The sequence below is a fragment of the Methanococcus voltae genome, from assembly GCF_017875395.1.
Classification (GTDB): domain Archaea; phylum AGJL01; class Methanococci; order Methanococcales; family Methanococcaceae; genus Methanococcus; species Methanococcus voltae_C.
Genome location: NZ_JAGGMO010000003.1, coordinates 115,343 through 173,013, shown reverse-complemented (window position 1 = coordinate 173,013; position 57,671 = coordinate 115,343). Strand labels below are relative to the sequence as shown.

Annotated in this window: 58 protein-coding genes and 1 tRNA gene (2 of these 59 running past the window's edge); 36 read left to right on the top strand and 23 right to left on the bottom strand. The window is 28.6% G+C overall.

The window, feature by feature from the left end; all coding sequences use genetic code 11:
* The 6 genes from J2127_RS05025 to cofC all read left to right on the top strand — a co-directional run.
* Positions 1 to 112, top strand: the final stretch of a protein-coding gene (locus tag J2127_RS05025) for a DNA-binding protein (protein ID WP_209732471.1). 953 nt of this gene lie to the left of the window's left edge; the window shows 112 of its 1,065 coding nt (coding positions 954–1,065); the start codon falls outside the window, past its left edge; the stop codon is at positions 110 to 112.
* A gap of 4 nt (positions 113 to 116) precedes the next feature.
* Positions 117 to 422 carry a hypothetical protein gene (locus tag J2127_RS05020; RefSeq protein ID WP_209732470.1) on the top strand — a complete coding sequence of 102 codons (306 nt, stop codon included), beginning with the start codon at positions 117 to 119 and terminating at the stop codon, positions 420 to 422.
* A 37-nt stretch (positions 423 to 459) separates the two neighbouring features.
* The gene (locus J2127_RS05015; RefSeq protein WP_209732469.1) at positions 460 to 855 is read left to right on the top strand and encodes an OB-fold nucleic acid binding domain-containing protein; all 396 of its coding nucleotides are present in this window, start codon (positions 460 to 462) and stop codon (positions 853 to 855) included.
* A 137-nt stretch (positions 856 to 992) separates the two neighbouring features.
* A complete protein-coding gene (locus J2127_RS05010; RefSeq protein WP_209732468.1) occupies positions 993 to 1,730 on the top strand; it encodes a biotin--[acetyl-CoA-carboxylase] ligase in 738 nt (245 codons plus the stop codon).
* Positions 1,731 to 1,734: 4 nt separating this feature from the next.
* The gene (locus J2127_RS05005; RefSeq protein ID WP_209732467.1) at positions 1,735 to 2,352 is read left to right on the top strand and encodes an MBL fold metallo-hydrolase; all 618 of its coding nucleotides are present in this window, start codon (positions 1,735 to 1,737) and stop codon (positions 2,350 to 2,352) included.
* Between the two features lie 277 nt (positions 2,353 to 2,629).
* A complete protein-coding gene (cofC, locus tag J2127_RS05000; protein WP_209732466.1) occupies positions 2,630 to 3,391 on the top strand; it encodes a 2-phospho-L-lactate guanylyltransferase in 762 nt (253 codons plus the stop codon).
* A 166-nt stretch (positions 3,392 to 3,557) separates the two neighbouring features.
* Here the strand turns inward: cofC and argC are convergent, their stop codons facing one another.
* The 3 genes from argC to J2127_RS04985 form a co-directional block, all read right to left on the bottom strand.
* Positions 3,558 to 4,604: an N-acetyl-gamma-glutamyl-phosphate reductase gene (gene argC / locus J2127_RS04995; protein WP_209732465.1), complete on the bottom strand. Its 1,047-nt coding sequence runs from the start codon at positions 4,602 to 4,604 to the stop codon at positions 3,558 to 3,560.
* A 655-nt stretch (positions 4,605 to 5,259) separates the two neighbouring features.
* Positions 5,260 to 6,351 carry an S-layer protein gene (locus J2127_RS04990; protein WP_209732464.1) on the bottom strand — a complete coding sequence of 364 codons (1,092 nt, stop codon included), beginning with the start codon at positions 6,349 to 6,351 and terminating at the stop codon, positions 5,260 to 5,262.
* A 445-nt stretch (positions 6,352 to 6,796) separates the two neighbouring features.
* On the bottom strand, positions 6,797 to 10,294 hold the full coding sequence (locus tag J2127_RS04985; RefSeq protein ID WP_209732463.1) for a hypothetical protein: 3,498 nt from the start codon (positions 10,292 to 10,294) through the stop codon (positions 6,797 to 6,799).
* 1,038 nt (positions 10,295 to 11,332) lie between these two features.
* On the opposite strand from J2127_RS04985, the gene J2127_RS04980 reads away from it, so the two are divergent.
* From J2127_RS04980 to J2127_RS04905, 17 genes are all read left to right on the top strand, one after another.
* Positions 11,333 to 11,656, top strand: a complete 324-nt coding sequence (locus J2127_RS04980; RefSeq protein ID WP_348635416.1) for a hypothetical protein — start codon at positions 11,333 to 11,335, stop codon at positions 11,654 to 11,656.
* Positions 11,656 to 13,590 carry a hypothetical protein gene (locus J2127_RS04975; protein WP_209732461.1) on the top strand — a complete coding sequence of 645 codons (1,935 nt, stop codon included), beginning with the start codon at positions 11,656 to 11,658 and terminating at the stop codon, positions 13,588 to 13,590. The genes J2127_RS04980 and J2127_RS04975 overlap by 1 nt, the downstream gene beginning before the upstream one ends.
* Entirely contained in the window at positions 13,587 to 15,632 is a 2,046-nt protein-coding gene (locus J2127_RS04970) for a hypothetical protein (RefSeq protein ID WP_209732460.1), read from the top strand. Before J2127_RS04975 ends, J2127_RS04970 begins: the two co-directional genes overlap by 4 nt.
* A 90-nt stretch (positions 15,633 to 15,722) precedes the next feature.
* Positions 15,723 to 16,145, top strand: a complete 423-nt coding sequence (locus tag J2127_RS04965; protein WP_245326468.1) for a hypothetical protein — start codon at positions 15,723 to 15,725, stop codon at positions 16,143 to 16,145.
* Between the two features lie 13 nt (positions 16,146 to 16,158).
* Complete coding sequence (locus J2127_RS04960) at positions 16,159 to 16,482, top strand: hypothetical protein (RefSeq protein WP_209732459.1); 324 nt, start codon at positions 16,159 to 16,161, stop codon at positions 16,480 to 16,482.
* A 286-nt stretch (positions 16,483 to 16,768) separates the two neighbouring features.
* Positions 16,769 to 16,891: a hypothetical protein gene (locus J2127_RS08505; protein WP_281063934.1), complete on the top strand. Its 123-nt coding sequence runs from the start codon at positions 16,769 to 16,771 to the stop codon at positions 16,889 to 16,891.
* A gap of 8 nt (positions 16,892 to 16,899) precedes the next feature.
* Positions 16,900 to 17,124 (top strand): hypothetical protein, encoded by a 225-nt coding sequence (locus J2127_RS04955; RefSeq protein ID WP_209732458.1) that lies wholly within the window; start codon positions 16,900 to 16,902, stop codon positions 17,122 to 17,124.
* The gene (locus J2127_RS04950) at positions 17,111 to 17,626 is read left to right on the top strand and encodes a hypothetical protein (protein WP_209732457.1); all 516 of its coding nucleotides are present in this window, start codon (positions 17,111 to 17,113) and stop codon (positions 17,624 to 17,626) included. Before J2127_RS04955 ends, J2127_RS04950 begins: the two co-directional genes overlap by 14 nt.
* 10 nt (positions 17,627 to 17,636) lie before the next feature.
* A complete protein-coding gene (locus J2127_RS04945) occupies positions 17,637 to 18,128 on the top strand; it encodes a hypothetical protein (RefSeq protein ID WP_245326467.1) in 492 nt (163 codons plus the stop codon).
* A 64-nt stretch (positions 18,129 to 18,192) separates the two neighbouring features.
* Positions 18,193 to 18,591, top strand: coding sequence for a hypothetical protein (locus J2127_RS04940; protein ID WP_245326466.1), 399 nt, complete (start codon positions 18,193 to 18,195; stop codon positions 18,589 to 18,591).
* On the top strand, positions 18,545 to 19,102 hold the full coding sequence (locus J2127_RS04935) for a hypothetical protein (RefSeq protein ID WP_209732455.1): 558 nt from the start codon (positions 18,545 to 18,547) through the stop codon (positions 19,100 to 19,102). The genes J2127_RS04940 and J2127_RS04935 overlap by 47 nt, the downstream gene beginning before the upstream one ends.
* A 189-nt stretch (positions 19,103 to 19,291) precedes the next feature.
* The gene (locus J2127_RS04930; RefSeq protein WP_209732454.1) at positions 19,292 to 20,632 is read left to right on the top strand and encodes an ATP-binding protein; all 1,341 of its coding nucleotides are present in this window, start codon (positions 19,292 to 19,294) and stop codon (positions 20,630 to 20,632) included.
* Between the two features lie 9 nt (positions 20,633 to 20,641).
* A complete protein-coding gene (locus J2127_RS04925) occupies positions 20,642 to 21,469 on the top strand; it encodes a hypothetical protein (RefSeq protein ID WP_209732453.1) in 828 nt (275 codons plus the stop codon).
* A complete protein-coding gene (locus J2127_RS04920) occupies positions 21,462 to 21,833 on the top strand; it encodes a hypothetical protein (RefSeq protein WP_209732452.1) in 372 nt (123 codons plus the stop codon). The genes J2127_RS04925 and J2127_RS04920 overlap by 8 nt, the downstream gene beginning before the upstream one ends.
* On the top strand, positions 21,833 to 22,240 hold the full coding sequence (locus J2127_RS04915; RefSeq protein ID WP_209732451.1) for a hypothetical protein: 408 nt from the start codon (positions 21,833 to 21,835) through the stop codon (positions 22,238 to 22,240). The genes J2127_RS04920 and J2127_RS04915 overlap by 1 nt, the downstream gene beginning before the upstream one ends.
* Before the next feature lie 14 nt (positions 22,241 to 22,254).
* Complete coding sequence (locus J2127_RS04910) at positions 22,255 to 22,614, top strand: hypothetical protein (RefSeq protein WP_209732450.1); 360 nt, start codon at positions 22,255 to 22,257, stop codon at positions 22,612 to 22,614.
* A 342-nt stretch (positions 22,615 to 22,956) separates the two neighbouring features.
* Positions 22,957 to 23,505 (top strand): recombinase family protein, encoded by a 549-nt coding sequence (locus J2127_RS04905; protein WP_209732449.1) that lies wholly within the window; start codon positions 22,957 to 22,959, stop codon positions 23,503 to 23,505.
* On the opposite strand, the gene J2127_RS04900 is transcribed toward J2127_RS04905, so the two are convergent.
* The 9 genes from J2127_RS04900 to J2127_RS04865 all read right to left on the bottom strand — a co-directional run bounded on the left by J2127_RS04900 (position 23,477) and on the right by J2127_RS04865 (position 31,625).
* On the bottom strand, positions 23,477 to 24,937 hold the full coding sequence (locus tag J2127_RS04900; protein ID WP_209732448.1) for a hypothetical protein: 1,461 nt from the start codon (positions 24,935 to 24,937) through the stop codon (positions 23,477 to 23,479). The two genes, J2127_RS04905 and J2127_RS04900, sit on opposite strands and share 29 nt — an antisense overlap.
* Positions 24,938 to 25,103: 166 nt before the next feature.
* Positions 25,104 to 25,574: a hypothetical protein gene (locus tag J2127_RS04895; RefSeq protein WP_209732447.1), complete on the bottom strand. Its 471-nt coding sequence runs from the start codon at positions 25,572 to 25,574 to the stop codon at positions 25,104 to 25,106.
* On the bottom strand, positions 25,567 to 27,426 hold the full coding sequence (locus J2127_RS04890) for an AAA family ATPase (protein WP_209732446.1): 1,860 nt from the start codon (positions 27,424 to 27,426) through the stop codon (positions 25,567 to 25,569). Before J2127_RS04890 ends, J2127_RS04895 begins: the two co-directional genes overlap by 8 nt.
* 5 nt (positions 27,427 to 27,431) lie before the next feature.
* Positions 27,432 to 27,821 carry a hypothetical protein gene (locus J2127_RS04885; RefSeq protein WP_209732445.1) on the bottom strand — a complete coding sequence of 130 codons (390 nt, stop codon included), beginning with the start codon at positions 27,819 to 27,821 and terminating at the stop codon, positions 27,432 to 27,434.
* 1,326 nt (positions 27,822 to 29,147) lie between these two features.
* Entirely contained in the window at positions 29,148 to 29,522 is a 375-nt protein-coding gene (locus J2127_RS04880) for a hypothetical protein (protein WP_209732444.1), read from the bottom strand.
* A gap of 37 nt (positions 29,523 to 29,559) precedes the next feature.
* Positions 29,560 to 29,682, bottom strand: coding sequence for a hypothetical protein (locus J2127_RS08500; protein WP_259052134.1), 123 nt, complete (start codon positions 29,680 to 29,682; stop codon positions 29,560 to 29,562).
* A gap of 164 nt (positions 29,683 to 29,846) precedes the next feature.
* Positions 29,847 to 30,263, bottom strand: coding sequence for a winged helix-turn-helix transcriptional regulator (locus J2127_RS04875; protein WP_209732443.1), 417 nt, complete (start codon positions 30,261 to 30,263; stop codon positions 29,847 to 29,849).
* A gap of 122 nt (positions 30,264 to 30,385) precedes the next feature.
* A complete protein-coding gene (locus tag J2127_RS04870; RefSeq protein WP_209732442.1) occupies positions 30,386 to 30,988 on the bottom strand; it encodes a hypothetical protein in 603 nt (200 codons plus the stop codon).
* Positions 30,989 to 31,241: 253 nt separating this feature from the next.
* Positions 31,242 to 31,625: a MarR family transcriptional regulator gene (locus tag J2127_RS04865; RefSeq protein WP_209732441.1), complete on the bottom strand. Its 384-nt coding sequence runs from the start codon at positions 31,623 to 31,625 to the stop codon at positions 31,242 to 31,244.
* A 216-nt stretch (positions 31,626 to 31,841) separates the two neighbouring features.
* On the opposite strand from J2127_RS04865, the gene J2127_RS04860 reads away from it, so the two are divergent.
* The 7 genes from J2127_RS04860 (at position 31,842) to J2127_RS04830 (ending at position 37,642) form a co-directional block, all read left to right on the top strand.
* Positions 31,842 to 31,997, top strand: a complete 156-nt coding sequence (locus J2127_RS04860) for a DUF2080 family transposase-associated protein (protein WP_209732440.1) — start codon at positions 31,842 to 31,844, stop codon at positions 31,995 to 31,997.
* Positions 31,997 to 32,167 (top strand): DUF2080 family transposase-associated protein, encoded by a 171-nt coding sequence (locus tag J2127_RS04855; RefSeq protein WP_209732439.1) that lies wholly within the window; start codon positions 31,997 to 31,999, stop codon positions 32,165 to 32,167. The genes J2127_RS04860 and J2127_RS04855 overlap by 1 nt, the downstream gene beginning before the upstream one ends.
* A 1-nt stretch (position 32,168) precedes the next feature.
* Positions 32,169 to 32,411, top strand: a complete 243-nt coding sequence (locus J2127_RS04850) for a hypothetical protein (RefSeq protein ID WP_209732438.1) — start codon at positions 32,169 to 32,171, stop codon at positions 32,409 to 32,411.
* Between the two features lie 35 nt (positions 32,412 to 32,446).
* Positions 32,447 to 32,692, top strand: a complete 246-nt coding sequence (locus tag J2127_RS04845) for a DUF2540 domain-containing protein (RefSeq protein ID WP_209732437.1) — start codon at positions 32,447 to 32,449, stop codon at positions 32,690 to 32,692.
* Entirely contained in the window at positions 32,682 to 33,644 is a 963-nt protein-coding gene (locus J2127_RS04840) for a tyrosine-type recombinase/integrase (protein WP_209732436.1), read from the top strand. The genes J2127_RS04845 and J2127_RS04840 overlap by 11 nt, the downstream gene beginning before the upstream one ends.
* Positions 33,645 to 33,665: 21 nt before the next feature.
* Positions 33,666 to 33,992 (top strand): hypothetical protein, encoded by a 327-nt coding sequence (locus tag J2127_RS04835; protein WP_209732435.1) that lies wholly within the window; start codon positions 33,666 to 33,668, stop codon positions 33,990 to 33,992.
* A gap of 71 nt (positions 33,993 to 34,063) precedes the next feature.
* Positions 34,064 to 37,642: a DEAD/DEAH box helicase family protein gene (locus J2127_RS04830; RefSeq protein ID WP_209732434.1), complete on the top strand. Its 3,579-nt coding sequence runs from the start codon at positions 34,064 to 34,066 to the stop codon at positions 37,640 to 37,642.
* Positions 37,643 to 38,008: 366 nt separating this feature from the next.
* On the opposite strand, the gene J2127_RS04825 is transcribed toward J2127_RS04830, so the two are convergent.
* Positions 38,009 to 38,093: transfer RNA gene (locus tag J2127_RS04825), tRNA-Leu, on the bottom strand.
* 289 nt (positions 38,094 to 38,382) lie between these two features.
* On the opposite strand from J2127_RS04825, the gene J2127_RS04820 reads away from it, so the two are divergent.
* Positions 38,383 to 39,141: a Bax inhibitor-1/YccA family protein gene (locus tag J2127_RS04820; protein ID WP_209732433.1), complete on the top strand. Its 759-nt coding sequence runs from the start codon at positions 38,383 to 38,385 to the stop codon at positions 39,139 to 39,141.
* A 158-nt stretch (positions 39,142 to 39,299) separates the two neighbouring features.
* On the opposite strand, the gene J2127_RS04815 is transcribed toward J2127_RS04820, so the two are convergent.
* The 3 genes from J2127_RS04815 to comB all read right to left on the bottom strand — a co-directional run bounded on the left by J2127_RS04815 (position 39,300) and on the right by comB (position 43,695).
* Positions 39,300 to 40,616 carry a phenylacetate--CoA ligase family protein gene (locus J2127_RS04815; RefSeq protein ID WP_209732432.1) on the bottom strand — a complete coding sequence of 439 codons (1,317 nt, stop codon included), beginning with the start codon at positions 40,614 to 40,616 and terminating at the stop codon, positions 39,300 to 39,302.
* 112 nt (positions 40,617 to 40,728) lie between these two features.
* Entirely contained in the window at positions 40,729 to 42,306 is a 1,578-nt protein-coding gene (locus tag J2127_RS04810) for a sodium:solute symporter family protein (protein ID WP_209732431.1), read from the bottom strand.
* Between the two features lie 450 nt (positions 42,307 to 42,756).
* Complete coding sequence (gene comB, locus J2127_RS04805; protein WP_209732430.1) at positions 42,757 to 43,695, bottom strand: 2-phosphosulfolactate phosphatase; 939 nt, start codon at positions 43,693 to 43,695, stop codon at positions 42,757 to 42,759.
* Between the two features lie 17 nt (positions 43,696 to 43,712).
* Here comB and J2127_RS04800 point away from each other — a divergent pair, with 17 nt between their 5' ends.
* From J2127_RS04800 to cfbA, 3 genes are all read left to right on the top strand, one after another.
* On the top strand, positions 43,713 to 44,369 hold the full coding sequence (locus J2127_RS04800; protein WP_209732429.1) for a DUF116 domain-containing protein: 657 nt from the start codon (positions 43,713 to 43,715) through the stop codon (positions 44,367 to 44,369).
* A gap of 290 nt (positions 44,370 to 44,659) precedes the next feature.
* Entirely contained in the window at positions 44,660 to 45,694 is a 1,035-nt protein-coding gene (locus J2127_RS04795; protein ID WP_209732428.1) for a TRC40/GET3/ArsA family transport-energizing ATPase, read from the top strand.
* Between the two features lie 310 nt (positions 45,695 to 46,004).
* Positions 46,005 to 46,475: a sirohydrochlorin nickelochelatase gene (gene cfbA, locus J2127_RS04790; RefSeq protein WP_209732427.1), complete on the top strand. Its 471-nt coding sequence runs from the start codon at positions 46,005 to 46,007 to the stop codon at positions 46,473 to 46,475.
* 177 nt (positions 46,476 to 46,652) lie between these two features.
* On the opposite strand, the gene J2127_RS04785 is transcribed toward cfbA, so the two are convergent.
* The 3 genes from J2127_RS04785 to J2127_RS04775 form a co-directional block, all read right to left on the bottom strand.
* Positions 46,653 to 48,035: an MATE family efflux transporter gene (locus tag J2127_RS04785; RefSeq protein ID WP_209732426.1), complete on the bottom strand. Its 1,383-nt coding sequence runs from the start codon at positions 48,033 to 48,035 to the stop codon at positions 46,653 to 46,655.
* Between the two features lie 188 nt (positions 48,036 to 48,223).
* Positions 48,224 to 49,609 carry an MATE family efflux transporter gene (locus J2127_RS04780; protein ID WP_209732425.1) on the bottom strand — a complete coding sequence of 462 codons (1,386 nt, stop codon included), beginning with the start codon at positions 49,607 to 49,609 and terminating at the stop codon, positions 48,224 to 48,226.
* Positions 49,610 to 49,635: 26 nt separating this feature from the next.
* Entirely contained in the window at positions 49,636 to 50,094 is a 459-nt protein-coding gene (locus J2127_RS04775; protein ID WP_209732424.1) for a PadR family transcriptional regulator, read from the bottom strand.
* A gap of 330 nt (positions 50,095 to 50,424) precedes the next feature.
* Between J2127_RS04775 and J2127_RS04770 the strand changes: the two genes are divergently transcribed.
* Entirely contained in the window at positions 50,425 to 51,384 is a 960-nt protein-coding gene (locus J2127_RS04770) for a triphosphoribosyl-dephospho-CoA synthase (RefSeq protein ID WP_209732423.1), read from the top strand.
* A 249-nt stretch (positions 51,385 to 51,633) separates the two neighbouring features.
* Complete coding sequence (gene glyS / locus J2127_RS04765) at positions 51,634 to 53,388, top strand: glycine--tRNA ligase (protein ID WP_209732422.1); 1,755 nt, start codon at positions 51,634 to 51,636, stop codon at positions 53,386 to 53,388.
* A 110-nt stretch (positions 53,389 to 53,498) separates the two neighbouring features.
* On the opposite strand, the gene J2127_RS04760 is transcribed toward glyS, so the two are convergent.
* The 4 genes from J2127_RS04760 to J2127_RS04745 all read right to left on the bottom strand — a co-directional run.
* Entirely contained in the window at positions 53,499 to 54,017 is a 519-nt protein-coding gene (locus J2127_RS04760) for a nitroreductase family protein (RefSeq protein WP_209732421.1), read from the bottom strand.
* A gap of 242 nt (positions 54,018 to 54,259) precedes the next feature.
* A complete protein-coding gene (hpt, locus tag J2127_RS04755) occupies positions 54,260 to 54,823 on the bottom strand; it encodes a hypoxanthine/guanine phosphoribosyltransferase (RefSeq protein WP_209732420.1) in 564 nt (187 codons plus the stop codon).
* A gap of 207 nt (positions 54,824 to 55,030) precedes the next feature.
* Positions 55,031 to 56,440, bottom strand: coding sequence for an FAD-dependent oxidoreductase (locus J2127_RS04750; protein ID WP_209732419.1), 1,410 nt, complete (start codon positions 56,438 to 56,440; stop codon positions 55,031 to 55,033).
* A 307-nt stretch (positions 56,441 to 56,747) separates the two neighbouring features.
* Positions 56,748 to 57,671: the 3' portion of a THUMP domain-containing protein gene (locus tag J2127_RS04745; protein ID WP_209732418.1), read on the bottom strand. It continues 336 nt past the right edge of the window; the window shows 924 of its 1,260 coding nt (coding positions 337–1,260); its start codon lies beyond the right edge, outside the window; it ends in the stop codon at positions 56,748 to 56,750.

Sequence of the window (57,671 nt, the reverse complement as noted above, 5' to 3'; positions counted from 1 at the left end):
AGGATATGCTAAACATAATGATTATTTCGACGAAACGATATTTCAATCTAAATTCTGGCACCCTTCAAATCCTGTAGATGAATTAAAAAGATATTTAACTATAGAAAAGTGAGAAGATGTATAAATTACAAAAAATAGACGAATTAAAAGATATTGATAGTTCCGTTGCACTTTTGGGTACCGTAAAACTTGTAGATTATAAAGGAAAAAAATTGAAAGTATACGACGAAACTGGCGAAATAATAGTTTCTAAAGTTGAAGGTCATCACGAAAAAGACGATGTGATAATGATTTTTGGAATACTCAAATTAACTCCTAGGGGATATGTAATTTATTCCAACAATACTTCAAAAATAAGCCGTGAAATTGGAAAAAATAGTCAAATAATTGAAGAATATATATCTAAAATAAAAAACTGTTAATAACCATATATTTATAAATATACATACTGGTGATGTAATGGCACTAACAAGGTCGGTAGGCATAAGATTGCCAATTTCCGAAATCAAGAATGGTAATTATATTGAAACTTCGGGGCAATGGGAATCTAATTACATAGAAAGTGAGAAATACGGTAAAATAACTAGAGTAGTCCTTTATGGGATTATTTCGTCTAAATATACAAATTTAGTTAAGGAATTTTCCGCTTACACAATTGACGATTTAACTGAAGAGGTTAGGATCGTAGGTTTCAAAGGAATATCTAAAATAATGAACGAATTTGAAAAAGACGATATCGTGCTGATTATCGGCAAAGTTAAAAAGGATAAGGAAAACGAAATCTATATTTCTCCTGAAATTATCAAAAATGTAAGTATTGACAATATGATATTAAATACAATTGAAAATTTCTAATTAATAATTTTTAATATAATATATTATACTATGATGTAATACACTACACTATAATGAAATACCATAGAATATAATAGAATATAATAGAATATAATAGAATATAATAAAATACAATAGGATATGATTAAGGGATATTTTTGAAATTTAAAGTTTTTAAATACGATACAGTAAATTCTACTAATATGATAGGTCACAATTTAGCAAAAAATGGTCATAACAATTTTATAGTCCTATCAAACACTCAAACAGACGGTAAAGGTAGATTGAATAGGAGTTGGGTGTCTGAGAAAGGCGGACTTTATTTATCCATCGTATTGGATATATCAAAATTTGAAGCAATCGAGCATTCTAATTTTATAGCTTCTTTAAGTGTTTTAACTACTTTAAAGGAATTTTCCAGTGCTTTTAATAATTCAGATGGCATAAGTTATTCTATAAAATGGCCAAATGATATATTGCTTAATAATTGTAAAATCTGTGGTATATTGTCCGAATTAAATATTAAGGAAAATTATATTATAATCGGAATAGGTGTAAATTTAAACAATTCTTTGGAAAATATTAAAAATGATTATAAAGCGATATCTTTAAATCAAATGTTTGAAAATACGGAAAAGCAACAAATCGATAAAAATCTATTCCTTACAAGACTATTATCGAATTTTAACAATTATTTGAATATGAATTCGGAAGATTTGATTAACAACTATAAATTAAATTCAGAAACTCTAAATAAAAATGTAAGAATAGTATTAAATGATAAAGAATTAACTGGAAAAGTTGTAAATATTGATTTTAACGGTTTATATTTGGATACAAATTCTGATTTGGGTATAAAATTGATTGAAGTTGGCGATTGTATTCATTTAAGGTGATTTAATGATTGTACGGTTAAATGGTATTGGATACGATAGTAATAGTTATTTGATAGTTGATAAGCTGTCTATTTTGGTGGACCCAGGTACTCCGAGTAATTTCGAAAATTTAAGGCAAGAAATCTCAAAATATACTAATAAAATAGATTATATTGTAAACACTCATTGTCATTACGATCATGCAGGTAGTGATTACTTATTTGAAGAGGCTTACAATGCTCCTGTAATAATAGGTCCAAAAGATTTGCTTCATTTAAAGAATGTGGATACTGTAACCGTCAGTAGATTATTCGGAGTTGATATGGTACCTCCAAAAAATATACTGGTCATAAATGAGGTAGAAGAGCAATTAAAAGAAGCAAACATCGAATTTATCGAAACACCGGGACATACAGAAGGCGGTTTAAGTTTGATATATGGGGATAATTTAATAACTGGCGATACATTATTTGCTTATGGTGTCGGTAGGCATGATTTACCTACGGGAAACATTGCTGAACTAAGGGATTCCATAAATAAACTTGAAAGAGTTGCATACTCTAAAAAAATAGTAAATATATTACCCGGACACGGAGAAACAGGGGATATGAGTGCCTTTGCTAATGCAACAATGTTCATTTAATAATTAGACAAGTATTAATTCTTAATCCTATATTTTTATAAAATCAAGTGTTTTAAAATAAGTTTATTTTAGTATAATTCTTGATTATTTTGGTTATTCTGCTTTTTTTTTAATTTTTAACACAATTATTTGAATAGATATTTATAGTTTAAAAATAATATTTATGTAATTACTATAATTCCAATCAAGCATAATTTAGCTACCATATAATTTAATTACAATAAAAATAATAAAAAATAATAAAAATGCGGTATATCAAATACTTATTTGTGATATTATGATTGCAGCAATAATACCTGTATCTCCACTTTCAAGCGTTAAGACAAGATTAAAAGAGTTTCTAACTCCAAAAGAGCGAATAGAACTTATAAAAACCATGATTATGGATACTTATGAAAAAGTAAGCCCCATATGTGATACTTGTTATATAATAAGTAAGGACAATGAAGTTTTAAATGAGTTTTCTGAATATGGCATAGTCCCAATAAAAGAGCCCCCTGAAATAAATAATTTAAATGACGCTGTGAATTATGCAATAAATTATGTGAAGGAAGATTCTGTATTAATAGCCCCTGCAGACATTCCTTTAATAAAAAATGAGGATTTAAAAAGTATATTAAATACTTTTACATATGATACGGACAATAATTCAAATAAAAGTTCGATATTGATATGTCCTTCTAGGGGCGGTGGCACTAATTTATTATTAATGAGCCCAAAAACTTGCATTTCTCCAAAATTTGAAGGATTTAGTTATGTAAAGCATTTGGAAGAAGCTAATTCCAAGGAAGTAAAAATTTCGATAGTACCATCATTTTATATGTCAATAGACGTAAATACTGTAGAAGATCTAGGGGAAATATATATACATGGTAAAAATACGCTTACTTACAATTATCTAAAGAAAATTGGAATAATTGTTGATTCAAAGCATTCTTCAGCCGGTAGATTTGATGTTAAAAGAGTACTTCATTCACTGCCCGAAAATACGGAAATAATAACATTAGATTCAAAAGTGGGAAAAACTGCTAAGAATTAAACTTAAAACTAAGTAATATTACTAAAAAAATAAAATTAAATAAATAACTTAAATAAATAACTTAAATAAATAATTTAAAAAATAAATAATTTAATTGTATTTTCATACTAGGCATATAATTGGATATTTCCCATCATATATTTTCTATTTTTAATTTTAACTACTTTTAAGGTTTTAAACCGCAATAGTTTATACCCTCTTTTTCATCAAAACCCATTATTATATTCATATTTTGGATGGCCTGACCACTAGCACCTTTTACTAAGTTATCTATGGCTGATACCATTACTAATCTACCGTTTCTATCGATTTCAAAGCCTGCGATATCACAGAAGTTACTTCCTCTAACGCCGGTCAATGAAACCATTTCGTCATCATAAACTCTAACAAAATGTTCGTTTTTATAGAATTTTGCATATATGTCTACGATTTCCTCTTTAGATATGCCTAAACTATTTTCTTTTAAATACGTATGTGCAGTAGTTAATATACCCCTGGTAAAGGGAGCTAAATGTGGGGTGAAAGATACTTTAACCGGTTTATTGGAAATTTCCACTAATTTATTTAGTTCTTTTTCTATTTCCGGGGTATGTCTGTGACTAGTTATCTTATAAGGCTTTATATTTTCGTTTACATTAGGGTAATGTGTAGTTTGGCTTGGTTCCACTCCTGCACCACTAACGCCTGTTTTAGAGTCAAAAATAACCCTTTCTTCAATAATTCCCTTATCTACAAGAGGCGCAATTGATAATATGGCACCAGTCGGGAAACAGCCTGGATTTGCTATTAAATCTGCTTTTTTTATTAAATCCCTGTGTAATTCCGGTAAACCATATACTGCATTTAATTTTCCAGTATGTTTTAAATTATACCATTCCTCGTACATGGTGATGTCTTCGAATCTGTAATCTCCACTTAAATCAATTACTTTAATTCCTTTTTCGTGTAATTGAGGTACTATATTCATAGAGGCACCGTGAGGGGTTGCACAAAATACAACATCACTATCGATTTTATCGAGGGCAATATCCTCAAAACATAGGTTATCATAGCCCATAGATTTTAAATGTGGATGTATTTTTAAAATACTATTTCCAGATTCTTTTCGCGATGTAATATGCTCTATTTCTTCAATTTTTGAATGATTTGCAAGTAATCTAAGTAATTCTGAACCAGTATATCCCGTACCACCAATTATAGATACAGAAACCATAATATCACCTTCATTTTAATAACTAGGTTATAAATTTTTATAAATGGATTATGTTAATGAATATATTAATGAATATCACTATTTAGTTTTAAATTAATATGTTATACTTTATAAGATTTTATTTTATTTTTATTTTAATATTTGCGTTATTAATATATTACATTATTGATGTATTATTTTAGATTTAATTGAATTATTCTTTTTATAAAAAAAATGATATTAATGATTAGATCATACCACTCTAAATCTAAGTTTAGATAATCAATTATTTATCCAATTAATTAAATAATCAAATAAATAGATAAATGAAAAATTTATAATGTATGGGGATACTATGAAAAATAATAAAATAATCATATATTTATTATTACTATTGCTAGCGGTATCTTTTAATATACTTATGCAAATGGGCTTATAAACGACCCTGCTACAATTAATTACTACTATTTTAAAAAAGACAATAATATAACAAGTTGTAAAGAATTTTTTGATAAATTACACTATTAATCTAAAAATAAAAGAAATAAAAAGGAAATAATTATACAAAAAATAGTAATATACCAATAATAATATACCAATAATAATATACCAATAATAATATACCAATAATAATATATTAATAATAATTAGTTCACTTTTTTAGTAATTTTATTAATTATTCGTCTAATAATGGTCCATCGGATGTATAAAGAACAGTTATGGGTTCTTCAGGAACTTCTTCAAGTGTTTTAAAGTATTCTACGGCAGCTTGTGTCCCATATCTATCGGAACCCGCCAGTAATACAATATTATATTCAGCTACTAAATCATTTTTTGCTGATTTAATGTTAGTCATTTGTATGGTACCTTTATTTTTTCCAGGGTTTGAATTTGTAATTGACACGGGGAATTGGTTCATATATTCTTTTGTTAATGCGTTTGTCAAAGGACCGCCAACGAGAATTGTACTGCTTTTTATTTTAAGATCTTCAGTACATTGGATAGCTGAATTTTTCAATGATTTTGCATGGTCTTTATCATTTTTTGCATAAACTACTTTCAAACCAGAAACTAAACTTTTATTCCAATTTAATGTAGCTTTGTATATCAAATTATCATTTGTAATTACAATATATTCGTAGTCCCCAGTATTTTTGGCTTCATTAAACCATAAATTTTCATAGTTATCCAATATTAAATTTACCCATTTACCTTCTTTTTTGACAGCTACTAACTTAACATCGTCTTTTTTAAGAGGTATTTTTTCTTCCCCGTATAATAAGATATGTTCTACAAATATTAACCCCTTAAGGTCCATTTTTTCGCCAGTGGCGGACCAAGTAGCTTGTTTTAATTCTTTATTCCAATCTATTGTCGTAGTGTATATGTTACCATCGATCGTTTTTGCTTTATAATGTATTACACAATTTTCAAACTCCACATCAAGCCATAAAGTCGCGTCGTCATCTGGTGCTATATTATGCCATTCTCTTTCGTTTATACTGTATTTAATGTATTCTGCATTATCAAATGCTAACGAAATATCATTTGTATCTGCTACTAATTTATACTCTACAAACACTTTGCCTGCAGCATCGCCCGCACTTTCAGGGGCTATCTCCATAGTACCAGTTGGTACAAAATTGGCTATAATTGTATTATTTTTAGTTGTAGTAGTTTCTAATTCCGCAAAAGCTGAAACAGGTATGGCAATCATAAAAATAATTGCAAAAACAGTTGTTATCAACCTACTTTTATTGTTGGACATATTATACCCCTGGGAAATTATATTGTTATTTATTTTTGTATTATTAAGATATTTTGTAATATCTAGGGATTGGTAAATAACGTATTTTTATAATAAAATAAGGAAAAAATGAATATTATTATGATTATTTTATTAATTTTATTAGTCATTTATTCGTAATAACTTTGATAAATTGTCGAATAGTAAATTTATTGCCCTTTATCTATTATATAATATAATGGTTTATGTTAAATGCCAAAAATGTATTCAGTACGTATATTTTTTAAATAAATAGTCAATCTTGTAGTATGTTATTCTATTCATATTTTTTAAAAATCTTAAAAATGAAAATAATTTATTATTCTTAAAAAAGATATTATTGGATTAAATTGGATTTTTTGATAAATTATGATATTAATATATATAAAAAAGAAATAAAAAAGAAATAATTATATGGTAAATATATTTAGTTAACTTTTTTAGCTTCTCCATCAACCCATTCTACATAAATAGGTTCTTCAGGAACTTCTTCAAGTGTTTTAAAGTATTCTACGGCAGCTTGTGTACCGAATCTATCTGAACCAGCAAGTAATACAATGTTGTATTCAGTTACTATACCAGTTCCTTCTGACTTAATAGTCATCATTTGTATGATACCTTTATTTTCTCCAGGGTTTGAATTTGTAATTGAAACTGGGAATTGGTTCATATATTCTTTTGTTAATGCGTTTGCCAAAGGACCGCCAACGATAATTGTATCATCGTCTATTTTAAGACCTTCTGTACATTCGCAAACTGAACTTTTTAATGATTTTGCATAGTCTTTATCGAGATTTGCATAAACTATTTTTGAACCTGAAATCATACTACTTGTTGTAATTGAATCTGAGGTACTGTGATGACCACCGCCTCCACTACTTCTGGATGAACTGGAGCTTGAATCACTCACTGGGAGGGCGGAAGTAAGCTTTAATGTAATAACTGGGTCCTTTACAAGTGTTAATTCTACAACACCGTTATTTAATATTCTGTACCATCCTATAGTACTTTTAAAGTCTTTCTCTTTTAAACTAACGATTTCAGAACCTGTATCTACTGTAATTTCATCTAATTTTAAATTACCGGTTGGCAATCTGATGATTGTTAATCCTTTTGAACCATCATTCAATGCTTTAAATGTAAGTTTTGAATTTACAGTATTACCTTCTTGTTCAGCATTATACTTAAAGTCTGAAACTGTGAATCCGTCATTTAATACTTCAGTTATGTTATTTAATGAATTATTTAATATTTCTTCAACATCTTCTTTTGTAGATACTTTTTTACCCATTATTTCTTCAGCTTGCTTGTTTAATTTTTCAATCTTAGCCAAAGTGTTTGCAGGCACTTTTATATCTTTAACTAAAGGAATGTATAAGTCATCTTCGTCTCCAAAGCTTATTTCTGAAACGTTGAATTCTTCATTTTCATATATTGGAGTTGTATTGATAGTCCCTGTTGATGGACAGTCAATTTTTTTATCCCCAATAGTTTCTTCAACAAATTTATCTACAATTCCTTCACTTATTACCTTAACATCTAATGTTTGTACGCTCATAAGTCCATTTTCGTCATAGAATTTAAACGTATATTTAGTAATGCTATTTTCTTCATATGGTACGAATTTTATATAATCGGCCTGATTTTCACTTGGTTGACCGTCAGCAGTTGTTTTGGTACCTGTTGATACGTAGAAAACTCCGTTTGCTCCGTAGTAATCTTCTTCGTCACCATTTAATAAAACTGCTTTTGTAGCACCTTCTACCATTGGTACAACTAAACCAAGCCATACTGGGCAAGTTGTTTGAGTGCCATCAAATCCAGGGTATATCTGTCCTGCGGCAGTTTCATTTAAATCTTTTAATGTAGATGTTGTTAAATCAACTGTTACATATCCTGCTTTTGATACATCAGGAGTTACGCCTTTTAATTGTGTATCTGCACCTTCTAAGGTAGCTTCAGCAGGTGTTTTTTCTGAAATAACCTTAACATCTAATGTTTTTATGCTTATTAATTTATCATTAGCATCATAGAATTCAAATGTATAGTCTATAATTTCATTTTCTTCATTTAATACAAACTTATTATAGTCTGCCTGATTTTCACTTGGTTGACCGTCAGCAGTTGTTCTTTCACCAACTGAAACGTAAAAGATTCCATTATTTTCATCATAGTAATCTTCTTCGTCACCATTTAATAAAACTGCTTTTGTAGCACCTTCTACCATTGGTACAACTAAACCAAGCCATACTGGGCAAGTTGCCTGGGTATTATCAAAGTTAGGATATTGTTGTCCCGCTGCAGTTGTATCTAATTCTTCAGCAGTTGCTGTAGTCATATCAACTGTTACATATCCTGCTTTTGATACATCAGGTGTTACGCCAGCTATCTGAGTACCTGCGCCGGTGATTGTAGCTTCAGCAGGTGTTTTTTCTGAAATAACCTTAACATCTAATGTTTGTACGCTCATAAGTCCATTTTCATCATAGTATTTGAACGTATATTTAGTAATACTATTTTCTCCAAGTACAAACTTATTATAGTCTGCCTGATTTTCACTTGGTTGACCATCAGCAGTTGTTCTTTCACCAACGGTAACATAGAAAATTCCTGTATTTTCATCGTAGTAATCTTCTTCGTCATCATTTAATAAAACTGCTTTTGTAGCGCCTTCTGGCATATTAACAACTAAACCAAGCCATACTGGGCAAGTTGCCTGAGTGCTATCAAAGTTAGGGTATACCTGTCCTGCTGAGGTTGTATCTAATTCTTCAGCAGTTGCTGTAGTCATATCAACTGTTACATATCCTGCTTTTGATACATCAGGTGTTACGCCAGCTATCTGAGTACCTGCACCTTCTAAGGTAGCTTCAGCAGGTGTTTTTTCTGAAATAACCTTAACATCTAATGTTTTTATGCTTATTAATTTATCATTAGCATCATAGAATTCAAATGTATAGTCTATAATTTCATTTTCTTCATTTAATACAAACTTATTATAGTCTGCCTGATTTTCACTTGGTTGACCGTCAGCAGTTGTTCTTTCACCAACTGAAACGTAAAAGATTCCATTATTTTCATCATAGTAATCTTCTTCGTCACCATTTAATAAAACTGCTTTTGTAGCACCTTCTACCATTGGTACAACTAAACCAAGCCATACTGGGCAAGTTGCCTGGGTATTATCAAAGTTAGGGTATTGTTGTCCCGCTGCAGTTGTATCTAATTCTTCAGCAGTTGCTGTAGTCATATCAACTGTTACATATCCTGCTTTTGATACATCGGGTGTTACGCCAGCTATCTGAGTACCTGCGCCGGTGATTGTAGCTACTGCTTTTTCAGGTGAAACTGGTTTTGGAGCAAATTTAACAGTTAATGTAATTGCATTAGCTCCAGTTTCATCATCTATGGATTTAATTTTAATATATTGACCTTCTCCGATATTTTCAGCTTTTAACCACCATACAAATGTACTGGTTCCTTCCGCTCCTGCAGAAACTGCTTCATCAATATCTGATTGTCCAAGATTTCCAAAGCTATCCATTGTAGGCGTTTGAACAGCTAATGAAGTTACTTCCTGATCTGTAGTAATGAGAACACCAACCCATTTAGCTTCTCCTTGAGCTGGATTAGCTGACTCAATTGAAATTAAGGGTTCTAGTTCACTGATTGTTGTTTCAAAGTCTGAACCTTCTCCCGTTATTTCACTAATTTGGTATTTGTCGTAATTATTATTTTCGTTGTCTACTCCGTCTGCTGTAGGAACTGCAACTTTTTCAACAGATATTAATGTATTATCCATTGAATCAGTAGTAGTTTCCCCAGCTTCGGCAGTTTCTCCTTCAGCAAAAGCTGAAACAGGTATTGCAATCATAAAAATAATTGCAAAAACTGCTAAAATTATTTTACTTTTATTATTAATCATTTCATGCCTCTAAGGAATTTATAATATTATTATGTTAAGTTTGTGCATATTCTTTGAATATACAAAGAATGATAAACTACGTAGTTTTAGCTATAACATTCATAAAATATCTAAAAAAATTAAGTATTATGATTGCTATTTTAATATATTTAGCATTTACATGTAGGAAAATTAAAAAAAATGATTAAAAAAGAGATTTATTATTTAATATCCTTAATTAATTCAATTGTTTTATTTTCAATGCTAAACAAGTAATTTGTTGTAAATTTATATATTAATTAGTTTCTAAACGATTAAAACAGAAAAACTTATATATTATAATTTAGGATTCGAAAAAATTAAAATTATGTTACAAAAATAAACCAATATAATAAACAATACTAAAAAAGCAAACTATCCATTACTTACTCAATTTTTTTGAGAATATTATCTAAATGAGTATTCATTTACAACAAAGTCTCAATTTTATTGAACTGAATTTGTACCTATTTACTTACTGGATTAAATCCAGTCCTATAGGTATGGTACAATACCTAAAAAATTACTCCATAAATAGAAAAAGGAGCTTGATAACTTAATATCAAACTCCTAAATCAGTTAGTGCAGGGAAAGGGATTTGAACCCTCGAACTCCTACGAGACTGGATCTTAAGTGCACCAGAATTCAACATTTTATATAAATCTATAAAATAAATGTTAAATATTCTATTGCGATTTTTTAATTTAGCGATAGATTAAACTGTTAATTATTATTAGTTTTTAAGTCGATTACGTAATTATTTTTATTTGTTAATATCCTTAATAAATCGATTGTACACCATATGACTGATTTATTCTTTAATATGGTTAATTTACCTTAGTATTTAGGGTTATATCGGTATATATAGATATATTTATATATTACTTTAAACACATATTAAACTGTAATCTCCGTTTTGCCTTTTCTCCTCTGAGATTTTTCGATGATGAGGATGCTCATTTCCTAATATCTATCTCTATTTTTGTTATATCGAAATTTATGAATATATTTATTTTCGAGGTGTTATTTTTGATACATATTTGTCCTTATTGTATGAACCCCGTTGAGTTTTACAATAATGATTACATTGGGGAACTTCAACCAGTAAACGTTGATAATGAAAATTTTAACTGTGGAGCTTTGCAATCAAATATAATTTTAAAAAATGCAAAATGCTCAAATATTCAAAATCTTAAAATGAACGGCGGTAAAATAGCTAAAAAGCTTGATTTATCGCTTGAACAAAAAGATTTATTTTTTAGAAAAATAATTGAAATTAAAAGAAAAAAGAACCGATTACCTGATTATAGAGTTCTTGAACTTGCAATTAATTCGGTGATATAATGAAAAGAATTTTTTTATTTTTATTAATATTATTAATTTCAACTTCGGTATGTTCTGCAGCTACAATTACGGTTCCTGAAACTTGCACAGTTTCAGATTATAAATTAGTTCTTGAGGAACAAATGACTACTGAACAAACTACTTCTGCACTATCTGTTTTTGATTTTGCAGCTTACACTCCCGTAGTAAGTGGAGTTGACAATAATACCATATATTTTACGTCTGAAAAAGATTTAGCACGTTTTTGTATGCATTTCTCTCAGTCTAATAATAATTACGCATTTAACCGAGAATACTCTGTTTTCATAAAAGATAAACCCACACCTGTTTCTATAGTATTCGCTAAAACATACAGCTGCAATAATGGTGCAAGAGCTGTTACACTACATGTCAATTCTAGTAGAATACAGACTGCATATGCAATGGGTGCAGCTTATTGTGGTGATACTAACACTGCTGTTCGAAGTTCTATGAATTTGAATGGTAAAGCGATTACTTCGCGTGCCAGCCAGGGTACTGCCCATGGTTATATAGATTCTCCTTTTTATGTAGAAAATAATATTTTCGATCTGCACGCTTACTCTACACGTACTTCAGGAGCAGGTGTAGATGGTTCTTTCTTAGTTTTCGATTCCGTAACATATACTGCAACAATGCCGGAACCGTCTTTAATCCACGATACAGTTACATGTTATGTAATTATTCCAGAAATGATTGTGGTGATTAATTCCATCCCTGCTGTTTCCGTTTATGAAGGTTCTAATTTATTGGGAACAACTGATAACGGCGGATATTTAAAAATCACAATACCTATTGGAGAACACTCTTTTAAATTTATAAAAGAAGGTTATTGGGATTATTTAACTACTTTGAATATTCAAAATGATACAACCATAAATCCTGAATTAGCACCTAAAACTTCATTATTTCAGGTTTCAAAACAATTTGAAGAAAATATATATCCTAATTCTATTTCAAAAGTAAAATTAGACCTTGAACCTATTAAAAACGCTTACTCTACACGGTTAAGAGTTTCAGGAGCGGATGTAACCAAAGTATATTATAATACTCAAATATTACCAAAAACTACAGACGGTTCATATATATTAGGGGATATTTCAAACCCTCAAAGTTTAGAAATTGAATATAAAACACCATCATCTTGGGGTCAAAGAACTTTCACTATTGAATTAACTGCGACAGATTTGGAAGGTTCTGCATATACTAATTTAGAAACTATTAATTATGAAGTTTTAGAATTACCTTTCCTTTTAGAAATGTCTACTTTTGGAATAGGTAATAATAATGTAAAAATAACAGACCAATCGGGAAGTAGTTATTCAGTATTATTATCATTATATAATTCTGAAGGTTCTGAAGTATGGAGTTCTAGTAATAATATTATTGAATATTGTGATTGTAGCTTTGAAGTTCCAATAACTGAACCTGGTAATTATATACTCGAATTAACTGCTAAAGCAGGAACTGTAAAATCTTATTATTCAATTGAGATAATAGAGCCCGTAAAATTAATTACAAATAAATTAACTGGTAATTTGGGAAAAGTAACAACTGCAAAATTTGCAATATATAATCCTACAGATAATGTAAAATATTATTATTCGACTTTAGAATGTCAATTTTTCAATGAATCAATCAATAAAACATTTTCAATTGCTCCAGGGGTCAATAAAACTTTAGAATTACCTTTCAAAGTTCCAGATAAACTTGAACTTGAAAATTATCAATTAAATTTAAAAATATACGATAATGAAAAATCAGAACTAATATGTTCTGAAGATATAATATTAACAATTTCTAAAAACTCATTTTTACCGATAAATATGGATTCTAATAATTATTTAATAATTTTAGGAATTTTAATTATAGTTATTGGAGCTGTAATAATATATTTGAAATGGGGTAAAAAATGATAAATCAACATTATAAATTAATTAGTATCCTTATCTCTCTTCTTCTTATTCAACCTGCATGTGCTATTGACGTTTTCGGTCATGATGTTGGGATGGATGATGGTCTTGCTGTTGGAGTAGGTGGTATGGCAGGGCTGGCTGTAGCAGGAACTGTCGTCACTGCAGTTGCTGCAGTAGTTACATTACCCGCTTGGGGTCCTCTTGCAATTGTGGCAGGATGTGCCATAGGTGGTGCCATAGTTGCTGATTCAGTATACCGTTGGGCAACAGGAAAAGATAATACCGATGCTGCAGTTGTAACGGGTGAGAAAAACGTAAGCAATACTAATTATATTAACAATACTGAAGCTTATCAAAAAATAGCAGGGTTTAAGCAGTATTCAGAAGAAGCATCTGCAAGAGATATTTTAGAATTAAGAAATACATTAGATAGTTCAATTTGTAATTATAATTATAAAACTGAAGGTACTTTATCAGACGTTATAATTAATCTTGAAGGACCTGAAAAGATTTATGGTTTTTCAGCTTTTCCAATTTCTGTTGAATTAACTGAAGCCATAACGGGTTCAGAAAATAAATCCTACGTTAATATTGATTATATTTCCATATACTTGGTGGATTCATCAGGTAGAAAATGGAATGAAAAAAGGATAAATGATATTCCTACATTATGGAAAGATTGTGAAGAACATGAAGAAGATATTCACAAAGTATATTATAATGTAACCATGAAAGCACCTGACCCATATATTGGAAAGGCTAATTCTATGATATCAAATATACCTAATCGAGATACATTAAAAGAATTAATGGACGCAGAGGTTAAAAAATTTGAAATAATTGTTGAAGTACATGGTAATGCTCAATTATACAAGATTGAAAGAACATCACATACTTCAGAAGATGGACATACATATACTCGTGAAAGTGAAGAATTTGATAAAACTATTAATATAAATACTAAATTAAAATCTTTAGATGCTTGGAATAATGAAAAGAATGGTAAATATTATACTAATGGTGCATCTGCATCGCTTCCAGTAGATTATATTAATAATTTAGAATTAATAGCTTATGCTGGTTATTCTAACGGCGCAACATCCGATATTATTTCAAGAACCTGGGCAAGTTGTACTCACGTTTATAATTCAAGTTCAAAATATAGATTTGTAGCTATTGGACAGCCTAACAACTTAGAACCAGTGCCTGTTACTATAACTGATGATTATAGGGCAGTAGTTTTAAGACTAGATTCTAATTCAAGCTCATTAGTTTCTCAAACGCCCGGTAATTTCAAAGATATGGGTGTACACTCCGAGGTTCAAACCGCTTTAAATTATCTTTATAATAAAAATACTGAAACATATGAAATCTATTTTTTAGTCGTCGCTGACGTGGATGACGGATATTCTAAAGTCCCAATATGGTATATCACCAAACCACTTATTTCTGTAATTAATAACTTAAAATATTCCATATCTAATGAAGATAAGCAAGAAATTGCAGATTTAACGGCTGATGGGGCAATATCCGAATCCGATAGAACAAGGATTAATGAAATACTTGATTTGGCGGAAAAGTCTACTAAACAGAAAAAGGACGTAGTTGAAGATAAACAAAATTCTGGATATTATCAAAATCAAGATGCTAAAATAGCATCTAAAAACGCAATAGATGACTATTCTAAAGCTTTAGAATATTTGCAAAAGTCTAAAACTACAGATAATCCGGAAGATGTAAAAAGATATACTTATTTGTCGTCATCTTGCTATGAACCTGCTGGTGATTACTGGTCTCAGGCTGCTGAAAAGTATGAACAAGGATATACTGAAGAAGCTGAAGCACTTGCTAATAACGCTAAAAAATTAGAAGAATTAGCTAAAGAATATGAACCATCGGTATTATTTACAGGTGGTCAGGCGTTACTTGAAAAATTCCATGAAATAAAAGCAGGTCTTGGCATCTCACATGTACCTGATGAGACATTTATAATTGTAGCTATTATTTTGATAATTGGTACAATATATGTATTAAAAAGATAAAAGAGGGATATTATCGCAATAAAAAATATTACAAATAATATTCCAAAGAGTAACTCTTTTAATAAAATTTTAAAAATCATATTTTGCTCTTTGGGTTTTGCAGGTCTGTTCTGGTACATAATGCAGAATAGTGTTTCTGGAAATGAAATCATTACAGGTTTTGCAGCAGTTCCTCTGTTATTTTATATTTTAGCAGAGATTATTGACCATTTTATTGATATGAATACTATTTACGGTAAAGCATTCAAGGGAAATAGTTCCGGTGTATTGGTAACGGTATTAATAGCGGGCGTTGTTTTTCTTTCGTTAACTTATTTGCTTACTGGTTCAATGACTCTTGCAGTAGGTTCATCAACTCCTGCAATTATCGTCGCAGCAATATTTGCGTTGTATATACTCGCCCCTTCAACAGGTTCTGAAACATATATGCTTTATATTTACTTTGGGGCTACAATCGCAACGATGGCAAAATACATTGATATAATTCCTTCAATCCCTGGATTAAGTACATAATTCGGTGGTTTAAATGATTCAGCAAATAATCGCAATAATACTTGCATTACTCGTAACTCTGGCATATAATGAACCAATTTCTACTATTGGCAATATTTTGGGATTTTCTGAATTATTGGCTTGGGCAACCCCGACAGTATTAATTTTATTATGTGTTTGGAAGTTAGCTTCCTCAGATTGGGGGCTTGGTGATGCAATATCATTAATTGTTTTAGCAACTCTTTCAATGTTGTACATCACTCAAAATATCGATAGTATACTTTTAGAAGTGTCAAAACTAATGTTAGGCGTTGGCACTGGTGTCGTTATTGGTTATCTTGCAAAAGGTGGTAAGTAATGGCAATAGACACATCAACAATTTCAGTATTTTTTCAATCTCATATTTTAGAAATTATACTAATTGTAGCATTAATATTTATTTTAAAAAATTGGAAGTTAATTCTAATTTCTATTTTAATAATTGGTTTATTGAGCTATTTCGGATTTTTTAATGATATATTAAATAGTATTTTTCCAAGTACTGGGGTTATACCATTAAATCTTTTAAATAATTCATTATTGAATAATTCGATAAATCAAACATTAAATCAATCAATAATTAATTTGAGTTAATTGGTGATACAATGGCAAAAATCGTAGGTAAAATTAATAAAAAGAAAGGAGCGTTCTATTACGCTGATAAACAGGGTAATATAATTGAAAAATCACGTTCTGAAATGACTAAAAAGAAATCAAAAAAGAAATAGGTGATAATATGGTATATGACGAAGAGACGTGTAAAAAAGTTTATTCTATATTAAAAAAAGCTATTAAAGATATAGAAGAGCGTGATATTAAAGTTTTAGGTTATGCAATAGCTTGGGACAACGGTAAAACAGATATTACAATTCACGAAGGGGTTTATGAAGGTGTAAAGCTTACTGATGACCCTGAAGAATTGAATATTGATTATTCAGGGGTGGAAAATGAAACTCAATAAAAATATTACAATCGGATTGGTCATTGCATTAGTCCTAACTTGTGTTGGTGTTTATTGCATAAATGGACACAGTAGCGATGGCGGTGGATTCTTATTTGATTTTTTAAAAAATAAAAATACAACTAATAACTCAACAAATAATGATACTAATAATAATACATTAATAAATGATACTTTAATTAATTCAACAAATAATGATACTAATAATAATACAAATATTATTTTTACTTCTTCAGCAGTATTTGATAACTCAACTAATAATTCAGTAATATCAATTGAATCATCTTCTGAAAATATGATTGCATCCCAATTAACAATATTTACAAGTTATACAAATGATTCATTTACTGAAGCCTACAGTTCTTCAGATGTATCATTGCCAAAAGTTGTAACTTTACCAGTAAATGCAACTAATTCAAACATATATTATTACATAAATGTTGAATATAACAATAATACCTACAGAATTCCAAACGGGACAGAAGTTCTCGAATTAGTATAAGGTGATAAATGTGTCATCTACAGAATATATCACCAGTACGTGGATACCTAAGGCGGCAGCTGCTGCTTTAGGTGTTGGTGCTTTATTATATTGGTTAAATACGCAATCTGTAAATATAAATGAAGTAACAACTGCATTTGCATCATTACCATTTGCAGTAATAGTTTTCATAGAGCTCTTGGATAAATATGCAGACGTGTCAAAAATGTATTCTAAGATAATTCCTGCAGGTACTACAAATTATCTTATAAAAACAGTGATCACTGCAATAATAGCATTTATCGCAGTCCTTTATGCGACGATGGGGACTATTACTTTATCATCAGGTTCTATAACAGTTCCTACAGTTATTTCAGCTGCAGTATGTTCATTGTATATCCTTGCTCCTGAAACAGGTGATGATGAATTATTATTATACATATATTTGGGTGCAACAGTGGCTACGTTTGGGGCCAACATAACTTTATTGCCACCAATTCCAGGAATCCCTGGGTTGGGATAATATGAAAATATTAAAAACTCTTTTTTTTATTTTTTTAATTATTTTTATTAGTACATTTACTATTTTGAACATTCAGCAGTCTGAAGAAGATATTATAAATGAAAGAATGAAAGAATATGGCTATCCTTCATCAGGGTACATTATTACAAATAAAACCGTTCGTTATAGTGATGCTTCTTTTGTAATATTATCTAACTCACCTAAAAAGTATTCAATCGGTGGGGTTCAATCATTAAATAAAGCACGGGCTTATTTAAATTCAGAATATAATCAAGAATTAGCAGAACATAACTATATGATTGATGTAGAACCCGAGTCAATTGAAGAATATCAAGAGAATAATAATTATTATTGGATGTTTAAAATGAGATTTGGAAAGGTAGGAACCGAGGGCGATTTTATGGGTTATGTAATGGTTGATAGAAGAACGGGTCATTGTAAAATGGAAGGCTTATTCGGTTAATGGTGAGCGTGAGCTTATGAATAAAAATATAATAATATTATTAATATCGATTATATTAATTCAACTAATTCCAATTAATGCACAAACAACTAATACAAATCAAACTATGACTTTAAACGCATACGGTGCATTAGTGGAACAGCAACAAGAGAATATAACAAGTTTAAAAGAAGAATTAACTAAAAAAGATAAATTACTCGCTGAATATATATCATATAAAAAGAAAAATATTGAATTAAATAAAAATATAACCGAATTAAATAAGAAGATAATACACATAAAGACTGAAAAAGAATTCGTTGAATCTAAAAATAAAGATTATAAAGATATAATAACTGATTTAATTAACAAACAATCAAATGAAACAGCTAATAACTATGTAAATTCATACAACGATATGAAGAAAGATTTATTTAATTTTAAAATAGCTGGAATTTTTGGGGTAATAGTATGTTTGATACTAGGTATAGTAATGATGAGAGCAAAGAAGAAGTACGAAATTCCATTGTAATTAATTTACAAGTACTAACTAATAATTAATTTTTTTTAATCTAACAACTAACAGTACTAACAATATAAACGGCTTTATATTCTATTTTTTTATTTTCACTACTACCTAAACCTAAGGATTTTACATCCAACATTAAAAGAATAATTAAATTATTAAATATATAATTATTAATTTAAATTTAGTGATATTATGGATATCAATATGTTTATGGGAATTGGAAGAGCTGATTCTTATAAAAAGACTGGAAAAACCAAAAGACACGTAAAAATGAGTGTAGGCGAAGCAAATCATATGATATTCTTAGGAAAATCGGGATATGGTAAAACTACACTAATGAGGGGTTTAGTTGAAGAAATCTATATTTCTCATAAAATGGCAAATATTCCTGCTTTGATTATTGTTTTAGAAAAGAAAACAGACCATACAAAGTCAGAAAAGATTTTAGAAATCTATGAAACAGAGACAAACAAAACAAGTGATGCTAAAATCTATAAAAAATATGGAGAATGGGTTTGGAACTATATTGAAGCATATGTAAAACTACAAACACAGCATAAAAATAAATTAGGAGCTATGGGTGATTTTGCTTTTGGTGTTCCTAATATAATTGGAAAATTCTACAAGTATGATGATAAAAATACATTTTTAGGACGTCAAGGCTTGCAACCTTATGTATTTCCAACAAAAAGATTTGTTTTTAGGCCACGACGAAGAAAAGAATATATTGGAATGGATAATGGTTGGCATATGTGCAAGGTCTTTGAAGGTAAAATTCCATATTCTAAAATTCCTTTTTCTTTATTGTCTTCTTTTGGAAGTCTGGGGGAGCAGACACTTTATGCACAACGATTAAAAAATATATGGGAAGTTCAAGGGATTAAAGACCCCGATACAGTTATGGATATTGCATTATCTCAGGAAAATAGTTCTAATCCTTCATCAACGTATTTAAGAATTGCAGAAACAATGAACCGATTAAAAACTGATTCATTATTTTCTAAAAAAGATACATTATTTTCTAATCTTTCAACCGATATAATAAATGTTATTGATTTTTCAAGTAATTCTGATTTAACTCACGAAGAAGAGTGTCTTATTTTTAAGTTTTTAGTCATGCATGCAATTAATCACGCATCACAGACACGAACACCCATATATTTTGTAGTTGACGAAGTTCAGAATATGTTAACCAATGAACACGGTAAATGGGCAGTTGATAAAATTTTAAGAGAAGGGCGTTCTATGGGTATCAACTTAATTACTGCAACTCAATATATGTATGGCTTGCCTCAATCACTATTGATGGGAGCTTCACACGTTGGAATTATAGGACGATTAGCATCACATACGGACTGGAAGGTATTAAATAAATTGATTGATGATTTTGAGGATTCGGTAGAACCGCCAGACCCAGTTTCTACATATACTCAATATGAAGATTTTAAAAAGAAAATGAAATTTAAGGGGTGGTTTTCTTGGGATAAATCATATACTGATAGGATAGAATTCCGACAACCTCAATCTTTATAGGGTGATACTTTGGGGTTATTTAGTAAGTTTAAAAATAATGATTCGAAAAAAGAACAAGAATCTAATCAACAATTTAATAATAATAATAATAATAATAATAATAATAATAATTATAATAATACCAATAATAACAATAATAATCAATACACAAATCAGAACCAAGAGTCTGAAGAAGAAACTTCATCCAATCCATTAGAAAAATATCGAAGAAATAAAGAACAGAAAAATAAAGAGAATTTAATTATTAACTCTTTAAAACCATATTCTTGTACTCAAAAACTTATTTTATGGAACGATGGAGAAAAAGAAACTATTTATGGGTATCCTGAAGCTTTGATTCCTTCAGAAACCGGTTATATAATACTATATCGTAAACGAGCGATTGACTTTTTTGAAGAATTAATTATTAAATTAAGAAATATATTTTTAGGTTCTAAAGAACATTATCGGATATTAAAAGTTCCTGAATACTGCATTCAAAAAGGAAATGAAGTATTAACCGTATATGCACATAGTTTTAGAGTCATTAATCCATTAACTGAAGAAGTTATTCCGATAGAATGCAATGACCCACGACAACGAATATTTTGGGATATTGAAAGACAAAAAGCTGAAGCTTATAGGAATGCAATGACTAAAATTTTAGAGGATGAATTGCCTGTAATATTGGAAAGAGCAATTGCATTAAATCCTACTATGAAAGCATACCAAGGTAGGGAAGGAATGAAAGGGCGAAAAGAATCAAGAGCAAAAGAATTTTCAGGAATGGAAATGGGTTTTTCAGTATTTGATGAATTAGAGAATCAATTGAAAAAGGGGGCAGGTATTGATGAATAAAGTGAACATTCCACCAATGGAAGAAGTTATTAAAAAAAATAAAGAACCTGAAGCAATTGAACATAAAATTGAAACAGTTGAAGAAGAACCTGCAGAACCTGAATTTAATATTCCTAATTTTAAAATACCGCCAATTAGTCCTAAAAAAGAAGTAATTGAAGATGACGACGAAGAAGAGAAAAAGAAACGAGGAAGACCTAAAACAGTTCAAGCTAAGACGGTATGTGCTAAAAGTATGCTTGTAATCTTTCAGAAATTAAGAAAGATTCAATCAAAAACTTTACAAGATGAAATAAAAGAACTTGCTGATGATGCATTAATTGAATTAAATCATTTAAATCAAACTATTGATAAGGTGTTATAATGAACTTTTTAAACAGTATTAAAAGAAGCAATAACAGTATTGAGATACCAAACGAAGTAAAAGACTCAGAAACAAAATTTAATGAATTGCATAACGAAATAAAAGAACTTGCAAAGGATGAATTAAAATTATTTGAAAAAGATGCTTACTATTTAACGTTAAATAAAATAGCTAATCAAAACGGCGTAAATGAAAGTGAAATATGGATTGATTACTATACTGGAAGGTTATCAACACATACAATCTGTATTACAAGATTATTAAGAATATTAGGACAAGATGCAACAGTATTGGAAAATATATTAGTCAATGAAAAGAATAGGGCTATTGAAGATATTAAAAGATGCGAAAACATTATGGATTTATTAAATACCGATAATATCAAGATAAAAAATACTGAAGAATAAATCAAGGTGGAAGAATGGGGTATAAAACTATAATAAATTATTATGAAAAATACTTAAATTTTATGGCAACATTACTCATAATGATGGGCGTATTTTATTATTTTAAATTAAATTATTTATTGGATGCAACTTTTTTAATCAGTTTAATATCATTGCTTTTAGCAAAACCATTAATTAATCATTATTATTCAAAATATCGAAGAAGTAATAAATTATTTAATTGGAAATTAAAGGTAACATACAGTAACGGAACATCAAAAGTTTACACTCAAAAACATATTTATTCAATAAATTCATCCAGTGCAATTCTTGATGAAATTAATGAAAAATATAAAAATGATTTAACGATTGTATCAGTTGAAGAAATAAAATAAATTTAATTATTATTTTATTATTTTATTTTAATTAAAATTAATTATTTATATTAATTAATTTATAATTTAATATGAAATATGCAAACTTAAAATTTCATTTTAATTAATTAGTATTTTTTTTACATTTTATTTTTTTAAATAATTAAAATTTACAATGTACCAATAACGGTCGTTATTGGGAATATTTTTATTTTATAAATTATTGTTATTTTTTGTTAAAATATTGGTTTCAAAACTCGTTCCAAAATCAAAGTATTTTTAGTAAATAATTTTATGAGTTTTGGGAATCTTTTTTATTTTATTATTATATTATTAATTTATATTTAATTAATGGGTGAGTAAATGAAAATTGGTTATGCAAGAGTGTCAACAAGAGACCAGAACCTGGAACGACAAGTCGAAGATTTAAAAAAAGCAGGTTGTGAAAAGATATTTTTAGAAAAGATTTCAGGAACTAAAAGAAATAGGCCTGAATTCGATAAAATGTTTGAATTACTTAGGGCAGATGATGTTTTAATCGTTACAGAACTTACACGTATTTCAAGAAGTACGAAAGATTTAGTTGAGATTGTTGAAAACTGCAAATCTTTAAACGTTGAGATTAAGAGTTTAAAAGAGTCTTGGCTTGATACCAGTTCTGCACACGGTAAATTATTATTTACTATTTTTGCCGGGTTAGCTCAGTTTGAAAGGGATTTGACATCAGAACGGACTAAAAATGGTTTAGACGTTGCAAGAACTCGGGGACGTGTCGGTGGTCGCCCTAAAGTTGATAAATCAAAATTAGAAATGGCTATTAAATTATATAATTCTGGTGAATGTACTTTAAAAGAAATAAAAGAAATCACTGGAATAAGTAAGACTACTTTGTATCGTTATTTAAAGGTATAGATCTTTTACGTATTATAATATCATTATCTGCTACAAATTCAATTTTAATATCTTCTAAACCTTTTTGCATCTGTTTTTCTATATTTTCACTATTTTTAATTTTGAAGCTATCACAAATATAATAATATCTGCTTAATGGTATATTTTTTCCAAATATGGATCGATCAGTGATTGATGTGTATAGCTCGTTTGTGTTTTCTGAATTATATTTTTTTAATATATCCCTAATATATTTTTTAGGTATTACTGCATCAATTTGTTTATTATTATTTTTAACTCCATTTAATATATTTGATATATATTGAATATTTTCTAAATCACGTTTAGTTATTTCTTTAGGTAGGTTTAATGTGATAGCAAATTCTTGTTCAATTTGATAGAGTACCTTTATCAACATTTCTTCTTTAAATTCAATTTTCTGTTCAAATTTCATATTACCGTTCATGATTTGGTCATTAACTCTGAATATGATTTTTTCTTTGATCATCAATTCTTTTAAAAAATTGATACAAGACATTATCTCATATATTGGCCTGCCTTCAAAACTCAAACTAATATTTAATTTTTGATAGTTAGGATCTATTTTTTTCCCAGGTTTTGGAATACTTAACGACATATTTAATGCTCTATTATTACTTGATAGGGTTATAAAGTCTTCCTGTACCTCTGTAATCTTGAATATCATATTTTCTAATGCATAAAATGTAGATCCTATCTCCAATCGTATATTTATTAAGGGATAATTGGGCTTCAATATTATGGGGTATTTTATTTCATCGCCTAAGTTCTTTAAAATTTCTTTAAATAATTCAAAAGTTTTGAATTCTTCTTCGGATATTTCTAATGATCCATTATTTAAATAAATATTTTTAATATATTCGTTAGGATCTTCGTTTGAACGCCTTAATTTTAAAATTTTGGATGCCAGGATTACTGGATCTATGGTTAAGGAAGAGTTTAATTGAATTCCCTCTTGACTTTGTTCTGTAAGTTTATTGGCATAGTCAATTGCAAGATTGATTTTTTCACATCTCGACCCTATTAAAAATGGAAGATATTCGCTTAGCTGGTTTGTAACCGTATTTTGCGTCTGTTTTATAATTTTATTTCCCATGTTTTGTATATTATTTGATATGGTATCGTCAACATTATTCATTTTCAAATTTAGATTTTTAAAATGTTCAATATTTGCATCATGGTATTTATCCATCTTATTATCTATATTATTAATAATATTAATAATATTTTCAAGATTAGATCTTGCTTCTTCCATATATTCTTTAATTTCAAGATCATATTCTTTATTAGTTTTAATATATTCCAAAATTTCATTAATTTGATGTATTGATTCTTCTTCTGATTTTGAAGTACTATAATTATCCCATACAGTAGCAATTATCACTGCAAGTGGTGGAAGCCCTTCGCTGACCAATAAACTATCAATAATCAATGCTAAGGGTTGATCATATGTTTTTACTTTATCTTTTATATCCCTTAACGTCCTCCTTATTGCTTTTTCGGGAGTGTTGTTATTTTTAGCTTTTTTAATGATTTCAGTGATATTTACCATATTAGCACCTTAAAATAAAAATAATTAATTATCTTTTAACACCCAATGCATTTTTTTGTTTAAATTCTTGTACGCATTCTGAATCTGCAATTTGCGATCCTGATAAGTCTTTTAGTGATTCAGATTCTACGTTAATAATATTAATGGGATTTTTTGATATTAGACCTTTATCTTTAAGTTTTTCAAAGAATATGCTTATCCCATTTACCCATCTTTTTCCTTTTTGAGTTATTTTGTATCGAGTACTTTTTTGAGAATATAAGTATAATTCTTCAAGTTCAACTAAATCCATCTTTTCGTATTTTAACATATCTTTTGATAATCCTTCGTCCGTAGGTCCATGAAAATTCCTTACAAAAACCATGCGGGTCTTAATTTGTTCTTCTTTAAGTTTTTCATTTACTGCATACAATGTTTTATGTATTTTCATATTTCCTTCTAAATTATCCACATTAGATAAAGTTCCCAATCTAACAATTTCTTTTGGTAATTTATCCATTGTTTTCCACTCCATGTAATGTATCTTGATAATTGTGTTTTAATTTTAGAACATTTTTTTCAGGTATTTCTAAATTATCGGGGTAGGATTCTTCTGCGGATAGTATTATCAATTGAATACCTTCTTTAATTTTGTTATTCAATAATTCAAATAAATTCTGTTTATGTTCTATATCATTTCCTTCAGAATCTTTATCATCATATATGCCCTCTGAAGGTTCTTCCATTAATATATAACATAAGTTAGAAATATTATTTTTAAGATCCATATCTGATAGAGCCAATACAATTGCCATGTCTAGACATTTTTTTTGACATTGTCCAATTGAGGAATCAAAAATATTGACGTATTTATTGGAGTTACCAGCTAAGGGTTTTGAAAATATATAATTATTTTCCGAAGATATTATTAAATCTGCTTTTGAACCAAATAAGTAACTATAATAGTAGTTTAGCCTTTCTAAAAAATAAGATTCGATATCTTGTTTTAATTTAGTTTTTAGATCGGTTTTATGTTTGCTTACTGTTTGCTTACTGTTTTTTAACGTTTCTATGTTATTATTATTCTTTTCAACATCTGAATCAAGTTTTTTAATATTGTCTTTGTATTCCTGATTAGATTCAGTATATGATTTATATTTTATTTTACATTCTGAATATTCATTTTTTATTTCATCAGAATCTATTGAATCATATTTTTCAACAATTCTAATTGTGTAGTTTTTTAAACCATAGAATGGATTTTTTTTATTTTTTTTAGTAATATTATTTCTAAGATCTTTTTTAGCAGATATAATTTTATTTAGTTTATCAATTTTTGCAATTGTTTCAGGGTGTTGTTCTTTGGATAATGATATTTTTTGTTTAATTTTTTCATATAATTCAATTGAATCATGTTTTTTACCACAAAATGGACACTGTTTGTGTTCAACCCTATACTTTAAAGATTTCTCTTCTATTTCGCCACCACAAACGGGACAATTTAACGAAGATAATATATCTTTAAGTATATCCATTATTTTATTTTCATAATATAGATTTATTTCATCCATTGATCGTTCCATTCCTCTTTTTTCTTCTTGAAGTCGGGTGATTTCTTTTACAACTTGCCCTAACTTTTTTAATTCATTTTCCGCTTCTTTATTCTTTTTTTTAGTGGTAAAATATTTTTCCAATTCACCTGATTCATAATATTGAATAAATTGGGAAATATTCTGCTGATCCTGTTCATTGTATTTGATATTTCTATCTAATTTTTCAATCTCTTTTTTGATCTGGTTGTTGGAGTTATCTAATTTTTCAATCTCTTTTTTGATCTGGTTCAATAACTGTTCGTCTTCTATTAATTCTAAATTTTCTTTATAATATCCTCCGTAATAGGATATGGCATTTTTTAATTCATTAATACCCTTTTTTCTTAAATTGTTATTTTCATTTTGATAAATAGTTTTATATTTAAGTTCTTTTAATTTATTATATTCCATATTAAATATTTTGATTAAATTTTTTTGAATTTCGTCATGATTTGTTATTTCAGGTAGTGTTTCATTAGTATTTTTATTTTTAATTATTAATTTATGTTTTTTATTTCCAGATCTGTAGATTTTTAGATTATAATCCGAATTTTCCAATTCAATATCCGTTCTTGAATTATTAGTTATCGGATATTTACTATTGACACATTCTGGACCGTAAATTGCGTAATTAAGCGCTTCTACTGTAGTTGATTTACCTGTTTTATTGGCTCCACGGATTAATAAACTATGTAAGTAAGTATCTTCTTTTTTCACGCCCAAGTATGCATCATTTGAGAATTTAGATATGTCAAAAGATTTAATTTTAAACTTGCTCATTTTATCTACTCTTTTACAATTTCTTTTTGGAGTTCTAATCCTTCTTTAATTTTTTCATAGTAGGTGTGGGTTTGTATGGCAAAAAATAGGGTCAAAAGAGAACACACTATTATAAACATATTATTTATTTTGTGGAAGGATAATAGGTCAATAATAATCACGGAGGATCCTAAAAAACACAAAAAGAAAATTATCATTTTTTTATAGTTTATTTCAGATTCTTTATCAATTTTATCAATTTTTGATTTTATAGTATCACTGAAATATGTATCATAGTTCTCAGTGGGTTTTTTTGATGTACTACCTTTGGATTCGTAATACTTCCTTTTTAAATAAGCAACTTCAATCATAAGGGTGTTAAATAATTTATCTCTAATTTTAGACTGCCATTTCATCAATAAGGTATATGCTATAATTATAAAACATGCCATTATTAAAAAAAACTGTAATTCTGCAGTGCTAAAAGTTATATTTTCAAAACCTATAAGTGATTTAATTGTTGGCCAAATAAATTGAAATATGTCATTTTGGAACATAATGTACCTTCATATTATGGATAATAGATTAGTATTAAACAAATTAAATAATAAAAAATTGTTGTAACATATATTAATTATTTATTAATTAATCACGATAAAAAGAGTTAAATATGATAATTTAGAATTGAAATTTTAAAAATAATAATTTAAATAAATAATAAAAATAAAATTTAAAAAGTATGCTTTTGTCAACACATAAGCGATTAAAATGCTTTTTTTTAATATATTACTCTATTAGATAGTTTATATAATATTTTACCATTTTTTAGCTTAGTTAGACTCCATATCTTAATTTATTATATAGTATAATTATACTTCTTTCAATGTTTAAACAGATATATTTATATATCAGTTTAATTAAACATCGTTTTACACTCGTATTATGTATACACATTTTTTTAGAGTTCTATTTTAAAAAAGGATTATGATTATAAGTATTTATATTATGACCTATATATATAGTATTTAGGAGGATTTCGTATTCTCTTTATCATTATTATTTAAATTTTTAAATAAGAATAATGATCCGCACAAATAAAACCACCTGAGAATACGTGCCTCACTAACTAATGAGGTGAGAGCATGAAGTGTAAATTCTTATTTGAATTGGACACTGAAAAAGAAAAAGCAACCAATGCATTTTCTTTGAAAGATATGTTTGCATTTATTGTAAATTTATTTTCTTTTTAAGGTAATGTAATAAAACTTATACTCTAAGTTTTATCTTTTTCTTTTTTTAGTATATTTCACAAGTTTAAACGTTTAATAATGTTAAATGGTGTTTTTAAATATTTTTTTGATACAGGGATCACAGTTTTTAGAACCTGACTTTATATAGTATCGCAGTTTTGGCGCAAAACTATATATAGTTTTGACACAGTATTATTATTGAATATAATATTTATCTATGAAATATAGATGTCAGCATAAGTTGATTATGAGATATCTAATAATGATAAAGAGAATACGATAAATTATACATAATGTTGGTTGCTATGTATAATTTAAATTTATGCGGATCTTTTGATATGCGGGTGGTTCCGCATATCTTCATTAAATACTAAAATAGTGCTTTTTTAAAATAGTTAACTTAAAATAGGGATTTTTATTTTAACAAGTATATCGTAATACTTTTTTAGTAATTTGTAATATTATTATAAAAATAATAAAAACAATAAAATTTTAAACTAATTTTTTAAGTTCTTCATATAATTCTTTCATAGAGCCAAAAGTTCCCTGAAGTGCAAGTTTATAGCCACTAGCATATATGGTGACTCTTGTAGTGTATACGCAACACAGAATGCCCACAATTGCCAAGCCAAATCCTATTGCTGCAGGCATAACACTATTAAATACAAAATTTAAGAAAATTCCTAACAATATAACAAGAATACTCAAAAAAATAGCAGTAAATAATATGTTGTTGTCAAATTCAACCGCAGTAATTTTATCGAGTGAAACATATGCTTTTTTAGCATAATTAACGGATAATACATTGTCTTCAATCTTAATTTTATGTTTTGATAACACTCTTACGTCTAATGAACCATTTGCCATATTGTACCCTCATTAAATAATAGTTAATAAAAAATAATTATTTTTTCTTTGATTTTCCGAATGCTTTTTCTGCATTTTCTTTTACAAATTTAGATGGTTTTTTTCTCCCATCTCCAGTTAAAGTCTTTCTAATTTTGCCTTTTGTAGTTTTTGGCGGCATAATCTCCCCTCATTCTAATTATAAATAATAAAAAATTGTTGTAACATATATTAATTATTTATTAATTAATCGTAATAAAAAGAGTTATATATAATAAATTAGAATTCAAAAAATATATTACTTAAAAATAAAAATTATTAGTAATATTGATAAAACAGTTGTTATTATTTTTTTACATTTATCGAAGAGTTTTGTGAGTTATTAACGATTACATTATCGCCATTAACATTATCGTATGAATTTACAGTTTTAGGACCTTTTTCATTTACTTCGGAATTTTTCTTATTTTTAAATTCACTAAATAGTTGATTAATTAATTTTTCATTTAATTCGTAAATTTTCAAAGCTTCCAAACCCAGCGGAGTAATTTTAAACTTTTTAGATGGTATTTGATACTTAGAATCTGGTATCATTATTTTATCAATTAATTTATAATCTGTAAGTTCCGTAAGCAAACGACTAAGTGCAGACTTGGAAGTCTCTGGAAACATCTCTTTAAATTCTGAATAATCAATATCACTTTTTGTTAATGAATATAAAATTTCTTTAACATATTTCTTTGATAATATTTTTAAATACATAATATTCCTCGATAACTTAGTTATTATTTTATAAATTTAATATTAAAGTAATTTAAAATTAGTATATAATATTTATTAAAAACATATTAAAAAAATAAAATAATAATTAATTTTAAAAATAATTATCTAAAAGTATTTATCCCTTCTTTAGTTATTTTTATTTTTAATCTAATGTCTGGTACACCCGTAGATTCTCCTATATATAATCTACGTTTTTTTCCAATTAATTGTATATATCCATCCATTTCTAAGAATTCAAGATTTTTAAGAATTTTAAGTTCTAAATCACTATCAATATTACCCATTTTAGTTTGGTAATCCCTATAAAGTTTATCTAACATAAATTCTGTACTGGCTTTGTTATATTGCATATATGCATAATTTAGAATATCATTTTGTAACTTTTCATCTTCTAATGTATCTAAATCAGCACCTATATTAATACTGTCGCAATAATCAATGCCTTCTTCGGTTATTGCTATTTCTAACATAGGATTTATAATCCCAATATCACTACCCAGTGTGGGGATACTTTTTTCGTTTAACAAATATATATATCCATCCATTTCTAAGAATTCAAGATTTTTAAGAATTTTTAATTGAATATTATCTTCTGACTTTTGATCGTACTCAGGTATGTCTTGTATATAAAATTCCGTCATACTGGTTTTGTATCGCTTATAGGCATACTCCATAATTTTATTTTTTAGATTTTCATCTTCCACCATTTCACCCTATTAAATATTTTAAAAATGCTCATCTACGACAAAGCATATTAATATTTTTAATATCTTATGTATATACTAATATCTATTAAGTTGTGATAAATATAGATATTAATATGTTTAATAAAATAAATATTTATATTCCTTAATACTGCAAATAAAAAAATAAAATTTATAATTTTAAAATATTAATAAAAAAATTAGATTTCCTTTTTTAAGTTTTTTAATATCTACTGGGTAATATAAATTAATATTATTTATGAAATGTAAGATCCCCGTTAATATCGCCTACGTTATTAATAATGGTTCCAGTATTGTTTGTTTGAATATTTTTTGAATTTGAATTATCATCCTTACTTTCTTTTAAATTATCTAATTCTTCTAAATATTCATATCTTTTTAATAATTCAATACCTAACGGGCTGAGTGAATAATAAACCTTAGCTAGTTTATAATCTGATTTTTCTTCTCTTTTATTAACTAAATTTAAAGAATACATCTCTTTAAGTATTTTATTTAATGAACTAGGGTCTATATTAAGTTCTGCACCCAATTGTCCAAAATATAATTCTTTTTCTTTACCTAATATTTTTAAAATTCTGTCCACGTGCTTTTTTTTAATCAGATTAATTATCATATTATCCCTTTTTTTCTATACTGAATATTATTGAACTAGGGAATATATTAAACAATATTGATATTTTTGTTAAGTATGTTTATTAAATAAGTAATGGATAAAAAATTACTATATTGGAATTAAAATTTTAATACTGGAAAAAATTTCCAAAAGTATATATAGTAAATTAATTATATTCCATTATAGGAATAAAAAGCCAATAGGGTGGTACATATTATGATGATAGTTCACCAACAAGAAGGAGTTATAAAACCTTTGGGGCAGTCTGGAAGGGTCCAACCTGCCATACCTGCAAGGTACATCGGTAAAAAAGTAATCGTTCAAGTAATCGGCGACGAAGAAGAATACCGAAGTTTAAAAGAGGATAAATAATGATAATCACAAAAGAACGGCTAATAAAACCAAGAGGCAACGGGGCTGAAATCGGCGTATCTCGTAAGTACTTAGGTAAATTAGGTATTGCTATAGTTTTAGAAGACGAAAACGAGCTTAATAGATTAAAAGATGACCTAATAAATTTAGGTTATAGTATTGAGGTATAGTATGATTATAGATACTGAAATAGGGTATACAAAATCAGAACAGGAATTTATGGATTATTTAAATTTAGAAGATAATGAAGATTATAAAGAATTCCAAGAAAGTGTTATTGGAACAATAAAAAGAGAAATATTTGATCAGTACTCAAAAAAAGAGGTTAATATATTTGACATTATTGTTTCACATAGCAATGTACTCGTTAAAGCAGATAAAAAATTACACTTGATAAATAGGGTAGTGAAATAGGATAAAATTTAATTTTTTAAATCTTAGGTGGTTTGATGAGAAGATACTTCAATTTATACAAAAACATCGGAGCACGTGAGTTAAGATATTACGTGCATAAAATGGAAAATTGTGGAAACATAGCCCCCGAAACAATCGCAGAAATAAAAAATAGAAACTTAAAAACTAAAAAATTATTAACATTATCCGATAAAGAGAATGAAATAGTTTCCAAGTACGGAATAGGGGCAAATTTTCTATTAAATTGCATAATATTCCAAGAGGAAGAATATGAATGCTAATATGAAAGATTTAATTCTCGTAAACACTGGCAGAAGCAAAACAGAGATTACAGACGAAAACAAATGGATAGCACAATTTAGAGAAGAACGAGAATTCGACCGAATAAAAGAAAACACGATTAAAAGTGATATTTCAAGACTCAAAGTCTTCTTAGCATACTGTAAAAAATTAGACAAAGAACCTGACACATTGAATAGGTCAGAGTTTACCAAATTTTTTAATTATTTGGAAAATGAACGAAAGTTAGGAAATTCAGTAATTCAATACTTTAAGCTTTTAAAAGTATTTTACAGGGTTTTAAGATTACACAACTTCAAAGAATTTGAAACAGAATGCAAAGAGCGAAGACGATTCAGTAAATTTGAAGTAAAGCACTATGATTCAATTGATTCAAAAATATTAAATGAAATTTTAAAAGCAATCTTACAGCACCGCAGTAGGTCAAATTTAAGAGATGCTTTAATGATTAGAATGTTATGGGACACAGGTTGCAGAGTTTCCGAAGTAATCGGAATCACTTACGAAGACTGTGACTTTAAAGAAGCCAAATTTAGAATTAGAAATACTAAATCCAGTAATGAGCGTTTTGTAGTATGTTCAAGTGACACATTGAACGCTTTAAAGGAATACGTTAAATATAACGTTAACACTGGCAACAGCGACCCTATATTCCAAAGTATAAGGGGCGGACCTGTAAGAAGAGGTTGGTTAAGCCAAGTATATAGGAACGCAGTAGTCAAGCTAAAAGAGCAGGGCAAAATCCCCAAGAATAGAAGGGTAGTAGTTCATTCCTTAAGACACGGGAGAGCCGTGGAACTATTAAATAAGGGTGTTCCGATTGAAGTTGTTAAAGAATACTTAGGACATAGTAGTATTGAGACAACACTATTCTATGCACACAGCAAAGAAAGAACAAACATATTATTGAACACCATTAAAAAGAATTTATAAAATTAATAAAATGGTGAAAATATGGAAAAATCTGAAAAAATAACTTTGCTATGGGTTCTTAAAAGAATTTTTAAAAAATTAATAATTAATAAATTAAAACCGAAGAAAAAAGTAAAGAAAGATTTTTTAGGATTTCGTGAAGGTAATATTTACGATGAGCTACCTATTGACGTTTTAGAAGAACTTTACTATTCAATACCTGAAAAAGGATTAATTAATAATATTAAATTTCATATCGAATGCGATAAAATATTCAAAAAATATCATAATAAAAATAAGAAAATTTACGAAAAACCTGGAGTTATTCGGTCAATGCACTTAATAGGGAAATTAAAGGAAGATGACTAACTTAAATTTAAAAAATAAAACTAAAAAAAATAATAAACTAATAAAAAAAATAAAATAAAAGATTTGGTACTATGAAAAACTATAAACAATACAAAAAAACTGATAAGAAGCAATTAGTTAACCATATCGGCGTATTATTAACTTCAATTGCTAATTTTAGAAGTAAAATAGTATTGGGCGTAGCTGACGGTTCAATCAAAGAACTTAAAAAAGATTTAACCAAATCTGCAAAGAATATGAACTTTTTTGAAGTAAGATATTTGGTAGAATTAGATAAGCAATATCAAAAGCCAAATAATAGAAATTCTTGGGCGTACTCCGAATTTATAGAAATCCCAGATTTTAACAGCAGTATTAACATCGCAAATACTGCCGAAACCATTTCAAACAAAATTTACGAAAAAGAACAACAAATAAAACAACGAATAGGAGCAAGAGCAAGAATAACAACCGTGTCAATAGGCATTGCTCCAAGACAAGAAAAGAAAGGTACTTCTAAATCATCAACCGCTTGGTCATACATTCCAATTGATTTTGATATCGATGAATGGAAACACAAAGAACCAACAAAGGAAGAAATGAACCAAAAAATAAAAGATATCTTTAATATGTTGCCTGATGACTATACAAAACCGCATTTAATAGTTTTTACAGGTGGCGGTTTAAGATTTATCTACTACATAGACAGACCTATATCAAGATTAGAACTTCCAATCTTCTCAAAAATTGCTGAAGAAATAGGAAACGGTGCAGACTCTGCAATGTACGATATAGCAAGAGTTGACAGATTACCTGGAACCAAAAACAGAAAAGAAAAATACGGAACTGAAAGGAACTGTAAAATTTTATTTATAAAAAATAGTTTAGTTCCAATTACTCCTGAAGTATTTATATTTAAATTTGGAATCGAAAATAAAGAATATATATCAACCGTAAAGGAATCCAACGAGACAACCGAGTCATTTGAATTAATTAATAAATTAAAAAAAGCTAATATTAAAATAAAAGATTTTAAATCTTTATCTAAAAAAGAATATAAATTTACAAAATTTATTCAAACAAAGCTCACTGAAAAATATAACAAAGATTGGATAATTGAATTATTTGATTATTTAAAAATTGGTTATAAATCAAATGGTAAATATATCAGTATATATTCGATATACTACAACGATGGAAACAACCCTGACTGTACAATATACCCGAACCAAGCTCATAATGCCGTAGCGGTTGACTGGCACAATAACAGTTTAAGAACCAACATTGTAGCATACTTATGGGGCGGTTTCAAAGATAAAATTTTAGAATTTATAAAATCAAAAGGAATTTCAAACAACTTAAGCGATTACGTATCTGCAGAGGAATATTTAATTGAATTATTAAATAAAAATAAAGAAGCAAGTACAATAAAGTGTAACAAATACCTTTCATATGACGTTTTGCAAACTGCAGTGAATAATTCAATACAAACAAAACAAAGTGTAATCTTACAAGCTGAAACAGGGCGAGGAAAAACCTACAATATCACAAATAACATTGATAAACTTACCAATGATTATAAAGATAAAACAATAGTGTTATTGTTCCCTTACAGAACCCAAGTGAAGCAAACACAAAGCAATTTACTAAATAAAGGAATTAGAGTTCCAGCATACTATGAAGGCAGTAAGGCAAAGCATAGAACCGCAAATGATACAAGATTGATTATAGGAACCTACAACCAATTATTTAACATCATGGACGATATCAAGTTTGAAAGTATCAAATTTGAGAAAACCAGCAAAGGAACATACGAAAGAGTGCAAATAAGAGACGATGACGATGTAATATTAATCGTTGACGAATCTCACAATATGATACTTCAAAAGGACCTTAGAAGAGACGAAATTAATAAAATAGAAAATTATTCTGAAAAAGTTCATGCTTCAGTATATTTAACTGCAACGCCTGAACTTGTAAACCTTCAGAATAGAAAAATTGTAAAAGCTGAATTCAATGATAATAAACAATATTTTAAAAATACATACGTTGTTGAATCTGATATTGGACATTTGGCAAATTATAATGTTATTAATTTCTGTAAATACATCACAACGGCATTCAATAGAGATTGTAAAAAGTCATTGGTGTTAGTCGACTCTAAAAAAGAGATTGAAGTGATTAAAGAATTATTAAATATTTATAATTTTAATTCACCAATTTATGAAATTACAAGAGAATCAGTTGAAACCGATGAAGCTGCACAAATGATTATAAAACAAGAAAGAATTCCTGACGGTTTAATATTAGCAACAAGAGTCATTGCTGAAGGAATTAATATTAAAAATGGTTCCGAACAAGAAGAATCAGTTCAAATGAACATTAAAGATAAAGTTGACATCGTTGCAGTACTTAAAACTTCATCCGCTACTATAATGAGACAGTTTTTAGCAAGAGTTAGAAACGGCGGTAATACTTGTATCATATATTCACAAGCAGGTCACCAGCATAATATATTAAAATATAATAAAATGTTGGAGGTTGCAAAAGAAGATTTATCATTATTCAATGAATATTTAATGACTGAATACAACGGCGAATTAATGAATAAAGATATGGAATTTAAATATACAAATATGATAAATCAATTGCAAGTTTTAAAGTGGAAAGATGGTAAGTATATCGTTGATGAATCTAAAATAGCGAGTCTTGTCAACAGAAAATTAGAAAGACAAATTGTAGCAGATTCAAGTTTATTAAAAACTTACTTTGAAGCAACAACCAATTCAGAATGGAAAATAATTCCTCATTTGGATATTGAAGGAACAGATGTTTCAGACATTATTGAAACAAGAAAATTCGTAAAAGAATTAAACCAATTTGAAGTTTTAAAAGTTGTAGAAATAATAAATGATAACTTTGAAGCTGTAGACAGCGCCTTATTACATCATAAATATGATATGTTTACCGAAACCGAGAAATACCTCGTTATGAAGCACATAAAAATATGCAAGCGTGTAATTAGCTACTTAAAACTACATAATGAATACCCTGAACTCTCAAAATTATTGATGGGTAAAGATGCAAGTACTGAAGAAATTGCTGAAGCGGTTTCAAGTTGTGCACCTGCCAAATGGGGTTCAATTAATAAAAGAATAAACATTGCATATAATATTGTTAAAGGACTTAAAAATAATATAAAGGATGTTAAAGGCTATAAACGAATATTTGAGTCAAAAGTATTGATTAAGATATTCAAGTTAGGCAATAAATTAAACAATAAAAAAATAAACATCAAAAGCATCATTAACATCGTTAAAAGAGATTTAGGTATTAAACTTAAATTTGAGGAAATAAAGAATATATTATCATCAATCTATAGTTATAACTCATCAGAGTTAAAAACAAAACGAGAAAATGCAACTATCCAAGTATTTGGGATTGATAACCTATTGAATAGTTTTGTAAAAGTATTTAATGATAATATTAAAATAGATTTGGATAAAGCAATCATCAATAAAGCTAAAGGTGGAATCTCAACAACGGAGTTGTTGGAATATGTTACTGAAGTTTTAAAGTATCCAATAGAAGCATATGAACAAGTCATCAAGAAGTTAAAGAATATTGGTGATTTGTTCGAACCTCGAAAAGGGTTCTTCATTAGTGAATAAATCTTAAAATTCTTTTTTTTAAACTATATCCATATACTTAAATAAAACGATACATTTTTAACAAAAATAATGCATTTAACTAATATCTATACGTCAATAGACAAATATATTTATACATTAAAATAAACTAATATTATAAACAATACTAAAAAAGCAAACTATCCATTACTTACTCAATTTTTTTGAGAATATTATCTAAATGAGTATTCATTTACAACAAAGTCTCAATTTTATTGAACTGAATTTGTACCTATTTACTTACTGGATTAAATCCAGTCCTATAGGTATGGTACAATACCTAAAAAATTACTCCATAAATAGAAAAAGGAGCTTGATAACTTAATATCAAACTCCTAAATCAGTTAGTGCAGGGAAAGGGATTTGAACCCTCGAACTCCTACGAGACTGGATCTTAAGTCCAGCGCCTTTGACCAGGCTCGGCGATCCCTGCTCACTACATATTTACTTTTGCATTCTAATTCATTATTTCCATTTCATTAGTTGCAACTATACATATTACTACTTACTATATAAACCTTTCGTTAATCATATAATTTAAATATTTATATTTATCGACCACATATTTATATAATATATTATTTAGAACAATTTATATATTTAAGTTTACATACTATAGATACATAAATTTATAAATTTATTATTTTAAAATCTAATCTAAATATTATCTAACAATCATCTAATTTATAAAATTTACATCAAATTAATTTAAAGGTGAACACATGAAAAGTTCTAATCCAGTTTTCGGAGCTCAAGCAATGGAACGTTACAGACAACTTGCAAGTAGTACTTCAAGTATACCTATAACCGAGCAAATGACAATAAACGGTTCAATAAACAAAATATTTATATTAACGATATTTTTAATAGGTTCTGCAGTAATTTCTTGGACATTATACGCGTCACAACCTGGCTTTGCAGGTTTGTTGGGCATGGGCGGAATTATTGTAGGCTTTATTTTAGCTTTAATCATATCTTTTAAAAATACGACAGCTCCAATTCTTTCACCAGTGTATGCAATATGCGAAGGTTTAGCAATGGGATTTATTTCAGCAGTATTTGAAACAATGTACCCAGGAATAGCTTTTCAAGCAAGTTTTGGAACCTTTGGAGTATTATTAACAATGATATTTGTTTATAAATTTAAAATAATAAAAGTAACTGAAAAATTTAAAACAGGTTTATTAATAGCAACCGGCGGTATTGCGTTATTGTACTTATTAACTTTCATATTAAGCTTCTTTGGAATATACGCGCCATTTATTTACGAAGGTGGGTTAATAGGTATAGGATTTAGCTTACTTGTAATCGGGGTAGCTTCGTTAAACTTACTATTGGACTTTGATTTCATTGAAAAAGGTGCAGAATACGGACTTCCAAAGCATATGGAATGGTATGGAGCATTTGGAATTTTAGTAACTGTTGTATGGGTTTACTTGGAAATATTGCGATTATTGGCAAAGTTAAGACAAAATGATTAATAAAATAATTATAAAATAAACTAATAGACTAATAAAATAATAATATAGTAAAATAAATAATAAAAATAAATATCTCTTTTTAAAATTTTTAACATAAAAAATTAATTAAACGATATTATATAAGTAAAAAATAGATTATATGTAGAATAAATAACATATTATTCTTTTATATTTCTTAAATCTTTGATTCTTTTAGCTTTACCTTCAAATCTCTCAAGTGTTTTAGGGTTTACAAGATTTACCTTAATTCCTAATCCAAGAACTGTTTTAAGCTTATGTTCGATAGATTTACTGAGTTTTTCCAAACAACCGTAGCTTTCAAGAAGATTGCTGTCTGAAAGTTCCACATTAATTGAAATCTGGTCAAGGTGACCTTTTGTAGTCACAATGATTTCATAATGCGGTCCTATCTCTTTTACATCGGATAAAACTGTTTCAATTTGTGATGGGAATACATTTACTCCTCTAATTACCATCATATCATCAGTTCTTCCTTTAATTTTAGACATTCTAACGCTTTTTCTACCGCATTTACAAGTTTCAGATGTTAAACTTGTGATATCTTTGGTTCTGTATCTTAATACTGGAAGAGCTTCTTTTGATAAACTTGTTACAACCAATTCACCAGTTTCTCCCTCAGGTAGTACTTCGCCAGTTTCAGGATTGATAATTTCAGGTATAAAGTGGTCTTCAGCAATGTGCATACCACATTGGTAAACACATTCTCCAGCAACGCCCGGACCAATTAATTCGCTCATACCGTAATTTTCAGTAGCTAATAATCCCCATTTTTTTTCTATTTCGCGCCTAGCATCTTCTGAACAACCTTCTCCACCAAATAACCCAAATTTAATGTTTAGATCTTTTTTAGGGTCGATTCCCATTTCTTCAGCAACTTCTGCCATGTGCAAAGCGTAAGATGGAGTACTTACCAATACGGTTGTTCCGAAGTCTTTCATAATCATAATTTGTTTTTTGGTGTTTCCGCTTGACATTGGTATAACTGAAGCGCCTACTCTTTCCATGCCATAATGCAAACCAAATCCACCTGTAAAAAGACCGTAACCAAAAGCAATCTGAACAGTATCTTCGTCAGTTACGCCGGCTTGAGTAATCATTCTAGCAACTAAATCGGTCCAAGTGTTCATATCTTTTCTTGTATATCCAACTACTGTAGGTTTACCTGTGGTTCCAGAGGATGCGTGAATTCTAACAATTTCTTTTTTAGGCACTGCAAACATTCTAAAAGGATAATTTTGCCTGAAATCATCTTTTTCAGTAAAGGGAATCTTTTTTAAATCGTCCAATGTTTGTATATCTTCAGGTTTAAGTCCAATTTTATCGAATTTTTCTTTATAAAGTGGAACATTTTCATAAGCTCTTTTTACAGTTTCTTTTAATTTAGAAATCTGTATTTTCTTTATTCCTTCTCTATCTAATTTTTCCACTTCATCCCATATTTTAATTTCAGACATATAATCTCCTCAATTATGCTAAATTATTCAATTATTTTAACTATATCTATTAATCTAGAATTAATTTTATATTATTTTCGTTTTTCGTTTTTCAGTATTTAATTATTTCTTCTTATTCCTTATTATCTATTTTTTTATATCTAATATTTACTTTTTCAGGTATTTCATGATTTTCCGAATTAAAATCATTTTCATTTCCACTATCATTGTTTTTATTTTCCGAGTTAAATCCTGTATCGTATATGTAGTCAAGATATCTTTTATCCATCTTTTTAGTAAATAAACTAACGAAATAAACTACAAAGATAGGTAATACTATAGATATAGCACTTAATGTAGGTATTAACGAACTGCCTAATCCTACAACAGCAGAACCACCTAACATAACAACTAATGCTGTTATAATACCCGCCCATACTCCTTGTACGGTTGTTCCTCTCCAATAAAGACCAAGGGCATATGGTGCAAGTAAACATCCAGATACTAAACCCCAAGATAGGGCAGCCAATGATATAATTGGCGTAGGGAATATTGCCAATATAAATGATAAGATTACAAACATAAGGCAAACTATTCTCATAGTTTTCATTAATTCAGTACCTGTAATGTTTGGTTTCATTTCTTTTAAGAAATCTACGACTACAGCGGAACTTGAAGCAAGAACTAAAGACGCTAAAGTAGACATTGATGCTGAAAGAACCAATACTAATATTATTGCAGCTACCCAATTAGGTAATGCCGTATCTACCATTGTAGGTATAATCATATCGAAATTTGGTAATCCCATATATGTTGGTGGGGCAGTAGGGAAGAATAATCTACCTAAAACACCCATAAAGTATGCTCCAAAGCTAATAATTAATGCGAAGAATGTGGATACCCATTTAGCACATACTACGGATTTTTCATCTTTAATAGTATAGAATTTATGTATCATTTGAGGTAAACCCCAAGTACCCAAACTTGTAAGGATTACTAATGAAATCAATGGTATAAACCCAGGAGGTCCAATAGGGTCTACTAATTGTGGACTTATGGAATATAATGCAGGAATCACATTATCTATTCCACCAACTGTTGAAGTGCCAACTACAAAGAATAACATCAATGCTACGCCTATTAACATGATAATACCTTGTATAAAGTCCGCTAAAGTAGCAGCAACGAACCCTCCAAAGTATAAATATAATCCTGTAAGTGTAGTCATTAATAATAACACATATATTGTTGGAATACCGAATATTTGTTCAAATAAATACCCCAAACCTTTATAAACAGAAGCAGAATATGGTACTAAAAATAAAAATATTATAAACGATGTAACGGCCTTTAATTTTTTATTATTATATCTAATTTCTAAAAACTCGGGCATGGTTGATATATTGAGCCTTTGAGTCATTTCTCTTGTTTTTTTACCTAAAACACCCCAAGCTAAGTAACAACCTAATAATGCGTTACCTAATACAATCCATAGGGTGGACATACCAAAGCCCCATCCAATTTTTCCAGCGTATCCAATGAATAAAACCGCTGAAAAGTATGCAGTACCGTATGAAAATGCAGACATCCAGGGATTAACGGAACGACCGCCAAGGAAAAAGTCAGAAAATCCTTTTATTTTGTTTTTACTAATGTATGCAACAAATCCAATCATTGCAATGTATAATAAAATTGCTAATATGTATAACATTTTATCTCTCTTTTTCGGTAAATTTTAACTATTTTTGATATTTTTGTAATTGCGTAATTTTAATTAGTTTTTAATTAATTAGATTATTGAAACGATTTAGAAATTATGTTTAATCTTGAATAATACATCTACTAAATATAATCTCATACTATATGTTTATGATGTACTTAATTTTGTATTAATCAATGTATTATAAGTTAAATGTTATTATATTTGTAAAAATAATTAAGTTGTAATATAAAATCATAAGTTTAAATATTTATTAATTTCTATATATTGTGATAATTCATGATAAATAAAATAGTGAATATAATAATCAATATGGGTAAAAATAAAAATATAACGATATAAAAATAAAGATATAAAAATAAAGATATAAAAATAAAGATATAGAAATAAAGATATAAAAATAAAGATATAAAAATAATAAATTAGGATATAATCCATTAATTATATTTTGTAAACATAATTCTCTTTTTGGTTATATTTGCCGACATTATCGTATATATTTTCTTGAACAGAGTATAATACATCATAAGGATATCCTTTAGCTCTCAAACCTTGGCCAGATTTTGAATTTAATATCGTATTTTTCCAGTCGAATTTTATGGTACTTCTAAGTGGAATTAATTGTTCCAATTGTTTCGTTATTTTGTTTCCAGGAATTTTCAATATATGTTCTACAATTAACGCAGCACCTATGTAATCCTCTATTGCAAAATCACCACACCTATGGCACGGAATCAGCACGATGTCTTTGTCTTTTTCAACTGCAGTATTGTATACTTCTTTTGCAACTGCTTCGGCATTATTTATTGAACCCATATAAATGTCATCTGAAATTATACTATTCAAAACTCGGGTACCATTTGTTGTGGTAAGTACTAAATTACCCCCATTTTTTGTAAATTCGGTAATTTTATTTTTATCTTTTAATATTTCTACAGGCGAATTTCCATAATCAAATTCGTCTATTTTAATGCCGTTTCTCTCGCCCATTTTGATAGAATTTGGAAAATTCATAGTTTTTTCGATACTATCTGTTATATATACTTTATCGTATAATTCTAATAATGTAGATATTGTTGTGGAGGCTCTTAATACGTCGATTACAATTGCACAATAGTTGGAGTAATCTATTTTATTATCTCCGCGGAGCGGTGCATACTGTGAAACATGGTCTAACTTAGTTAAATCTCCGGGGTTGGTTATATATACTAACTCATTAGGATTTTTATTTAATAAGTCGGTTTCTGAAGATACCTGCGAATTAGGATTATAAGAGTCATCTACACAACATTCGTCTGATTTATTATTATCAGAATGACTTTCATAGCCGTAGGCGTTATTATCATAAAAATTATGGTCAATATATATATTTACACTCATAAAATCACCGTGATAACATGGATATATTAGGATTTGGAATTCAATCATTAGGTATTGTATCATTAATTATATTATTTGTCGTTAGTACTATACTTACTTTATCAATTTTTCTAGGTTATGTGTTGATGAAAAGGGGAATTATACTATTACCTAGAGTTTCATTATATATACTAAATAATTATTACCCAATACTTTTAAAATTTTTCTTATGGATAGGTACAGAATATAGTTTTTATAATGTAGCAATAGATTTTTATAATAAATACTACCGCAAAAAATTCTTAAAATCAAAAAGGAAAGTTTTGATATTACCACATTGCTTAAGGGATTTAGATTGCCCGGCAAAGCTTGGAAAGGATGGTATTAAATGTATACACTGTAAAAAATGTCCTTTGGGGGATTTAATAAAAGCAGGCGAAGAGTGCGGTTATATGGCTACGTATATTGTGCCAGGTTCTACATTTATGAAACGTTTGCTTAGAGAATGTAAGCCTGATGGTATATTTGCAGTTGCTTGCCATATAGATTTATTTATGGGTATGAATGGAGTGTCTAAGTTAGGAATACCGGTTCAAGGTGTTTTATTACTTAAAGATGGTTGTGTATGTACCATGGTGGATAAAGAAGAAGTTATACGCAAATTAAAAGAATATTGTACTAAAGAAAATTCATAAAATAATATTTAACTTACTTAATTTACCTTATTTAACAAATCTAATCAAAAATTTTTATTTTAACTAAATCAATGAGTATAAATAGTTTAAACATAAATAACTTATAGAATTTGCAAATAATATTAACTTATTATACTCAATTACTACTGACTACTAATCGATAATTATTTAAACATTACAATAAACATTATAAAATTATAAATTTACACTACGTAATTCTAAATCTCTTATTAACAATTATTGTTATTGTTATTATCATTATTATATTTATGACACTAAAAGGTGATAATTTGGTATTCTCCAAAATAAAAAATTCTTTAAAAGGAATTACCTCAAAAAAATTAGATAAAGAAGATGGGACAACAAAATACATCATGTTCGGTGGAAAAGGTGGTGTTGGTAAGACCACAATGAGTGCAGCAACAGGTATTTACTGTGCTGAACAAGGTTTAAAGACTGTAATTGTATCAACAGACCCTGCACACTCATTAAAAGACAGTTTTGAACAACAATTTGGTCACGAACCTACAAAAGTAAACGGATTCGATAATTTATACGTTGTAGAGATTGACCCTGAAGCAGCAATGGAACAATACAAAGACAAGTTAAAAAACCAAATGGACGAAAACCCAATGATGGGTGGAATGTTAGAAGAGCAATTAGAAATGGCTTCTTTAGCACCAGGTACTGACGAAAGTGCAGCATTTGATGTATTTTTAAAATATATGGATGGAAATGAATTTGATGTAGTTGTATTCGATACAGCACCAACAGGTCACACATTAAGATTCTTAGGCTTACCAGAAATCATGGACAAATACATGACAAAAATGATTAAGTTTAAAAAGCAAATGAGTGGCATGATGAAAATGATGAAAAAATTCATGCCTTTCGGTGGCGATAACGAAGATGTCGACTATGATAAAGCTTTAGAAGAAATGGAAGTAATGAAAGCAAAAATTACAAAAGCAAGAAAAATCATGGCAGACCCTGATAGAACTTCATTCAGATTAGTAGTAATCCCTGAAGAAATGAGTATTTTAGAAAGCGAAAGAGCAATGAAATCACTCGATAAGTACAAAATACCTGTTGACGCAGTTGTTGTAAACCAAGTAATCCCTGCAGATGTTGAATGTAGCTTCTGTAAAGCAAGAAGAGGATTACAAGAAACCAGATTAGCAATGATTGAAGAGAAATTCGGTAGTAAAGTTTTAGCTCAATTAGAATTGTTAAAAACAGAAGCAAAAGGTGTTGAAACCTTAAGAGAAATTTCACACAAAATATACGGCGAAGAAGAAGCTCAAACTGAAGAAGTAAAAGCATAATTAGATTATGTTAATAGCTTTTTCCTATTTTTTTATTTTTATTTTTATTCTAATATCGTTTTTTATAATTTTAAGTATTATTGTCTTTTAATTCAAATAAGTAAGATATTTATTAAAGAAATGTTTAATATATTTTTATGTTTTGAAGTAGATAGAAAGATTTATAATATATAATAGCTACTTAAAAATACAGTATTAAAAATATTAATAAAAATAATACTAAAAATATAAAATATACAATATCGTAATACTATTTTGAATTTTAATATGTAAAATAGTGTTGCCATTAACTTAGTATGAGGTTTTAACTATGGAAGCATTAGTTTTGGTTGGTCACGGTAGTAAACTCCCTTACTCCAAACAAACAGTTACGGAAGTTGCTGATAAAATTAGAGCAAAAGGACAATATGAAGTTGTAGAAGTTGGTATGATGGAATTTAACCACCCAACAATTCCAGAAGCAATTCAAAAAGTTATAGACATGGGCTACAAAAAAATCGTTGTAACACCTGTATTTTTAGCACCAGGAAACCACACTGAAAGAGATATCCCTACAATATTAGGTCTTTTAAAAGAAGAATGCCACGATGAAAACTGCGACTGTCATGCACACAGCCATGAACACGGTCACGACCATTCACACGCTCATGCTCACGGACATGCACACAGCCATGGCGACCCTATGGATATTCCAGAAGACGTTGAAATAATCTACAGAAAGCCAATGGGTGCAGATGATAGAGTTATTGATATCGTTTTAGATAGAGCAAAAGGATTATAATTATAATTTATATAATTTAATCTTCTATCCATATTGGATTAAGATATAGTACCAATTTATTATCTTATTTTACTATTCTATTTTTAATATTTCTAAAAAATTGATAAAAACTTAATAAAAAATTATTAAAAATTATTAAAAATTATTAAAAAAAGTATTTTGTAAATTTAGTATTTATTAAAATTCAACGCTCTTTTTAGTCAATGTATCTTTTAATTTATTTATTACACGAATTCCTATAAGGTACATTATTACTACAGATACTCCGTTTCCAGCAATTATTCCCATCCATATACCTTCTAATCCATAACCTAATACGAATGCAAATACGTACGCAGCTATCAACTGCATTACAATGGCTCTAAATATGGTTAATATTAGTGAATAACGTGCTTTGTTTATTCCCTGGAACATTGCAGACGTTAACATACCTAACGGAACAACGGGGTAGAATAAGAACATATATTTCATAAATGATACTATTCCGTCGTATAAATGCGCAGAACCTTCCGAATAGGTGAATAAATACGCAATTTGAGGCGTTAATAGTAATATTACAACTGCCACAACTGTTTCACAAACTACTGCAAATTTTATAGCATATTTATAGGCTTCTTCAATTTTTTCAGGTTTACAAGCACCATATGCAGCACCCGCAACTGCTACAACACCCGCAGCAATAGCATGAAGTGGAATAACTCCCAAAGATACTATTCTCCAGCCTGTGGAATATATTGCAATCCCTGCAGTACCTCCCACAATTGCAATAATATAATTCATGGCAAACATTGATAGTGACATCGAAATTTGAGCAAGTGACGCAGGTATTCCGACTTTAAATATTTCTTTATATACTGAATATTCGGGTATTAATCGATCTTTTGAGAATTTCATGTTTACATAATTGTTTTTACTAATAAATATCCAATATGCAAATAACAAAGCAGTAACTAACATTGAAATAACCGTTGCAATTGCAGCACCTTTAATTCCCCAGCCTAATACATATATAAAGATAGGATCAAGTATTATATTTATGATGGAACCTATAACTATCGCGTACATAGGTTTTTTAGTGTTTCCTTCCCCCCTAAGTATTGAAGAACCCATATTAGTGAAGAATAATATTACAGAACCTAAAATCATAATGCTACCGTAATCATAAGCAAGATTTGAGACATCCTCTTCAAATCCTAGCCCTAAGAACATCGCTTTTAAGAACGGTATGGTAACTATTACTAATATGCCAATTATAAATGATAATATTATACTTTGTTCGGCTATTACCGACGCTTTTTCTCGATTATTTTGACCAATACGCCTTGATATGGCAGAACTAGCACCCACTCCTACACCATTGGATACAGCCATCAGTATAAAGAAGAATGGGAAAAATACCCCTACAGCAGCAAGTGAGCTGTCACCTAGACCTGCAACCCATATTGTATCTACTAGGTTGTATAGTGTCTGAATTAACATAGCAACTATCAAAGGTGTAGATATCTTAAGAATCGCTTTTTTGGGGTCCCCTAGTAAATTAGTTACGCCTTGTGTTTCCATACTTTCCCCCTTTTTTAATTAATTAGTTTTTTATATTTTCTAATTTCAATTCTTATATTACTATTGTTAAATTTATACTCCAATATTATAGTAAATTTCTTAGAAATATAAAAAAGTAATAGTATTGATATTTTAGAATGTTATTTTTACTTGAAAATTTTATATTTATATATTTATATATTAATATATTAAAATTCAATTTCTTCTTCTTTATGTAATATATTTTTTAATTTCTTTATGGTATTAAGTCCAACTGCAAATATTATTATAACAGATATTAGATTTCCAACGATTATACCCATCCAAACACCTTCTAATCCATATCCCAATACGCATCCGAATACGTAAGAGGCTAACAACTGCATAAATAATGCTCTAAAGGTAGTCATAATAAGTGATGTAGTACCTTTACCAATTCCTTGGAATAATGCAGAAGATAGCATAGCTAATGGAACTGTAGGGTAGAATAAAGTCATATATTCTAGGAATAGTATAGTTCCTTCATACAAATATGCGGAACCTTCCGAATAGGTAAATAAATATGTAATTTGAGGTGCCAATGCCAATATAACAATTGCAACTATGGATTCTATGAATACGGCAAATTTTATCGCATATTTATAGGCTTCTTCAATTTTTTCAGGTTTACAAGCACCATACGCAGCACCCGTAACTGCTACAAGACTACCCCCAATCCCTTGAAGTGGAATAACCCCCATAGAAGATATTTTCCAACCTATTGAAAATATTGCAACTCCTGCAGTACCTGCAACAAGAGCTAGGATATAGTTCATTCCAAACATGGATAATGACATAGATACGTGTGAAAGTGAGGAGGGTAACCCTACTTTAAATATCTCTTTAATTATTTCATAATTTAATTTTAAGTTTTCTTTTGAGAATTTTATATTTATATAATTATTTTGTTTAATGAGCAACCAATATGCAAACATTATACTCGTGATTGACATAGAAATTATGGTGGCTATTGCAGCACCCTTAATCCCAAACCCTAAAATGTATATAAAGATAGGATCAAGTATTATGTTAATAATAGAACCTGTTATAATGGCATACATAGGTTTTTTAGCATTTCCTTCGCCCCTCAATATTGCGGAACCCATATCGGTAAAGAAAAGTAAAATGGCACCCATAATAATAATACTTCCGTAATCATATGCAAGACCGACAACATCAGCATCAACGCCCATTAGTGAAAATATGATGTTTAAAAATGGTATTGTAAAAAGTGCTAAAATACCTATTAATAGCGATACTAGTATCCCCTGTTCTGCTATTTGAGATGCTTTATTTCTGTTTTCCTGTCCAATACGCCTGGAAATAGCAGAGCTAGTGCCTATACCCATACCTCCGGAAATTGCCAATAGCATAAAAAACACTGGGAAAAATACCCCTACAGCAGCAAGTGAGCTGTCACCTAATCCTGCAACCCATATGGTATCTACTAAATTGTACAATGATTGAATTAACATTGCAAGCATTAAAGGCGTAGCTATTTTAACTATTGCCTTTTTAGGGTCCCCTAATAAATTAGTTACTCCCTTAGTTTTCATGATCATCCCACCTTTAGTTATCTAATTTATATTTTTTTTAATTTAGCTTCGTAAATTATTTTTTCCAATTCATTTGCAAAATTTAACATACATTTGCCAATTTTCAACCGTTCTTCAGAATCTAAATTGAAATATTCAGAGTGCAATACCTCTAATATACTTCTCAATTTTGTACCGCCTGATAAATGAAATTCTCGAATATCATCTTTAGTTTTTAGAATTTTTTCTAATTTTTCAGAATTTTCCTTCAGATATCCCAAACCTAAATCGGTAATTTCATAAACTTTTTTATCGTCATGTAAAATTACTTGGATGTATTTTTTCTTAGTAAATTTTGATAAAACTGGATATACGAAGCTTGGGGATACTTTAGGTACTCCAATATCTTCCGAAATATCGCAAATTAATTTATAACCATGGTATGGCTTTTCACTGATGTGATAAAGTATTAAATATTCCATAAGTTCTTTTTTCTTTGTTTTCATAGTTACCCATATTTTATAATTTAATTATTTGATGTAATTTATATTTTGAATTTTAACTATTCTAAATAATATATCATATGATATATCAAATTATATAATATATTATATTCCTTATAACATATTTAAAGATATGTATTTTTACCTGCAATTATATTATTTTTAATGCAATTTTTACCAAATATTTTATAATAAAACAGCGTGTTATTTAAATAAATTAAATAAAGATTATATTTTTATTATGAATTACGTTTAAAATGTACAATTGCTATAAAATTAGTAAATTAGTAAATTAGTAAATTATTATAGAATTAATTAAATGGGTGTATAACAATGAATCCTTTTGATATTATGAAAGCATCACAAATGGCTTGTTGCTTAGAAGTAAGTAGTTTTAAACCGGGAAACGTTCACCGAACCCGTGATTATCATGACATAAAATATCATCATTTTATAACTTCAGGAATAGCTTTTGGAAATGCCATATATTCTGCTTCAAACATGTTTAAAGACCAGGATATAAGTATAGAGTTAGATTCAAATTCAGATTTAAAAGAATCCAGCGATTTTCAAATAAATGTTGGTAAAGCCATAAAAGAGGCAGTAGTCGAATCCGTAAAGTGGTCACCTTCCAACGCAAATTTGGGCATTATCATGTTACATACTCCAATTGCAATGGCGGCTTCAAAATTAGAAAATTTTAATTTGGAAGAATTAAAAAAATGGACGGAATATATTACAAATAATACTACCGTAGATGATGCAATAGCAGTATACGAAGCAATAGAAATTGGAATGGCATATGTAAATCCTCCTGAAGAGGGTCCGGACGTTAAAAATAATGATTCAAAAAAGGAACTCGTTGAAAAGAATTTAAACTTGTATGACGTTTATAATATATCTAAAGAATGGGATACCATTTCCAAAGAATGGGTTTCCAATTTTAAAATATCTTATGAAGGTTATGAACTTTTAAAGAATAATTATGAGAATTGCAAGGAAATACACGAAGCGGTAACGCTTACATTTTTAGAAATTCTTTCAAAATATCCTGATACATTAATAGCAAGGAAAAAAGGCATCGAATTTTCAAAGTTAGTTTCTGAAAAGGCAAAAGAGACACTCAAAAACTTTAAAAAAACTGGCGATAGAACCGTAATTTTGGATTTTGACACGTATTTATCACAAGAATCAAATAAATTAAATCCTGGGACTACTGCAGATTTAATGGCGTCAGCATTATTTATTTATTTAATTGATAGAATTTTGTCCAATAAAACAATACTTTTATAATAATTAATGTCTAAAAATAGAAAATTAAGGTTTATATTTATGTTATGAGGGTAAATGTTAGAATTAAATAATATAATTAAATAATATAAACAAATATAATAAACAAATATAACAATAGGAAATTATAATATAAACTATAATGGAAAATATAATAAATTATTCTATTAATTTTAATGAGTTTATTAATTCTGATAAAATTATAATATTAATCAAATTGATTTAATCTAATTTTTAATAATTGGTGATTAAATGGAAAAAATAGATAAAAATGAAAAATATAATAAAATAATGGATTTAATTAAAAGAAGAGGTTATTTATGGAATTCCTTTGAAATTTACGGGGGAATTGCAGGTTTCTTTGATTATGGTCCATTAGGTGCAATTTTAAAGAATAATATTGTAAATACTTGGAGAAAGCATTATATTATTAATGAAGGATTTTATGAGATAGAGGGACCTACAATAAACCCTTACGAAGTTTTAAAGGCATCTGGACACGTTGATAACTTCACAGACCCATTAGTGCAATGTAAAGAATGTAATGAATCATTCAGAGCAGACCACATAATCGAGGAAAACGTGGACGTAGATACTGAAGGTAAGACACTCGAAGAATTGCAGGCATTAATCATTGAAAATAATATAAAATGTCCATTATGTGGTGGCGAGTTTAAAGACGTTGATACCTTTAACTTAATGTTCAAAACATCAATTGGTCCAAGTGGTAAAAGAGTAGCTTTTATGAGGCCAGAAACTGCACAAGGTATATTTATCCAATTTAAAAGAATAAATCAGTTTTTTAGAAATAAATTACCGTTTGGAGCTGTTCAAATTGGTAAATCATACAGAAATGAAATTTCGCCAAGACAGGGAGTTATAAGACTTAGAGAATTTAGCCAAGCTGAAGCTGAATTTTTCATACACCCTGATAAAAAGAACTATGAGAAGTTCGAACGTGTAAAAGATATGGTTTTACCATTATTACCTTCAACAAACCAAGAAGACGAAACATTAGTTGCAGATGAAAAAATCGTTAAAATGACCTTGGGCGAAGCTGTAGAAAAAGGCGTCGTAAAAAACAAAGCTATTGCGTACTTTATTTCAGTAACTGCTAATTTCTTACTCGACGTAGGAATTGACGCAAATAAAATGAGATTTAGACAACACTTACCAAACGAAATGGCACACTATGCTTCAGATTGTTGGGACGCAGAACTTTATTCTGATAGATTTGGTTGGGTTGAATGTGTAGGGGTAGCGGATAGGACAGATTACGATTTAAAATCACACATGGCTACAAGCGGTGAAGATTTAAGTGTATTTGTTGAATATGCAGAACCTAAAGAAATTGAAACTTTTGATATCGAATTAAACTTTAAAGCATTGGGAAAAACCTTTAAAGGGGATTCAAAAGTAATTCAAAAGTTGATTTCAGAGATGGATTATAAAGAAATCGAAGAAATGGTTTCAGATATTGAAAATTCGGAAAAAGATAACAAATACTTATTAAAAGCAGACGATGGTAAAGAGTTTGAATTAACAAGCGAATATGTCGGAGCTAAAAAAGTAACTAAAAAGATAACTGGGGAAAAGGTAATTCCGCACGTTATTGAGCCATCATATGGTGTTGATAGAATAACCTACTTTGTTATTGAACACTCTTTCAACGAAGAAGAGGATAGAACATTCATGAAATTGGCACCAGCTGTGGCACCTATCAAAGCAGGTGTTTTCCCATTGGTAAATAAAGAGCAAATGCCAATCATTGCAAAAGAAATCGAAGAAACACTTAGAAATTCTGGAATAATCGCAGAATATGATGACAGTGGTGCTATCGGTAGAAGATATTTAAGAATGGATGAAGTAGGTACTCCGTTCTGTATCACTGTTGATGGTGAATCATTAGATAGTGGAACCGTTACAATCCGTGAAAGGGATGAAAGAAATCAAAAAAGATTAAAAATTGAAGAATTAGGCGATTACATCGCTAATTCTTTAAAATAATTAATATTCATTTTTATTTTAATTATTTTATTGTAATTAATTATCATTTTTTACTTTTTATTTTTACTTTTTAATTATTTTTTATTTTATTTTTTATTTTTTAAATATCATTAATATCTATGTTTCCAATCATTATAATAAACTCTAGAACTATCAAATTTCTCAACATATTCTGGTTTTTCTGCAGGATAACCTAATGAAATCAATGCAAAAGGTATTACGTTTTCAGGAATTCCTAAAATTCTTTTCAAATCACTCATAAGATTTTCTTTTGGATAAACACCTAACCAAACCGCACCTAATCCTTTATCTTGTGCTTCAAGCAATATATTTTCTGTAGCTGCAGCACAATCCTGATCCCAAAATGGATCTCCTATTTTATTGGTTCTGTCTTTATTGCAACAAACAGCAATGCAAACTGGAGCTTCCTTTAGCATTTGAGAATATGGGTGAACTTCTGTAATTTTTAACAGAGTTTCGGGGTTATCAATTACTAAAAACTCCCAAGGTCGTTGATTACATGCTGTAGGGGCATACATACCTGCTTTTAGCAAATCAAGAATTAATTCTTTTGATATCGGCTTTTCAAGATATTTTCTTATGCTCCTTCTTTCAAAAATTGCTTCCATAGTATCACCTACTATTTATATATTAAATTATTTGATTTTTGATATAAATATTTGGTGAATTAAATAGTCAAATAGTCAAATATTGTTTAAAATAATTAAAATACTCAATATATGGCAAAAATAGAATTATGGCAAAAATAATATAAATAAAATAGAAATAAAATAGAAATAAAATTAAAATATAATAAATTAATTAAAAATAAATTAGAAGTTATATGTACAAATATATTAGATTTAAATAATTATTTTGATTCTAAAATTACTACACCGTTTTCTGTAACTTCTATTTTAACTAAAGTTTGTACATCGTAGCCAGTTACTTCTTTAACTTTTGCTTTTCCATCTCCTCTTTCAATTACGCAAACAATATCTACTATTTCAGCACCTGCTCTTTCAAGGGCTCTGATGACTGCAATTAATGTTCCACCGGTTGATAAAACATCGTCTACGATTGTAACTCTATCTCCTTTCTGAACACCGTTTAAATACAATTCTCCTTTACTGTATCCGGTTTCTTGATGAACAGGAACTTCCCCTTCTAAGAAATACTGTCTTTTCCTCATAACTACGTAAGGAATGTCTGTCGACATTGAAATAGCTGTAGCAATAGGAATTCCCATAGCTTCTGCAGTTACTATCTTGTCAATGTTAGTATCTATTTTTTTAATTGTTCTTGTAGCAACATCTCTCAATAAATCTGATGTGAATAAAGGCACGCCATCAGCTATGGGATGTATGAAGTAGTTATACTCTCCTCTTTGGATTATAGGGGAACTTTCCAATGTTTCATCTAAAACTCTTTTCAAATTTTCACCAGTTTAAATTAATGCAAAATTTTGTTCATATTCGGTACTTTTCGAGTACTTTTAATTATTTTTAAAATTCTAAAACAGATATTAAATAAGTTATCTTTATTAATTTCAAAAATATACGAATAATATACGAATACAGTAAGATATATTTAAACATTTTTAAACTTTTCTATAATATTAAAAAATATAAATATTGTTATATTATAATTTAGGTGGTAAATTATTTTGATAAGTGTTTTTGAATTCCGAAAGCATCATTTCAACAGAGTACGAAGCCCTAGTTACGCCCATACTACGAGGGTCTGAATCTGTACCTACCACATAGAAGTTATTTTTAATTTTGGGATATACAAAGAACTGATCTATTGCACAAGAGGCGTGTTCGGGAATTGTTTTCTGAATATGTAACATATCAACCTTATCAAGATTAATATTTAATTTAGTTTCAATTGACATAATTGCATCTTCTTCTTTGCTATTTACAAATGAGAAGCCCATCAAATGTTTTCCTTTTGGAGCAAGCCATGGGTCATAATTGGATGTGGTTGTAGCCCAACACGGATAATCAACCCAAACCTCAGAACCAATATACGGGAAGTAATTTTCTTCATCGCCCACCCATATAGTGGTAGATTCTGAAAATTTAATATTTTTGAATTTTTCATCATATTTGTTGACTTCTTCAACATTCTTAACAACATTAGGGATTGTAACAGCAGGTGCGGAATAAATTATGACATCTGCTTTATAAATATCGTTTTTAGTGTATACATAATACGTATCTTCTTCTTGAATGATTTTTAAAACTTCTTCATTGGTTTTTAAAGTTGTATTTCTCATAGAATTGCATACACAATCGCAAATGGATTGAACGCCACCCATTGGATAGCCTTGGCTACCAAATCTAGCTTCGCCCATAAATTTAGTAATATATTTTTTAGATTTATTTTTAATCGATTTTAATAGTCCATCATCCACCATATTCCAAAGTCTTCCTGAATCAAATTTCTTAGAAATTGATTTACGTAATGGATTTATCCTTAAATCATTATATATAAATGGGATTATATCATCTTCTGGAATGTAACCCGCACCGGTGAACAATCTCCAAAGGGGCGTTTTATCCATTCCTTCACCACTTAAGAAGTACGAGAACGTGTCAAAAAATTCCAACGTAGGATCACTAAGATTTAAATCTTTAACAATATCATATACCGAAGCTTCTTTATCAAATCCAACGGTCATAAGGTCTATAATTTTTGAAGTAACTAATAATTTATCTTTGTGAGGTATTACGGCTGTAGTCATCCATTCGTGCATAGAAACAGGTATCTTATGAAGTTGATCTGTTCTTATATAGTATTCTCCATAAGGTTTGAAGTTTGGAAGATATTGAGAATACTTATCTAAAAGTCTAGTTAACGGTCCGTTATTTAGCATCGTTATTGCATGAACTCCAATATCTACAGTATATCCGTCAATAGTTTCACTTCGACATAATCCTCCGATTTTATCGTTTTTTTCAAGTACTAATACGTCATGACCTTCTTTTTCAAGGGCTAATGCTGAAAGTATTCCGGAGGTTCCTCCTCCTACAACTATGATTTTCATGTTATCACACCCTCCATTAGAAACTGTCTTTAATAGTGTTCCTAATCATAATGTAAACGTAGAAATTATTATAAACTTTATAATACGCTATAATATAATTTTTTGTATATATGTAGATTATGTAAATTATATATTTATGTAAATTGTTACTATTTGGCATAATTAATATGCTATATTAATATGCTATGATTTTATTTATAATTTTTTAAAACTTTAAATTATACTTTAAAATAGAAATTAATCTTAATTAGAATGTGATAGATTGTAAATTATAGTAAATTATATTATCAATAGAGTAATTGTATAATTACTCTAATTTTTTATAGACATGTATATATCTAGTTAAACTTTTATGTACTTTTATAGAATACAGTTCTACTAATTCTAAGTTTAAATCCATGATACATGGTGCTGCAAAGGACATGTAACCGCCTTTTTTTAATAATAAACATAATTTATCAAATATTTCAGACATGTCTCCTTTTTTAGATGTCGAAATACCATAAGGTGGGTCGGTAACCATTGAATCTACTTCGGATATCCCCAAAGAGTTAATATATGATTTAGCCTCATTTGCATCGAGTTGCTTTATACAAATTACTTTATCGTTTAAATCATATGTTTCTAAATTTAATTTGGTACCATTCACCATTTGATAGTCTATATCACTACCTATTAAGTTACAACCTATCAATCCAGCTTCTATTAAAAAACCGCCAGTTCCACAAAATGGGTCGTACAATACATCATTTTCATTAACGCGAGATAGATTAACAATACATCGGGCTAATTTTGGCAATATACAACCAGGATGGAAATAAGCACGCATGTGGGGTCTATTATGCTCAAAATACTCAACATCTCGTTTTGACACAACTATAGATAAATAAATCCTATCTTTTAATACCATAACTTTAACTATCCAGTCGGGATTTTTCAAGTTGACTTTTAAATTTCCTTGCATTTTTTGGCTTACTATGCTCCCAATATGTCTTTCAATAGGCATAGTTTTTAAAGTACTATTTTTATACAATTTTTGGACCCTAACTGCAAAAGAACCGCTTATTTCTGGAATTTCCATATTTTCAAGCAATTCATAAATGTTATTTACAACATCATCTGCACTTAGTACGTTTGAATCATTAATATCTTCATTTTCACAATATTCTGATTCATATAGTATTTTATGAGCTTCATTTACATAACCTGCCCTATTTATAATTTTAACTAA

Bases quoted from the DNA above. Each gene is read 5' to 3' on its own strand.
- J2127_RS05020 (WP_209732470.1), top strand. From the start codon at position 117: ATGTATAAATTACAAAAAATAGACGAATTAAAAGATATTGATAGTTCC.
- J2127_RS05015 (WP_209732469.1), top strand. From the start codon at position 460: ATGGCACTAACAAGGTCGGTAGGCATAAGATTGCCAATTTCCGAAATC.
- J2127_RS05005 (WP_209732467.1), top strand. From the start codon at position 1,735: ATGATTGTACGGTTAAATGGTATTGGATACGATAGTAATAGTTATTTG.
- cofC (WP_209732466.1), top strand. From the start codon at position 2,630: ATGATTGCAGCAATAATACCTGTATCTCCACTTTCAAGCGTTAAGACA.
- argC (WP_209732465.1), bottom strand. From the start codon at position 4,604: ATGGTTTCTGTATCTATAATTGGTGGTACGGGATATACTGGTTCAGAA.
- J2127_RS04990 (WP_209732464.1), bottom strand. From the start codon at position 6,351: ATGTCCAACAATAAAAGTAGGTTGATAACAACTGTTTTTGCAATTATT.
- J2127_RS04985 (WP_209732463.1), bottom strand. From the start codon at position 10,294: ATGATTAATAATAAAAGTAAAATAATTTTAGCAGTTTTTGCAATTATT.
- J2127_RS04975 (WP_209732461.1), top strand. From the start codon at position 11,656: ATGAAAAGAATTTTTTTATTTTTATTAATATTATTAATTTCAACTTCG.
- J2127_RS04970 (WP_209732460.1), top strand. From the start codon at position 13,587: ATGATAAATCAACATTATAAATTAATTAGTATCCTTATCTCTCTTCTT.
- J2127_RS04960 (WP_209732459.1), top strand. From the start codon at position 16,159: ATGATTCAGCAAATAATCGCAATAATACTTGCATTACTCGTAACTCTG.
- J2127_RS08505 (WP_281063934.1), top strand. From the start codon at position 16,769: ATGGCAAAAATCGTAGGTAAAATTAATAAAAAGAAAGGAGCGTTCTAT.
- J2127_RS04955 (WP_209732458.1), top strand. From the start codon at position 16,900: ATGGTATATGACGAAGAGACGTGTAAAAAAGTTTATTCTATATTAAAA.
- J2127_RS04950 (WP_209732457.1), top strand. From the start codon at position 17,111: ATGAAACTCAATAAAAATATTACAATCGGATTGGTCATTGCATTAGTC.
- J2127_RS04930 (WP_209732454.1), top strand. From the start codon at position 19,292: ATGGATATCAATATGTTTATGGGAATTGGAAGAGCTGATTCTTATAAA.
- J2127_RS04920 (WP_209732452.1), top strand. From the start codon at position 21,462: ATGAATAAAGTGAACATTCCACCAATGGAAGAAGTTATTAAAAAAAAT.
- J2127_RS04915 (WP_209732451.1), top strand. From the start codon at position 21,833: ATGAACTTTTTAAACAGTATTAAAAGAAGCAATAACAGTATTGAGATA.
- J2127_RS04910 (WP_209732450.1), top strand. From the start codon at position 22,255: ATGGGGTATAAAACTATAATAAATTATTATGAAAAATACTTAAATTTT.
- J2127_RS04905 (WP_209732449.1), top strand. From the start codon at position 22,957: ATGAAAATTGGTTATGCAAGAGTGTCAACAAGAGACCAGAACCTGGAA.
- J2127_RS04895 (WP_209732447.1), bottom strand. From the start codon at position 25,574: ATGGATAAATTACCAAAAGAAATTGTTAGATTGGGAACTTTATCTAAT.
- J2127_RS04890 (WP_209732446.1), bottom strand. From the start codon at position 27,426: ATGAGCAAGTTTAAAATTAAATCTTTTGACATATCTAAATTCTCAAAT.
- J2127_RS04885 (WP_209732445.1), bottom strand. From the start codon at position 27,821: ATGAAATGGCAGTCTAAAATTAGAGATAAATTATTTAACACCCTTATG.
- J2127_RS04880 (WP_209732444.1), bottom strand. From the start codon at position 29,522: ATGGCAAATGGTTCATTAGACGTAAGAGTGTTATCAAAACATAAAATT.
- J2127_RS08500 (WP_259052134.1), bottom strand. From the start codon at position 29,682: ATGCCGCCAAAAACTACAAAAGGCAAAATTAGAAAGACTTTAACTGGA.
- J2127_RS04875 (WP_209732443.1), bottom strand. From the start codon at position 30,263: ATGTATTTAAAAATATTATCAAAGAAATATGTTAAAGAAATTTTATAT.
- J2127_RS04865 (WP_209732441.1), bottom strand. From the start codon at position 31,625: ATGATAATTAATCTGATTAAAAAAAAGCACGTGGACAGAATTTTAAAA.
- J2127_RS04860 (WP_209732440.1), top strand. From the start codon at position 31,842: ATGATGATAGTTCACCAACAAGAAGGAGTTATAAAACCTTTGGGGCAG.
- J2127_RS04855 (WP_209732439.1), top strand. From the start codon at position 31,997: ATGATAATCACAAAAGAACGGCTAATAAAACCAAGAGGCAACGGGGCT.
- J2127_RS04850 (WP_209732438.1), top strand. From the start codon at position 32,169: ATGATTATAGATACTGAAATAGGGTATACAAAATCAGAACAGGAATTT.
- J2127_RS04845 (WP_209732437.1), top strand. From the start codon at position 32,447: ATGAGAAGATACTTCAATTTATACAAAAACATCGGAGCACGTGAGTTA.
- J2127_RS04840 (WP_209732436.1), top strand. From the start codon at position 32,682: ATGAATGCTAATATGAAAGATTTAATTCTCGTAAACACTGGCAGAAGC.
- J2127_RS04835 (WP_209732435.1), top strand. From the start codon at position 33,666: ATGGAAAAATCTGAAAAAATAACTTTGCTATGGGTTCTTAAAAGAATT.
- J2127_RS04830 (WP_209732434.1), top strand. From the start codon at position 34,064: ATGAAAAACTATAAACAATACAAAAAAACTGATAAGAAGCAATTAGTT.
- J2127_RS04820 (WP_209732433.1), top strand. From the start codon at position 38,383: ATGAAAAGTTCTAATCCAGTTTTCGGAGCTCAAGCAATGGAACGTTAC.
- J2127_RS04815 (WP_209732432.1), bottom strand. From the start codon at position 40,616: ATGTCTGAAATTAAAATATGGGATGAAGTGGAAAAATTAGATAGAGAA.
- J2127_RS04810 (WP_209732431.1), bottom strand. From the start codon at position 42,306: ATGTTATACATATTAGCAATTTTATTATACATTGCAATGATTGGATTT.
- comB (WP_209732430.1), bottom strand. From the start codon at position 43,695: ATGAGTGTAAATATATATATTGACCATAATTTTTATGATAATAACGCC.
- J2127_RS04800 (WP_209732429.1), top strand. From the start codon at position 43,713: ATGGATATATTAGGATTTGGAATTCAATCATTAGGTATTGTATCATTA.
- cfbA (WP_209732427.1), top strand. From the start codon at position 46,005: ATGGAAGCATTAGTTTTGGTTGGTCACGGTAGTAAACTCCCTTACTCC.
- J2127_RS04785 (WP_209732426.1), bottom strand. From the start codon at position 48,035: ATGGAAACACAAGGCGTAACTAATTTACTAGGGGACCCCAAAAAAGCG.
- J2127_RS04780 (WP_209732425.1), bottom strand. From the start codon at position 49,609: ATGAAAACTAAGGGAGTAACTAATTTATTAGGGGACCCTAAAAAGGCA.
- J2127_RS04775 (WP_209732424.1), bottom strand. From the start codon at position 50,094: ATGAAAACAAAGAAAAAAGAACTTATGGAATATTTAATACTTTATCAC.
- J2127_RS04770 (WP_209732423.1), top strand. From the start codon at position 50,425: ATGAATCCTTTTGATATTATGAAAGCATCACAAATGGCTTGTTGCTTA.
- glyS (WP_209732422.1), top strand. From the start codon at position 51,634: ATGGAAAAAATAGATAAAAATGAAAAATATAATAAAATAATGGATTTA.
- J2127_RS04760 (WP_209732421.1), bottom strand. From the start codon at position 54,017: ATGGAAGCAATTTTTGAAAGAAGGAGCATAAGAAAATATCTTGAAAAG.
- J2127_RS04750 (WP_209732419.1), bottom strand. From the start codon at position 56,440: ATGAAAATCATAGTTGTAGGAGGAGGAACCTCCGGAATACTTTCAGCA.